Source organism: Phyllobacterium sp. GQ127, from assembly GCF_059758635.1.
The window spans coordinates 1-57,671 of the sequence record NZ_JCAXDZ010000010.1 but is presented as its reverse complement, the minus strand read 5'-3'; the positions used below and the strand labels follow the sequence as shown (position 1 = coordinate 57,671).

The 57,671-nt window shown below is 55.2% G+C and carries 51 protein-coding genes and 1 pseudogene (1 of these 52 running past the window's edge); 33 read left to right on the top strand and 19 right to left on the bottom strand.

Translation table 11 applies throughout. The annotated features are described in order from the left end of the window. The 10 genes from AC6CHM_RS23440 to AC6CHM_RS23395 form a co-directional block, all read left to right on the top strand. Positions 1–1,378: the 3' portion of a gamma-glutamyltransferase family protein gene (locus tag AC6CHM_RS23440; RefSeq protein WP_498175454.1), read on the top strand. 215 nt of this gene lie to the left of the window's left edge; the window shows 1,378 of its 1,593 coding nt (coding positions 216–1,593); the start codon falls outside the window, past its left edge; it ends in the stop codon at positions 1,376–1,378. Between the two features lie 169 nt (positions 1,379–1,547). Beyond that, positions 1,548–2,318 carry an ABC transporter permease gene (locus AC6CHM_RS23435; RefSeq protein WP_498175452.1) on the top strand — a complete coding sequence of 257 codons (771 nt, stop codon included), beginning with the start codon at positions 1,548–1,550 and terminating at the stop codon, positions 2,316–2,318. Next, positions 2,318–2,575, top strand: a complete 258-nt coding sequence (locus AC6CHM_RS23430; protein WP_498175450.1) for a hypothetical protein — start codon at positions 2,318–2,320, stop codon at positions 2,573–2,575. Before AC6CHM_RS23435 ends, AC6CHM_RS23430 begins: the two co-directional genes overlap by 1 nt. A 51-nt stretch (positions 2,576–2,626) precedes the next feature. Then, entirely contained in the window at positions 2,627–3,604 is a 978-nt protein-coding gene (locus tag AC6CHM_RS23425; protein WP_498175448.1) for an ABC transporter substrate-binding protein, read from the top strand. Between the two features lie 58 nt (positions 3,605–3,662). Then, positions 3,663–3,977, top strand: a complete 315-nt coding sequence (locus tag AC6CHM_RS23420; protein ID WP_498175446.1) for an antibiotic biosynthesis monooxygenase family protein — start codon at positions 3,663–3,665, stop codon at positions 3,975–3,977. Positions 3,978–4,002: 25 nt separating this feature from the next. Further along, a complete protein-coding gene (locus AC6CHM_RS23415) occupies positions 4,003–4,314 on the top strand; it encodes an NIPSNAP family protein (RefSeq protein WP_498175444.1) in 312 nt (103 codons plus the stop codon). Positions 4,315–4,712: 398 nt separating this feature from the next. Continuing rightward, positions 4,713–5,819, top strand: a complete 1,107-nt coding sequence (locus AC6CHM_RS23410) for an ABC transporter substrate-binding protein (RefSeq protein ID WP_498175442.1) — start codon at positions 4,713–4,715, stop codon at positions 5,817–5,819. A 219-nt stretch (positions 5,820–6,038) separates the two neighbouring features. Beyond that, positions 6,039–7,418: an NAD(P)/FAD-dependent oxidoreductase gene (locus AC6CHM_RS23405; protein WP_498175441.1), complete on the top strand. Its 1,380-nt coding sequence runs from the start codon at positions 6,039–6,041 to the stop codon at positions 7,416–7,418. Positions 7,419–7,432: 14 nt separating this feature from the next. Next, complete coding sequence (locus AC6CHM_RS23400; RefSeq protein WP_498175439.1) at positions 7,433–7,738, top strand: N,N-dimethylformamidase alpha subunit family protein; 306 nt, start codon at positions 7,433–7,435, stop codon at positions 7,736–7,738. A gap of 43 nt (positions 7,739–7,781) precedes the next feature. Further along, on the top strand, positions 7,782–9,986 hold the full coding sequence (locus AC6CHM_RS23395; protein WP_498175437.1) for a N,N-dimethylformamidase beta subunit family domain-containing protein: 2,205 nt from the start codon (positions 7,782–7,784) through the stop codon (positions 9,984–9,986). A 520-nt stretch (positions 9,987–10,506) separates the two neighbouring features. Here AC6CHM_RS23395 and AC6CHM_RS23390 read toward each other — a convergent pair. Then, positions 10,507–11,424 (bottom strand): amidohydrolase family protein, encoded by a 918-nt coding sequence (locus tag AC6CHM_RS23390; protein ID WP_498175435.1) that lies wholly within the window; start codon positions 11,422–11,424, stop codon positions 10,507–10,509. 550 nt (positions 11,425–11,974) lie between these two features. Here AC6CHM_RS23390 and AC6CHM_RS23385 point away from each other — a divergent pair. Beyond that, the gene (locus AC6CHM_RS23385) at positions 11,975–12,844 is read left to right on the top strand and encodes a cupin domain-containing protein (protein WP_498175433.1); all 870 of its coding nucleotides are present in this window, start codon (positions 11,975–11,977) and stop codon (positions 12,842–12,844) included. A 78-nt stretch (positions 12,845–12,922) separates the two neighbouring features. Here AC6CHM_RS23385 and AC6CHM_RS23380 read toward each other — a convergent pair. The 5 genes and pseudogenes from AC6CHM_RS23380 to AC6CHM_RS23360 form a co-directional block, all read right to left on the bottom strand. Then, positions 12,923–13,593 (bottom strand): annotated as a pseudogene (locus tag AC6CHM_RS23380) (IS30 family transposase). Between the two features lie 124 nt (positions 13,594–13,717). After that, positions 13,718–15,151, bottom strand: a complete 1,434-nt coding sequence (locus tag AC6CHM_RS23375; protein WP_337355050.1) for an ISNCY family transposase — start codon at positions 15,149–15,151, stop codon at positions 13,718–13,720. A gap of 259 nt (positions 15,152–15,410) precedes the next feature. Beyond that, positions 15,411–16,223 carry an ABC transporter permease gene (locus AC6CHM_RS23370; protein ID WP_498175431.1) on the bottom strand — a complete coding sequence of 271 codons (813 nt, stop codon included), beginning with the start codon at positions 16,221–16,223 and terminating at the stop codon, positions 15,411–15,413. 1 nt (position 16,224) lies between these two features. Next, positions 16,225–17,148 (bottom strand): ABC transporter permease, encoded by a 924-nt coding sequence (locus AC6CHM_RS23365; protein ID WP_498175429.1) that lies wholly within the window; start codon positions 17,146–17,148, stop codon positions 16,225–16,227. After that, entirely contained in the window at positions 17,145–18,275 is a 1,131-nt protein-coding gene (locus AC6CHM_RS23360; RefSeq protein ID WP_498175427.1) for an ABC transporter ATP-binding protein, read from the bottom strand. Before AC6CHM_RS23360 ends, AC6CHM_RS23365 begins: the two co-directional genes overlap by 4 nt. A 271-nt stretch (positions 18,276–18,546) precedes the next feature. Between AC6CHM_RS23360 and AC6CHM_RS23355 the strand changes: the two genes are divergently transcribed. The 5 genes from AC6CHM_RS23355 to AC6CHM_RS23335 all read left to right on the top strand — a co-directional run bounded on the left by AC6CHM_RS23355 (position 18,547) and on the right by AC6CHM_RS23335 (position 23,596). After that, complete coding sequence (locus tag AC6CHM_RS23355; protein ID WP_498175425.1) at positions 18,547–19,518, top strand: helix-turn-helix domain-containing protein; 972 nt, start codon at positions 18,547–18,549, stop codon at positions 19,516–19,518. A gap of 162 nt (positions 19,519–19,680) precedes the next feature. Beyond that, on the top strand, positions 19,681–20,517 hold the full coding sequence (locus AC6CHM_RS23350) for an acetoacetate decarboxylase family protein (protein ID WP_498175423.1): 837 nt from the start codon (positions 19,681–19,683) through the stop codon (positions 20,515–20,517). Further along, entirely contained in the window at positions 20,514–21,629 is a 1,116-nt protein-coding gene (locus AC6CHM_RS23345; RefSeq protein ID WP_498175420.1) for an ABC transporter substrate-binding protein, read from the top strand. The genes AC6CHM_RS23350 and AC6CHM_RS23345 overlap by 4 nt, the downstream gene beginning before the upstream one ends. A gap of 483 nt (positions 21,630–22,112) precedes the next feature. Beyond that, positions 22,113–23,144, top strand: a complete 1,032-nt coding sequence (locus AC6CHM_RS23340) for a 3-keto-5-aminohexanoate cleavage protein (protein WP_498175418.1) — start codon at positions 22,113–22,115, stop codon at positions 23,142–23,144. Positions 23,145–23,233: 89 nt separating this feature from the next. Then, positions 23,234–23,596 carry a EutQ-related cupin domain-containing protein gene (locus AC6CHM_RS23335; RefSeq protein ID WP_498175416.1) on the top strand — a complete coding sequence of 121 codons (363 nt, stop codon included), beginning with the start codon at positions 23,234–23,236 and terminating at the stop codon, positions 23,594–23,596. A gap of 65 nt (positions 23,597–23,661) precedes the next feature. On the opposite strand, the gene AC6CHM_RS23330 is transcribed toward AC6CHM_RS23335, so the two are convergent. Next, entirely contained in the window at positions 23,662–24,342 is a 681-nt protein-coding gene (locus AC6CHM_RS23330; RefSeq protein ID WP_498175414.1) for a TetR/AcrR family transcriptional regulator, read from the bottom strand. Between the two features lie 324 nt (positions 24,343–24,666). Between AC6CHM_RS23330 and AC6CHM_RS23325 the strand changes: the two genes are divergently transcribed. From AC6CHM_RS23325 to AC6CHM_RS23250, 16 genes are all read left to right on the top strand, one after another. Continuing rightward, on the top strand, positions 24,667–24,885 hold the full coding sequence (locus AC6CHM_RS23325) for a hypothetical protein (RefSeq protein ID WP_498175412.1): 219 nt from the start codon (positions 24,667–24,669) through the stop codon (positions 24,883–24,885). A gap of 11 nt (positions 24,886–24,896) precedes the next feature. Then, positions 24,897–26,366 carry a cytosine permease gene (locus tag AC6CHM_RS23320; RefSeq protein ID WP_498175410.1) on the top strand — a complete coding sequence of 490 codons (1,470 nt, stop codon included), beginning with the start codon at positions 24,897–24,899 and terminating at the stop codon, positions 26,364–26,366. A gap of 230 nt (positions 26,367–26,596) precedes the next feature. After that, positions 26,597–27,736, top strand: a complete 1,140-nt coding sequence (locus AC6CHM_RS23315) for a saccharopine dehydrogenase family protein (protein WP_498175408.1) — start codon at positions 26,597–26,599, stop codon at positions 27,734–27,736. A 48-nt stretch (positions 27,737–27,784) separates the two neighbouring features. Then, positions 27,785–29,224 (top strand): aldehyde dehydrogenase family protein, encoded by a 1,440-nt coding sequence (locus AC6CHM_RS23310; RefSeq protein WP_498175406.1) that lies wholly within the window; start codon positions 27,785–27,787, stop codon positions 29,222–29,224. After that, positions 29,224–30,252, top strand: coding sequence for a phosphotransferase (locus tag AC6CHM_RS23305; protein WP_498175404.1), 1,029 nt, complete (start codon positions 29,224–29,226; stop codon positions 30,250–30,252). Before AC6CHM_RS23310 ends, AC6CHM_RS23305 begins: the two co-directional genes overlap by 1 nt. An 11-nt stretch (positions 30,253–30,263) precedes the next feature. Continuing rightward, the gene (locus AC6CHM_RS23300) at positions 30,264–31,805 is read left to right on the top strand and encodes a class I adenylate-forming enzyme family protein (RefSeq protein WP_498175402.1); all 1,542 of its coding nucleotides are present in this window, start codon (positions 30,264–30,266) and stop codon (positions 31,803–31,805) included. Beyond that, positions 31,805–32,980, top strand: a complete 1,176-nt coding sequence (locus tag AC6CHM_RS23295) for a saccharopine dehydrogenase family protein (protein ID WP_498175400.1) — start codon at positions 31,805–31,807, stop codon at positions 32,978–32,980. The genes AC6CHM_RS23300 and AC6CHM_RS23295 overlap by 1 nt, the downstream gene beginning before the upstream one ends. Continuing rightward, entirely contained in the window at positions 32,981–33,772 is a 792-nt protein-coding gene (locus AC6CHM_RS23290) for an SDR family NAD(P)-dependent oxidoreductase (RefSeq protein ID WP_498175398.1), read from the top strand. 11 nt (positions 33,773–33,783) lie between these two features. Then, positions 33,784–34,938 (top strand): NAD(P)/FAD-dependent oxidoreductase, encoded by a 1,155-nt coding sequence (locus AC6CHM_RS23285; protein WP_498175396.1) that lies wholly within the window; start codon positions 33,784–33,786, stop codon positions 34,936–34,938. A gap of 30 nt (positions 34,939–34,968) precedes the next feature. After that, the gene (gene surE / locus AC6CHM_RS23280) at positions 34,969–35,826 is read left to right on the top strand and encodes a 5'/3'-nucleotidase SurE (protein ID WP_498175394.1); all 858 of its coding nucleotides are present in this window, start codon (positions 34,969–34,971) and stop codon (positions 35,824–35,826) included. After that, positions 35,823–36,656 (top strand): SDR family NAD(P)-dependent oxidoreductase, encoded by an 834-nt coding sequence (locus AC6CHM_RS23275; protein WP_498175392.1) that lies wholly within the window; start codon positions 35,823–35,825, stop codon positions 36,654–36,656. Before surE ends, AC6CHM_RS23275 begins: the two co-directional genes overlap by 4 nt. A gap of 14 nt (positions 36,657–36,670) precedes the next feature. After that, positions 36,671–37,450 (top strand): SDR family NAD(P)-dependent oxidoreductase, encoded by a 780-nt coding sequence (locus AC6CHM_RS23270; RefSeq protein WP_498175390.1) that lies wholly within the window; start codon positions 36,671–36,673, stop codon positions 37,448–37,450. Positions 37,451–37,557: 107 nt separating this feature from the next. Next, positions 37,558–38,307 carry an electron transfer flavoprotein subunit beta/FixA family protein gene (locus AC6CHM_RS23265; RefSeq protein ID WP_498175388.1) on the top strand — a complete coding sequence of 250 codons (750 nt, stop codon included), beginning with the start codon at positions 37,558–37,560 and terminating at the stop codon, positions 38,305–38,307. Positions 38,308–38,333: 26 nt separating this feature from the next. Further along, a complete protein-coding gene (locus tag AC6CHM_RS23260) occupies positions 38,334–39,263 on the top strand; it encodes an electron transfer flavoprotein subunit alpha/FixB family protein (protein ID WP_498175386.1) in 930 nt (309 codons plus the stop codon). Between the two features lie 67 nt (positions 39,264–39,330). Next, positions 39,331–40,227, top strand: a complete 897-nt coding sequence (locus AC6CHM_RS23255) for an alpha/beta hydrolase (RefSeq protein WP_498175384.1) — start codon at positions 39,331–39,333, stop codon at positions 40,225–40,227. A gap of 588 nt (positions 40,228–40,815) precedes the next feature. Beyond that, entirely contained in the window at positions 40,816–42,024 is a 1,209-nt protein-coding gene (locus AC6CHM_RS23250; protein ID WP_498175529.1) for a DUF3422 domain-containing protein, read from the top strand. A 467-nt stretch (positions 42,025–42,491) separates the two neighbouring features. Here the strand turns inward: AC6CHM_RS23250 and AC6CHM_RS23245 are convergent, their stop codons facing one another. The 5 genes from AC6CHM_RS23245 to bhcA form a co-directional block, all read right to left on the bottom strand. Continuing rightward, on the bottom strand, positions 42,492–43,115 hold the full coding sequence (locus tag AC6CHM_RS23245) for a VOC family protein (RefSeq protein WP_498175382.1): 624 nt from the start codon (positions 43,113–43,115) through the stop codon (positions 42,492–42,494). Positions 43,116–43,331: 216 nt separating this feature from the next. Further along, positions 43,332–44,297 (bottom strand): iminosuccinate reductase BhcD, encoded by a 966-nt coding sequence (bhcD, locus tag AC6CHM_RS23240; protein ID WP_498175380.1) that lies wholly within the window; start codon positions 44,295–44,297, stop codon positions 43,332–43,334. Between the two features lies 1 nt (position 44,298). After that, the gene (gene bhcC, locus AC6CHM_RS23235; protein ID WP_498175378.1) at positions 44,299–45,462 is read right to left on the bottom strand and encodes a 3-hydroxy-D-aspartate aldolase BhcC; all 1,164 of its coding nucleotides are present in this window, start codon (positions 45,460–45,462) and stop codon (positions 44,299–44,301) included. Further along, complete coding sequence (gene bhcB, locus AC6CHM_RS23230; protein WP_498175376.1) at positions 45,463–46,422, bottom strand: beta-hydroxyaspartate dehydratase BhcB; 960 nt, start codon at positions 46,420–46,422, stop codon at positions 45,463–45,465. It abuts the gene before it with no gap. 9 nt (positions 46,423–46,431) lie between these two features. Continuing rightward, a complete protein-coding gene (bhcA, locus tag AC6CHM_RS23225) occupies positions 46,432–47,622 on the bottom strand; it encodes an L-aspartate--glyoxylate aminotransferase BhcA (RefSeq protein ID WP_498175374.1) in 1,191 nt (396 codons plus the stop codon). A 187-nt stretch (positions 47,623–47,809) separates the two neighbouring features. Here bhcA and bhcR point away from each other — a divergent pair, with 187 nt between their 5' ends. Continuing rightward, positions 47,810–48,619, top strand: coding sequence for an HTH-type transcriptional regulator BhcR (gene bhcR / locus AC6CHM_RS23220; protein WP_498175372.1), 810 nt, complete (start codon positions 47,810–47,812; stop codon positions 48,617–48,619). Here the strand turns inward: bhcR and glcF are convergent. From glcF to AC6CHM_RS23185, 7 genes are read right to left on the bottom strand one after another with little or no spacing between them, the layout of a single operon-like run. Next, complete coding sequence (glcF, locus tag AC6CHM_RS23215; protein WP_498175370.1) at positions 48,616–49,941, bottom strand: glycolate oxidase subunit GlcF; 1,326 nt, start codon at positions 49,939–49,941, stop codon at positions 48,616–48,618. The genes bhcR and glcF overlap by 4 nt on opposite strands. Next, positions 49,942–51,099 (bottom strand): FAD-binding protein, encoded by a 1,158-nt coding sequence (locus AC6CHM_RS23210; RefSeq protein WP_498175368.1) that lies wholly within the window; start codon positions 51,097–51,099, stop codon positions 49,942–49,944. Further along, positions 51,096–52,550, bottom strand: a complete 1,455-nt coding sequence (locus AC6CHM_RS23205) for an FAD-linked oxidase C-terminal domain-containing protein (protein ID WP_498175366.1) — start codon at positions 52,548–52,550, stop codon at positions 51,096–51,098. Before AC6CHM_RS23205 ends, AC6CHM_RS23210 begins: the two co-directional genes overlap by 4 nt. Continuing rightward, complete coding sequence (lipA, locus tag AC6CHM_RS23200) at positions 52,547–53,524, bottom strand: lipoyl synthase (protein ID WP_498175364.1); 978 nt, start codon at positions 53,522–53,524, stop codon at positions 52,547–52,549. The genes AC6CHM_RS23205 and lipA overlap by 4 nt, the downstream gene beginning before the upstream one ends. A 15-nt stretch (positions 53,525–53,539) precedes the next feature. Beyond that, positions 53,540–55,252, bottom strand: a complete 1,713-nt coding sequence (locus AC6CHM_RS23195) for an acetyl/propionyl/methylcrotonyl-CoA carboxylase subunit alpha (protein ID WP_498175362.1) — start codon at positions 55,250–55,252, stop codon at positions 53,540–53,542. Next, entirely contained in the window at positions 55,252–56,841 is a 1,590-nt protein-coding gene (locus AC6CHM_RS23190; RefSeq protein ID WP_498175360.1) for a 5-oxoprolinase subunit B/C family protein, read from the bottom strand. The genes AC6CHM_RS23195 and AC6CHM_RS23190 overlap by 1 nt, the downstream gene beginning before the upstream one ends. Then, entirely contained in the window at positions 56,834–57,607 is a 774-nt protein-coding gene (locus AC6CHM_RS23185; protein WP_498175527.1) for a LamB/YcsF family protein, read from the bottom strand. The genes AC6CHM_RS23190 and AC6CHM_RS23185 overlap by 8 nt, the downstream gene beginning before the upstream one ends. Positions 57,608–57,671 lie beyond the last annotated feature (64 nt).

The window sequence follows — 57,671 nt, the reverse complement described above, 5'->3', positions numbered from 1 at the left end:
TGACGGCTCTGTCGTCGGCTTGAATGGGTCAGGTCGCTCGGCAAGGCGCATGAATCTTGGCGTGTTGCAGCGGCTCGGACTGCAATTGATCCCCGACGACAGCGTCCACGCCATCACCGTGCCAGGGGCGATAGATGCTTGGGCGAAACTCCTCGATCGGTTCGGGACCATAAGCCTCGGAGACGCACTGCGGCCTGCTATCACGCTTGCGCGTGAGGGGGTGCCGGTCAGTCCGCGGGTCGCGCTTGACTGGGGTGGCGAGGTGAAGCGTCTTTCCAGGGATGAATGCGCCCGGCTCGCCTATCTCCCGGGAGGCCGGGCTCCGCGCGAGGGCGAGATCATGCGCTACGACGCCTTGGCCAACGGTCTGGAAACCATAGCGTGCCAGGGGCGGGATGCATTCTACCTTGGAGAGATCGCCGAGGAGATCGTTGCCCACCTGCAGGGGATGGGTGGTCTTCTCTCTATGGAGGACTTCGCGGCGACACAAGCTACCTGGACAGATGCGATATCGACGGAATTCGAAGGCAGCGAAATCCTTGAAATGCCTCCAAACGGCCAAGGCGTGACCGCCTTGCTTGCGCTGAACATCCTCAAGCGGTTCGATATGAAGCGCTTCGCGCCGGATAGTGTCGATCGTTTCCACCTTCAAGCCGAGGCAATGAAGGCCGCATTCGTTTACAGAAATGCGTGCATTGCCGATCCCGACGTCGCAGAGATTGACCTTCCGAACCTGCTCTCCGATGACCTCGCGGATATGCTTGCCGGTAAGATTTCAATCCATGCCTGTATGGATGTGGGCAAATTGGAGGTCCCCCATCATGGGAGTGACACCGTCTATCTCTGCGTGGTTGACAAGAATCGGACCGCCGTCTCGTTCATAAACTCGGTGTATGGCTATTGGGGCTCGGGGATCGTCACCCCGAAATCGGGGATCGCATTGCATAATCGCGCTGCCGGGTTCGCCGTTCAGCCCGGCCATCCGAATTGCGTTGGTCCTTCAAAGCGCCCATTCCATACTATCATTCCGGCCATGATGCGGACCAATGGCCGGGTGGCCATGCCGTTCGGCGTTATGGGGGCTGACTATCAGCCAATGGGGCACGTCCAAGTCCTCCTCAACAGGCTCACCTACGGAATGGATCCGCAGCAAAGCATAGATTGGCCGCGGTTGTTTCACGAGCGAAGTACCGGACGTCTGGAGGTGGAGGAAGCAATGCCCCGTAGGGTTGTCGAAGGCCTTATCGGACGGGGACATGCCGTGGCGAAACGAATGTGCCCGCTGGGCGGCGCTCAACTCATTGCTATCGATCATCTTTCCGGAATGCTGAGCGGCGGATCCGATACGCGCAAGGACGGCATGGCCCTGGCGTATTGACCGACCACCCTTCCGCCCGATGGCGCATAGATGAATTTAACGCTGTCGCCGTGTTCCGCGGCTTGACAAAACTTTTACACACATTCTTAAATAGATCTAGGGTTACTCAAATTTCGCTCTCTGATGCATGCCGCCAGAGGAACGTCTGATACATCCGGGGATTTGTGATTTGCGCGAAAAAATTTCCAACGCTCTTTGGCCCTTCGGCTCGCTCCTCGCGATCCTGATTATATGGCAATTGGCGGTCAATTTTTTCGATATTCCGAAATACCTGTTGCCCTCGCCGCTTTCCGTCTTTCAAGCGATCATCACGCACCACAAGATTCTCCTGTTCCACACCTCGGTGACGCTGTGGGAATGCGTCCTTGCTTTCACCATCTGTCTGGCCGTCGGGATTCCCATGGCGATGGCGATCGCTTCAAGCTATTGGCTTGAAAAGGCAGTCTACCCGCTGCTCGTCATCAGCCAGGCGGTTCCGAAGATTGCGATTGCGCCTCTGCTGCTTGTGTGGGTGGGGTTTGGAATAGAGACGAAAGTGCTCGTCGCGGTTCTCATCGCCTTCTTCCCAATCGTCATCAGCACGGTCGTCGGGCTGAAGAGCGTTCCTACTGACATGCGTGATCTGGGACGATCCATGGGTCTGGGCATGTTCGAGATGTTTAGGAAGATCCGGCTGCCTCATAGTCTGCCAAGCATGTTCGCGGGCATCAAAGTTGCAGCAACGCTTGTTGTCGTCGGCGCGGACGTGGGTGAGTTCGTGGGTGCCGACCGCGGTCTTGGATATTTGCTGATGTTCTCCAGCGGCCAAATGCAGACAGATCTTCTTTTCGCCGGTGTCCTCGTTCTCGGGGCGATAGGCATCGCGGTGTTTTCGCTCGTCGAGTGGATAGAGAAAAGCATGCTTCCCTGGCATGTTTCGGTCCGAAGGGAGACTCTCTAGTGACCCTTGAGGCAGATACGAAAGCGTTATCTCCCGTCAGCGGTCTGTCGCTTAGCATTCAAGAAGCTATCTTCCTTTCCGATCGGGTCGTCGTGATGTCGGCGCGTCCCGGGAAGATATCCAAGATCCTGGAGATCGATCTGCCCCGGCCGCGTCGACTGGCCATGAGATCGTCGCATCAGTTCAACGAATATACCGACGAGATACTCAAGCTTTTCGAGGGCATGGGCGTAATCAAGGAAGACAGCGAAACCTGACCGTGGTCAGATATTTTTCTGAATGGAGGAGGAACGAGCATGGGGTCCTATTTGAAATTCGGCATTGTCTTTGCCGTCGGCTGGACAATGATGGTGCCTTTGACGCTCGGCCCGGCAACTGCCGCAGACCAGGTCACATTGCGCACGACTTGGACATGGTGGCCGGGGAATGCGCCATTCTTCGTCGCCAAGGAGAAAGGCTTCTACAAGGAAGCTGGTCTCGAGGTGGACGTTCTACAAGGGCAGGGGTCCAAGACGACATCGATTGTGGACGGACAGGGCAAGGACACGTTCGGAGAGAACAGCTTGTCGACCACAGCGACATCCATTTCAGCCGGCGTTCCTGTCAAGGCTGTTGCCAACTATTGGCAGCGTGGCCCAATCGGCCTCGTCTGCGACGCCGCCCTTAACGTGCAAGCTCCCGCCGATCTCACAGGCAAAAGTGTTGGGGGTTCTCCGAGCGGCTCGGATGCTCCCCTGCTCCCGGCGTTTTTGGCTGCGAGCGGTTTGTCCAGCAGCGACATCAAGATCGTATCGTTGGCGGACACCAAGCTATCAATGTTCGTGGCCGGCCGCGTCGACTGCATCAGTGGCGACGTCTACCTGTGGCAGCCACTCGCCAAGGCGCAGGGAAAGGAGTCCACTTCACTTCTCTATGCTGACTACGGCATCGTGAACCTTTCATACGGCTTGATCGCCAGCGATGAATTGATCAAAGCCAATCCTGATCTGGTTCGTTGGTTTGTGACCGCAACCACCCAAGCGGTCCAGTACACATTCGACAACATCGGTGAGTCGGCTGACATTTATATGAAGTCGACCGGCGTTACCCAAGACAAGGCGTTGGTCGTGGGTGCGTTGGAATATTGGAAGATGCAGACGCATACAGATAATTCCCAAGGTAAGCCGTTGGGATGGATGGAAGCCGCCGATTGGGACCAAATGAACGACACCCTTGAAGAATACGCCAACATGGCGGGGCGCAAGAGCGCAGATCAATATTTCACCAACGAGTTCCTGCCGAAGTAGGAAGAAGAAGTGCTGGCGCCGTTCGCATCAGTGCAGGCGTGACGAACAAAAGCTAAGGATGAAAAAGATGTTTTGCAGCGTGTCTACAATCCGGTGTACGTCCGAACAACGAGATGCCTATTTCATGCTGAGACGGCACGAAATAGAACCTGCTATGACGAGCGCGCCGGGGTTTATTCGTCGGGAGTTGCTCCGTAGCCGATCAGATCCCGACCGATACCTTCTGTTGGTGTATTGGGAATCGACAGAGTTCGCAGAGGCTTACCGCATCAGCCGGGTCCATGACGATGTTAGAGACAAGACTATCGCGCTGATTGGCGCCCGTCCTCAAACCGAAGACTATGACTTCGAATCCATGGTCGGGGAAGCGTGATGGGACAATCCCGTAGGGCAATATAATGATCGTTGATGAACGCACCTATACGCTCCTTCCAGGATCGAACAAGTACTTCGATGCGTATCAGCGGGAAGCGCTGGACGTCCAGAAAGAGGTGCTCGGCAATCTAATCGGCTACTTCCAAACCGAGGTGGGAGAAGTAAATCAGATCGTTCATCTGTGGGGGTACGAAAGCTTTGAGGATCGACTGCGCCGGCGTGAGGAATTGAGGGCCCATCCAGCATGGAAAAGATTCGGGACCGAGGCCTTCCCGCTGGTCACGCGTCAGCACAATCGAATACTCATTCCCACGACATTTTCGCCCATTCACTAGTTCAAGCCACCCGTTACCCGCTTTATCGGGTGGCTTATCCCGCGGCTACGCAACAACGCTGCTCCCCGACAAACGGAATTGGCGCAATCGCGCGATGAAGGGCGCAGGAACGCCAATCGGCCCAGCAGGGCGATGACAGGAATTGTGGAATTGCTTATCAAGTGTCAACTCGAGCGGAAACTTGTTAAGGCGATCCAGTTTCTGGAAGGGCGTGTCGCCACGAGTCAGGGCGTGGGGAAGAGGGGTCCGGCGAACGCTGCGCCGCTGCGTAATGCTTGTAAATAACATTGACAAGATCGCTAAAATTTCAGAAGCTTTGCTGTCACTATTTGCCGATCAGGCCGGTGAGATGGCGAACAGCACTTACGTCTGTTCGCAACTGTCAATAGGGGATCGCAATGAGGCATTCATTAACATCGGACCTTCTCCTAACCAAGTTTGATCGTCGCCGGTTCCTTTTGGGTCTGGGAGTTGCTGGAATCGGGTTGACGGCGTCCCCTTGGGACATCCGGCGAGCACAGGCGGCCTCGGAAGCTGTGTTTCTCGGCTATGGCGGGTACTGCATCCCGGAACTGCAGATGCATTACAAGGAAAAGTACGGCGTTGATCCGGTCATGGTGTCGAGCAACGACGGCGAGGAATCTCTGCAAAAGATCCTCTCGGGGTTCGATTTCGATGTGGGCTACAGATGCATTTCGGATATTCCGCGATGGCGTGATGCCGGCGTTATCCAGCCAATCGATGTTACGCGGCTTAGCAACTGGAACGACCTTATCGAGCCGTTGAAGACGATCGAGTTTGGCGAAAAGGACGGTGAGCACAATATTATCCCGTTCGATTGGGGAACGACGTCGTTCACCTACCGGACGGATATCGTCGACGTTTCTGATGGCGAAAGCTGGGGCATTCTCTGGAATGAGAAATACAAGGGCAAGATCGCTCTCGTCGACAACATTGCCGATATCTGGCGTGTGTGTATGGTCTACGCCGGAATAAAGATGGACGACGAGGCCAATGGCATCACCGAGGTGGCCAAGGTCGCCCGGCGGCTCAGGGCAAATGTCCGGCTTATATCGGGAGATACGACCACGCTCGCCCAGGCTATGGCGTCTGGGGAAGTCGTTGCCGCGATGAGCTGGGCCGATGTTCCCAAGCTACTCCTCGCGCAGGGGGTCCCCGTGAAGTATGCGGATCCGAAGGAAGGGGCGACGGTTTGGTCATGCGGGCTGGTGCTCTCGGCAAACTCCACCAATCTCGATAAGGCCTATGATCTGATCAACGGTATGATCTCGCCCGATGTCGGCGAATACACGATCAAGGCGATCGGTTATGGACATTGCAACAGCAAAGCCTTCGAGGCTGTATCCGATGGCGAACTTGCTTCGATTGGAATGACCAAGGATCCGGCGTCGATCTTGGCTAAAGGGCACCTTTCGCTTCCGTTCAAGCCGGAATTTGCAGTTCGAGTGAATGAGGAGTGGGCCAAAATCAAGGCCGGGTTTTGATCTTCCGACAGGATGTTTTTGCAGCGGTCCCAAAGGTTCGAAGCGACCGTGAAAAGCACACTGCGGTCTGTCGGATCAGATGAGAAAAGTGTCGCGTAAGTCAGGGCTTTTCTCCAATCTCCTAACAGACCTGATGATTCAGCCAGGGTAGGGCCAGTCAATGACGCGAAAATGCAAGCTGGCTGTCATGTCTGGCAATACAACTTGAAAGCCAATAAAATGAACCCGATTGGGGAAACAGATTCTTCATTTGATGAGCTTCCGGACAGTGCAGATGTCGTCATTATTGGTGGCGGGATCATAGGTGCTTTTTCCACCCTTCATCTGGCGCGTCGCGGAGTCAAGGTGGTCTTATGCGAAAAGGGTCGTCTTGGTGGCGAGCAGTCCAGCCGGAATTGGGGCTGGGTTCGCCAGGCTCGGCGCCATCCGAGCGAAATCCCGCTAATGGTTGAGAGCATGCGCCAATGGAGCGATATGCAACGGCTCCGCGAAGCAGACACTGGCTTTCGCATTACTGGTTCGGCTTTTGCAATAGAGGACGATGATGATCACGAACGGATGGAGCGATGGCTTCAGGACGCGCGACAACATGATGTCGAGGCCCGCATGGTTGCTGGCACCGAGTTTGAAAGACTGGTGCCCGGCGCCACGAGTGGTTGGAGGGGGGCCTTGTTCTGTGCCACCGATGGATGCGCAGAACCGCGCCGGGCAACAAGGGCCATTGTCTCCGCAGCTCGACGGTACGGAGCGATTGTTCTCACGAATTGTGCGGTACGCGGCTTAGAACTGATGGGTGGCCGAGTTAGCGCTGCGGTCACCGAGCATGGCAGAATCGTAACAAGCACCGTGGTTGTGGCCGGTGGCGTATGGTCCCGGCGCTTTCTAAAGGACCTTGGCGTCACGCTTCCTCAGCTCAAGGTAAGGGCAAGCGTTATGCGAACGGCACCCTTAGAGGGTGGCCCGGAAACGGCGTTCTGGTTCAACGGCGCAGCGTATCGGAAACGTGACGACGGCGGATACACTATCGCCGACGGCTACCTGAACGTGGTGCCCATCGTGCCCGACAGCTTCCGTTTCATACGCGACTATCTCCCAGTTTTCCGCTCCCAGCGCCAGTCAATTAAGCTGAGAGTGAACGGCCGGTTCTTTCGCGAACTCGTTGAGGAAAGGCGGGTCCCGCTGGACCGCCCGTCACCATATGAAAAAAGCCGCACACTTGATCCTGCTCCCGATTCGGAACTCAACCGAATGGCGCTCTCCGCCCTCTCAAAGCGCTTTCCGGTTTTCGCCGGTGCCAAAATCGTCGAGCAGTGGGCAGGTATGATCGACGTTTTGCCTGATGCTCTTCCTGTCATTTCAGCTGTCGATACCATTCCGGGTTTAATCGTTTCGACCGGGCATTCCGGACATGGCTTCGGCATTGCGCCGGCTGCCGGACGATTGACAGCAGATCTGGCAACGAACAATCCACGGCAGCTCGATATTTCAGCGTTTTCGCTTTCAAGGTTCGACAAGGCGCTGCCGCGGCAGCAGTTTTCGAGGATGAATTGCCGAGAGTCAGTTCACTCGGTCAGATCTTCGATTTTGGAATCCACATAGCTTCGGAGAAAAACATGTTGCGTGTAAACGGTGACCTGGCTCATTTGGCCGAAGAGTATAAGTCGAATCCGCTTAACGTCTTTCCACGTCCCGATCTGCAGGTACTGCTTCGCCGGTTGATGTTGGCGGACGCCCAGGGATACACCGTAGTCGTTACTCTTGATCCGGGGAGGGTCTGGTGCTTGGGCAGACACGGCCCCCGTCGTGACGAAGGTCTCGAGTTAGAAAGCGAGATTTTCGGCACCATCGAGGCAGCATTGTGGGCTTGCTTCCGTGCGCGATGGCGAGCGCTCACCGGGGCTGATTGCCCTGTCGACTGAGGTGATGACTGTGTCTTTATTTCCCTTTACAACAAGGCTTTCCATGAGCAGACTTCCGGTTCGCATACTTGCCTATACCGATAAGCAGAGCGTTGCGCCCAGCGAGGAGATTGGCTTTTTTGTCAGTTCTCCGGAGCGCGGGAGCTATCAGGCGCGGATTTTGCGCCTCATCTGTGGCGATGACTCCCCGGACGGACCGGGCTACAAAGCCGAGCCGGTCAACACGAACGTCGATGGGTCCTACGAAGCGCGTTGGCAGCCGATTTATTCAGGATCTCACGCAGTCATTGACGACCCAATTGCGTTCCAATTGCCCTCCGTAACGCTCGATGCGATGGTGTGGCCGACGCTTCCAAGCAACAGGAATGCGCAAGCAATTCTGGGTAATTTTGACGCCTCGGCACAGGAAGGATACGTCCTTTATCTCGACGAAAACGGGCGATTGTCTTTCCGAGCCGAAGCCAAGCCCGCAATTCATCTCGCCCAGCCGATGCTGGAGCGCCATTGGTATCACGTGAGCGTGAGTTACAGTGCGCCCACAGGAACGATAATACTCCGCCAGCGCCGGCTACTTGAATATCCTCTTCTTGAAACGATCGACACGGTCGTCGAAAGCCTCGGCAAGGTGGGCGCAGTCAATACCATTGTCCGCCCTCTTCTCATAGCCGGCTGGCATGAGCGTGACCGTGTTGGCGGTCATTTCAATGGGAAGATTGACAGCCCGCGTGTTATCGCAGCGGCACTTGATCAAACCGCGCTATCCGACCTGACGCCTCAGGGGGACAGCCCGCATCCCGTAGTCGCATGCTGGGATTTCTCCCAGGAGATGTCCTCCACGCGCGTGACCGACATGTCCGGCAATGGTCGTCATGGCGAACTTGTCAATCTGCCGGCACGGGCGATGAAAGGCTGGAACTGGGATGGTAGTGAGGGAAACTGGCGGCACAAGCCGGAGCATTATGGCGCCATACATTTCCATGACGACGATCTTTATGACTGCGGATGGGAAAAGAGTTTTACGCTGAAAGTCCCGGAGAGCCTTTCGAGCGGGATCTATTTCGCCGAAATCGTGCAGAAGGCACGAGATCGCATTCTCACGGACTCGATTCCGTTTTACGTCCGGCCGCCGCGCGGCAGCGCTACGTCAGGGCTTGCGCTGTTACTCCCTACCGCTAGCTACCTTGCCTACTCGAATAGCCAGACCGCGACGCGTTGGGAACTGCCTACGGGGAATTTCACGGTGCTCAATCTGGTGGACAGATACCTCGCTGAAAATCCTGAGCTCGGGCTTTCGGTTTACGATACGCATAATGATGGAAGCGGCGTGTGCTACTCTTCCCGGCTCCGCCCTGTGCTCAACATGAGGCCGGGCGGAGTGCTTTGGCAGCTTAGCGCGGATACGCACATCACGGACTGGCTTGAGGTGAGACGGATTCCATATGATGTCATTACCGATGAGGACCTCCATCAGGAGGGAATCGAGCTTTTGCAAAAGTATACATGCGTGATGACCGGGACGCACCCCGAATATTATACGCTTGAGATGTTGAATGCAGTACGCGAATTCACCCATCAGGGCGGCAGGCTCATTTATCTCGGCGCGAACGGCTTCTACTGGCGCGTCGCTTACCATGCCTCGCTGCCTGGCGTACTTGAACATCGCCGTGCCGAAGATGGAATGCGTGCGTGGATATCTGAGCCCGGGGAATATCATATGAGCTTCACCGGCGAGCTGTCGGGATTATGGCAGCGCAGCGGTCGCCCGCCGCAAATGCTCGTGGGTACAGGCTTCGCCGCACAGGGTTTCAATATGGCGACGTATTATGAGCGGTCGCCCGACAGCTTCGACCCCCGCGCTGCGTTTATTTTTGAGGGGGTCGGAAAGAATGAGAGGATCGGCGATTTCGGCATTGTGGGCGGGGGCGCGGCGGGATGGGAGATCGATAGTGCGAACCCCCTGCACGGGACCCCTCCACACACTCTGACTCTGGCGGTTGCCTCGGAATATTCACCGAGCTACCACTGGGTTAAGGAGGAAATGGGCCATACGCATTCGTCCATCAACGGAGACTCTTGTCCGCATATCCGGTGTGACATGACCTTTTTTGAGACGTCGAAAGGTGGAGCGGTGTTCTCAACGAGTTCTATATCCTGGGCCGGGAGCTTATCTTACAATAATTACCAAAATAACGTAAGCAGAATAACGGAAAACGTACTCCGACGTTTCCTTGATCCGACCCCGTTGTGAAACCGGTTCGCCAAATGAAATGTGGGTACTCCCGCAGCCTTGAGCGCGCGTGTATAAATGCATATAACTGATCGAGGACTTGCATAAGACATTCGGTGGAGAGCGATCCGTACGGCTTCGAAGTAAATTTCCGGTTCGCCGGCGGGGACGCGAGAATCCGGGGTCGGTTCCATCAAGACATCCACCCGCTCGTGCGTCTGTGATGCACGCGGCTATTGCGCGCCAGGATGACGCCCGACGCTGAGAGTCACTCCTGGACGATTGACGACATATCGGTGATCGGCAACTGCTGTTGACCTTGGAGTTAATCAGAGCTTGCAGCTCAGCCGTCCGGCTAGGTGTTCTCGAGCAGTGGCGCGTCAGCGGCGAGCCTCCGTTGCAGGATCAACCAGCGACGAACCACGACGCACTGTGGGCAAACGTCCTCGCAAGCTCAAATGACGGAGCTCGCCTGCAAGTCAAAAAGCTTGTCAATCGATGCGTCAGGCCCAGCTCGGCCCTGGGGCACCGGTGTCAACTGCTAGTCTGGCCAAACCAGACTGAGAGGGCGATTGTGGATGATGTCTTCGATGATATCACCCGATATACGGGGAAGATTGTAGCTCTTGGTATATTGCTCAAGTTCGCGAAACATGTTCGCCGCTTCAATCGGCTCTTGCAGCGGAAAATCGGAGCCAAAGAGCACCCTTGGGATAACCTTGTAGTCGACCAACTGCATCATCGCGGTGAATAGTTCCCATTTCCGATAAAATCTGGCAGAAAGATCAGTGAAAAGCTGGTCGTGCTTGCGTAACAGTTGGACTGTTTCGCCTACCCACGGCTGTCCGACATGCGCGAGGATCATCTTCATGTCGGGAAATGCACGAGCAACCTTGTCAAGGAGTATAGGATTTGCCCATTCCAGGACACCCTGCTTTGGAAACGCGGCTGCCTGGTGCCACAGGATGGGCACGTTGAAGTGGTCGGCCATCTCGTAAAGCGCCCAGGCCTGCGGGGACCATGGATCGAATCCCTGGTATACGGGCGCCAACTTTAGCCCCCGGAGGCGCATCGACTTGATCGCGTGTTCGAACTCATCCGGCGCACCAGGATCGTTCGGGTCGACGCAGGCGAAGCCAATGGCGCGATCAGGGAACTCAGCCACATAGTCGGCGACCCATTGATTCGGGACTTTAGCACCAAGAGGGGGCCATCGCGTTGTAATGATCACGAACTTCTCAGTGGTGGAAGCAACCCTCGCACGATGGGCTTCTTTACTGCCGTCGACACTTCGCCCGCTCTTCTTGGCTAGCTCGACCCCGGCCGGACCCAGATGCTCATCCAGCCATATATTGGTGTGCCAATCCACTGGTATTTCGAAACGTCCGCTTCTGCTTACACCGTCTGAGCCGGCGCTTTGAGTTTTCAAGTCCAAGTTCATGTAAGCAACCTTATTCAACGATTGAAGCGTCCTGGCGTGCGGTCTAGAGCAAGGAGGATATGCCAATTCTCACGTCGTACACTGGCTCATAGTTTGTAGTACACTTATACACCTTACTAAAATTCTGGTTTCTCGCAAGGCTCCAATTACACGAACCGCGTTTTAATCCTACGCTGTGACGACCATCGTGGAGATACAAGCGAGGGCCACTGTCAAGTCAAGCGCCTCGATTCCAAACCTAGCTGTTCTCGCATCATCCGACCGAGGCCCATCGGCGAAAAAAGAGGTGTGTGGTCCCTAGCGTCTATTACTTTCATCTGGCTCTCGATCTGCTTAAGCCTTTTAGCATTCTGGCGTTTGAGTAGAGCCAGAGACATAGTTTAGCTGGATTTCTTAGCTGCTGTACGCTCCTTTACCAGGCCCCGCGTACTCGCGACGTCACAGTAGGGGCTGAACAGCGTTGCGTCTGATCGCGGTTTCAACGGGTTAAGTGGTCTCGATTGTTGCTCTCGGGCTTATCAATGAGTAGGTTGAAACGCGCAGTTACGAGGGTTTAACAGGAGTTCAGATGGCCGTTGATGAATTAGATCCCACGAAGTTTCTCAGGATCGGTGACGCTGCCTCACTCATCGGAGTGAGTTCCGCCACTTTGCGTCTATGGGAAAAGCGAGGTCTAGTGACATCGTTGCGCAGTTTAAAGGGTTATCGGCTTTATTCAGCGGAGGATCTCAAGCGACTCGTTGATGTTCGGGCACTTCGACGCAACGGAATCAATTTGGCTGGTATTGATTCTATTCTGCCCCAAACCAATCCTAAAAACAGCAATCCGGTATCGGCAGATAAACGGGGTACTGATTTCCTCGGGCGGAAGTTGCGTCAGTTGCGTCAGTCTGGAAAAATAAGCATCACAGAAGCGGCTCAGAGGGCTGGGCTGTCTGCGTCATTTGTCAGTTTGATTGAACGCGGTATGTCCGGCGCATCACTAGCCTCGTTGGGAGCCTTGGCCGATGCCTTGGGCACGTCCTTAAAAGACCTCCTTGGAGAAGACGGAGACGACCGCCGGATGGTGCCTGCCGATTCAGGTCGGCGATTGCCTTCAATGGACGCCGGGATAGAAATCCAGCAACTCGTGGAAGGCGAATCTGTGCTGGACTGCCAATTGTTTACCGTGGCACCCGGCCGCGAGAGTGAGGGCACCTACGCGCATGAAGGCGAGGAATTTATATACGTCCTGTCGGGCGCCATCGAAATTACAGTCGATCAAATCAATTTATATGTGCTGAAGAAGGGCGACAGCCTTCATTTCCAAAGCAGTTTACCACACTCTTGGAGAGCCATCGGTTCAAAGCCCTGCAAAGTACTGTGGATCGACGTGAACGGAAGCCAAAAGAAACTCCGGCCCAAACGGGCAAAGGGCGCTTCGCGCTTGCAAACATGATCGACCTGGATGCGACATCACCCCAAGAGGTTGTGATCCAACCCACCCGATTTTTTTGGGGAATCCATCTCGCGTGCATCATGCCGTGACTGAGGGTATCTGATTATCCTGTTTCCTGCAAAGAGCGGCAAAGACTTCGGCCGGTGTCTTGAAGCCCAGACATTTGCGCGGTGTCGAATTGAGGTGATGGGCGAGGGCGGTCAGTTGCGTTTGGTCAACCCGTGCGAGATCTGTATTGCCCGGCATAAACCGTCGAATGCGCTTGTTGATGTTCTCAATCGCGCCTTTCTGCCAGGGTGAGTTTGGATCGCAGAACCAGCTCCGCGCTCCCATTCCATCCTCCAGAGCCCTGTAGCCCATAAACGCGGAACCGCGATCGAAGGTAAAGCTGCGGCGTGCATGATAGGGAAGTGGAGCAAAGACCTGAATGATCAGCCGGCCACAGATCTGCTCGGGCGACCAATGAGCCTCTAACTTCTCAATGACCAGATCGCGTAAATCTGGATGACGTCTGAGCTTGCGCAACCGCGTCTGCGTTCCTTGCTGATGTTGTCGGCAACCACGCTGTGGTAGCCATTATAGTCCGGGATCTCGGTGTCATGAAAGCTGTTGCGCTTGATCTCCCGATAGATTGTCGAGCGATGCCGTCCCATCAGTCGCGCAATGTCTCCAAGAGGGACTTTAAGCTGTTTAAGCTCAAAAAGCCGGCGACGTTCGGACAAAGTGATCTGCGTATAGCAGTTTGACATCCAATTTCCTCCATGGCTAACCTCATGAATTCATTGGCATGTTGCACTTTAAAATAGAATGTACCCGGCTACACATAATGTGGCGGCCAAGTTGAAATGTCGACTGTTGTGCAAAGTAGAAATGTCATCCTGATATGCGCCGAGGCGCGTCGCCGGGTAGGGCGGAGACCTCAATATCGCAGCCCGAACCGGCGACAACTGAACGAGCACTTTCTATTTGATCACGGGCTCGGCGCTCAATCATCTGATCAACCCAGCCCTTTCGTCCTGGTGGTTTGCGTCCACTTTTTTTATAGCTGATAATCTCACTGTTGGTCTTTACCGTTGACGGCTGCATCTGATCCTGCTGGGCCTTGATAACCGACAACACATCACTCAGCCTCTTGTTCTCGGTGATCGCTGCGTGGGTCACACGCTGATCCATGTCAAACATCTTGTAGGGAAGAGGGAGGCCTTTCCAACGCATCTCCAGACGTCCATCCGCAAAAGCGTAGGTGTCAATGTATTTGCCAACCAGACCACGCGTAATATTATTCTCTTCCAGCATGATGCGCTTGCGTTCATAGGAAAACGTCAGCTGTTCACCAACGTAGCGTTGTTCCCGCTTGCACAGAATCTCCCGCAAACGGTCCGGAACGACATTGAGCGACCGATGCAAATCGTCTGGCTTGATCGGAGAAACAGCAAACCTTGCGTTGAACGCGTCCACAAACCCCGGCAGAAAGGCGTTCCCAGCAGCCAAGTCACTGATACCTGCCAGCCGCAACTCCTTGACCAATCGGTCTTGTAATGTGCGGTTGACTCGCTCGACCCGACCCTTCGCCTGGCTCGAATTGGCACACAATATCTCAATACTGAGTTCTGATAACGCCCGTCCGAACTGCGTCATGCCCTGACCATTTATGGCCTCTTTCTTCGCTACGCGGAACACGGAATGCTTGTCGGAGTAGAATGCGACCGGACGTCCGTGAGACTTTAGATAAAGTTCTAAAGCCTCAAAATAGGTGAAGGTGCTTTCCGAGCGCACAAACAAAAGCTGCATCAGTTTGCTTGTTGCGTCATCGATGAAAACAAGCAACGTGCATGGATCGCCGCGTTCTTCGAACCATCGATGATCGCTGCCGTCGATCTGGATCAACTCACCATAGGCTTCGCGCCGCAGCCGTGGCTGGCGAAACGTCCGGCGCTGTTTGCGTGATAGCCATAAGCCATCATCCGACATCCACTTGCGCAGCGTCTCGCGCGATACCGAAAATCCTTGTTCGATCAACTTCTCAGCCGCAAGCGTCGGACCAAAATCCGCATAGCGTTCCCGCACCAGTTGCAGCGCCAGATCACGTACTCCATCATTGATCCGGTTGTTCGACCGTCGGCCACGACTGCGGTGACGCAACGCTGGGGCACCTTCAAGACAGAATGTTCGCATGAGCCGTTGCACCTGACGCACACTCAGCGACAGCACAATCGCTGCCGATGCGATGGTGCGCCGTCGCTCAACAACTTCCGATAAAACTTCAATTCGATGCAGTTCGCGCTCGCTCATTAAAATCAGTCCCAAAATCCGCATCCCAAATCTCGTTGCAATCAACGAGAAGGTGGCACAACGACGTTTCTACTTTGCAGAAACAGGACACTTTAACTTTGCGGCTACACATAAAAATCAGGTAATGCATATTATGGAACTTCTCTATTCGGTGTATTGAATCAAGCTCTCTCGAGCCTTCCAATTTCACCGGTATCCGCGCCGCAAATCCAATTCTTCCAATGACGCCTCGAGACCAAAATTGCGCAGCAACCCCTGGAATAATTGACAAACATCAGCGCCTGGCCCTCTTAATGAGTAAAGCGGATGCTGTCATCAACAGTGCAGTTACAACAAGAAGTATCGTGGAAACTGAGGCAATTTCCGGTCGCATGCCCGACCGTATTGAACCAAATACGTAAACCGGCCAAGGAGTTGAACCAGGCACGGCGACGAAGACAGACATTACGGTGTTATCGAGACTGAAAATGAATGAAAGTAGGAACGCTGCTGCAATTGCGGGTGTGAGCAGCGGAAGTGTGATATCGGCAAATATCCGCCATTTCGTAGCATAGAGATCCGCTGCGGCACTGTCGAGTTTTATCTCTAAGGAGGTTGCTCCCGCTCTTATCAATAAACTCGTGATGGGGAGTGTCAACAAAGCGTGAGCAAATACCAGGCGCACAATGCCATTCGAGAAAAATCCGATCTTGGTGTATTGGTTCAAAGTTACAAACCACGGCAATAGTGAAATAGCTGTAACGAGCTCGGGGGTAACCATAACCGTACACAAAGCAGCGACGGTCATCCCAGTAAATGCTCCGTTGCACCTCGCAAGGCCCAGGCCGCACAGCAATCCCAAAAATGTAGCGACAAACGCGCTCCCCATCGCCGCCGCCAGAGAAATGATTATGGACCTGTAAATGATAGGTTTTTTATAAACTGCTGCGAAGCCGTCAAAGCCAAAATGGTCCCAGACGGTCATAAGACGACCGACATTAAATGAGAAGACTAGCATAGTTAATATGGGAAGTATCAGAAACGAAACGGTTAGCACCGGTACTGCGAGTGTCATTGCCGTGCCACCAAGAGACTGAGAATTCTTCATATTATGGCCCCGCAGCATAATTTGACGGAGTATCGAGAACAACACGAACATGGTGATTGTAAAAAATGCGAACAACGTGGAAAACGAAACGGAAAAAAAGCAGCGACACCAGGATCGTGACTACAAGCACAACAGCGGAAGCAGATCCCCTCGCCCAGTTTTGCCCACCGAGGAAATCCGCTGCAACAAGGCTTCCCAACATATTACCTTTGGCGCCGCCCAGCACGGATGCGGTAACATAATCACCCATCATAAGAATGAACGTTATCGTCACTCCAGACAATATCCCAGGAAGGATCATTGGCAATGTTATGTTTATAAATGTTCCAATGCGGGTTGCGCCCAGGTCAGCGCTCGCCCATTCAAACGTGGGATCTAGCTTCTCACAAGCGACATAGATGGGGAAAATCATCAAGGGGAGAAAATTGTAAACGACACCGAGCTGCACAGCCAGTCTGGTATCGAGCAAACCTAGTGGCAGGGAGAGTAGCCCCGCATTTTGCAGGAAGTTCGAGAGAATCCCGTCGGGCTGAAGCAGCACACGCCAGCCCAAGGTGCGTACGAGAAAATTCGCGAAAAATGGTACCGCCACCAAGGCAAGGCAACATATACGAAGTCTCGCCGTAAGGATCTGCGTGGTTATGTATGAGAACGGAACTGCGATAATGAGACAGATTGACGTGCCTAAAACTGCGATTTTTAGAGTCGCATAAAGAGTTGTCAAATAAGGCCCGTGAAGTACCTCTCTATATCGGTCGAGTGACAGCACATCATTCGCGTGAGATTGGTAAAGGTCTGGTTTATAGCCAAAACTGTACCAAAATACATGGACGATGGGGATCAGAAAGAAAAGGAAAATATAGAGCACCGCGGGCGCTAAAAGCAGTATCGTCGAGCAGTTCGATCTGTGTGAATATCCGTTCACTCGTCCACTCCATAGACTAGCATGGCTTCGGGTTTCCACCCGAAGGTCACCTTATCTCCCACAACCAATCCTCCGACGAGCTTTCGTTCGACTTTTGCGCGAAGCTCGATTCCTCTCAAACCCCTAACGAGAACAATCAACGCGTCGCCAGTGTGTGATATGTTAGTAACCGTTCCTTGAAAGGTATTCTTCGCGGGTTGGCTGGAATTTCCAATAATTGAAATGTTCTCCGGCCGGATTCCGACGCACACCTGCTCTCCGGCGCGATAGTTTAGGGGTGAGCCTGGCACGAGCAGAACTTCACTAGCGGCTATAGATGCACGTTCAGAACTGACTATCCCCGTCAGGAAATTTTGCATTCCAAGGAAAGACGCGACATACCTGCTTTTCGGTGCATCATAGATACGCTCGGGGGAACCAACCTGCACGATTTTCCCCGTTCGCATGACGACAATGCGATCGCTCATGGCCATCGCTTCCCCTTGGTCGTGTGTCACAAGAATAAACGTCATATCCAGCTTCTGCTGAAGTAACTTCATCTCCAATTGGAGTTCCTCGCGCAGACCGCGATCAAGTGCGCTAAAGGGTTCATCGAGAAGCAGAAGGGCTGGCCGATTTACTACCGCACGGGCAAGCGCCACCCGTTGTTGCTGGCCCCCGGACAACTGCTTTGGCAGGCGTTCGGAAAACTGCTGCATTCTGGTAGCGTCGAGAATTTCTGCCACACGACGCGCGATTTCGTTGCGTTCGACCCCTCTTTGACGCAAACCATATGCGACATTTTCTGCAACCGTCATATGCGGAAATAGGGCGTAAGATTGAAAGACAGTGTTGACGTTTCTTAGGCGTGGGGGGACGTTGTTCACTCGCTCGCCAGAAATCGATAGACTGCCCTCATCCGGGTTTGCAAAACCTGCGAGCAACATCAATGTTGTTGTTTTCCCACAGCCTGAGGGACCCAGAAGTGAAACGAACTCTCCGCTTCCCACTTCTAAATTTACATTGTCGAGGGCTCGGAATTCCCCGTAATATTTGCTGACGTTGGTTAGTTTCACTGATCCCAGAACTGGCGAGATATTTTTCTCGCGAGAATCGGCTTCAGAACTACCAATAAGCTCACCGTTCATTTTCTAATATCTTCCGTCAGGCCGAGTTCGCATCTGCAAGCAAGGATAATACACAGATTGTGATGTCGATATCCGTTTTGCGAAACCGCCTGTGAAGATAACCGGGCTTGGAGCAGGCCTGCGGAAGCACTTCCTTTTGTTCAATTTCGCCCTTCATCGCCGTCCAGCACAAATGGCTAAGCGGCAGTGGTTGACAGACGTCGGCTAAATAATAGTATAAGTTAACAAGCGTTAATTCGGTAGGACGCCAAGCGGAGAGTGGATTGCACCTGTGCCAGAAAAACCGGAGGCCTTCAATGAACCGTGGGAACAGGGATCTTCGATCGTGCATTGCCGTACGTACGATGCCCATCAGCATGATGGACATCTAAGCGGCTGGGATTTCTCCTACGCCCAACTAGAATCTGGAAGTTTCCAAGGCCAAATCGCGCAGTTGATTCTCCCTGCCATCCAGATCGTGAATGAGTCCTACAATCATAGGCTTGAGCAAGTAGGTTCTGCTCCAAGCAACATGATCATGATCTCCGTACTTCTATCACGGGATACTAGCGCCAACTGCGACGGTTTCCCGCTCTTGCCGTTTGAGTTATATATCGTGAATAGGGGTAGAGATTTACGACTTAGCACCGGACGCGACGCTAATACGCTGACCATTGCAGTGGACGCCGGACTTATCAATGAGACTCTTTCTCCAAACCCTCTAGTCTGGAACCGTAGCGCTCGCGGCCAGCTAATTGCTGGCGAGATTGCGTCTGCGGTCACTTCTCAGGCATTGAGGATTCTCGATCTGTCACAAAGCTGCACGCAGAGCGCAGGGGTGGAGCTCCTTATAGATCTTATAGCTGAAGCGTTTCAATCAATTTTCGGTCCGATTGGTGAGTCATTGGAGCGTTGTTCCACAACTCGCCGCTTCATTTTCAATAAGTCACGCGAGCTTATACTGAGTAATTTGGAGGAACCGATCTCTCTCGCGAAAATTTGTACGACGCTCCAGATCAGCCGTCGCACGCTGGAATATAGTTTCCTAGATGCGGTCGGTATAACGCCAGGTCGGTATTCCCTCATGTGGCGCCTCAATATGGTGAGGCGAGAGATCTTGGAACATTCCGGGGGCAGTGCGTCAATCCAAGATATCGCATGTAAATGGGGTTTCTGGCACCTCAGTCGATTTGCCCAACACTATAAGGCGATGTTTTTGGAATTGCCGTCGCAGACCGCCTCGCGGTCATTGCGCGCATTATAGCGGCCGTGGTGCTCACATATCTAAAAGGCTTCACGCTGCCGAGCTCCAAATCTGGGCTAGCAGCAGCGTTCTTGCGCAAAGCGGATAATGGGAGGTACGACATCTGTGTATCCTGCTCCCTAACGCCTAGTCCAACGGCCTTTCAAAAGGGAGCGATTACCTATGGGGTATGTTCGAACAAGCGAGGAAATATCTCGCTTTGAAAGCTATTTTCATACTGTGACGATGCACGAGCAGCATCTTTGCTTTTGGTACAATACAACAGCTGAATTTGCACGTTATGTGCTGCCACCCTGTTTTGAGGTCCCAGAACAGCCTGGAGGCATGATGATTGTGTCGCTTATTCGTGAGTCGTATCAAGGAATATGCACTGAAGACGAAGAGGAGATTGGTCAAATTTGGATCAACGCCATCCACGAAGGAAAAGTTGGGCTGTACACGCTCACCTCCCTCGTAAGCGGTGACATGCAAATTAGTACGGGACGTGAAGCGTGGGGCATGCCGAAGAAGAGGGCTGTCTCAAATTTGTATGATGATGGCCGGACTATCTACGGTTATTCGGAGCGCCGTGGAACACGGCTCTTGCAAATGGAAGCGCAAGTCGGACCTGATCTAGGGCCATCCTCGAGCACAGAACGCTGTTATGAGGTTAAGGGATGGCTCAAGGCGGATGGTCGCGGCCTTCAGCATGATCCTCGTCTTATTGCGATCGACGTTGCCGAGAACTGGAATGTCTGGCGGGAAGGTGACCCAAGAAGTGCCAAACTCGTACTGACCGGCACTCCCCAAGATCCGGTTGATACAATTCCGGTCACAGGTATCGAAAGAGTAGCATACCGAGCCGGAGTATCTCAATGGACCATGGACTTTGATCGTGCTGTTGCGGATCCCCATGCCTACAAGCCCTATATTTATGGGCGCAACTGGGACGATTGGACGGATCGGGTTATTGCGACATCGGACAAGTCAACGATGGTGTTAAAAAGGGCGTCACCATGACAACAATAGAAGGCACTTCCTGTAAGATCTTGATGCCACGAACGCTGCTCACGAGTTTGGGGCGGCGGACGTTTCTTGGGTTTAGCGCCGCAGTCTTTGGCGCTGCCCTTTTTCCGAAGATTGGTCACGCATCGACTTCACTTAACATCTACAGCTATGCCGATTACGATGATCCAGCCGTACTTCAATCGTTTGGGGAGGTATCGGTCGATGCATACTCATCGAACGACGAGATGATTGCCAAACTGATCGCAAGTGGCGGTGTGTCGGGATACGACATCATTGTTGCCACAGGAATGTTCATTCCGCAGATGTCGAAACTTGGCCTACTTGAGCGGCTGGATCTCTCGCGACTTCCAAATCTTGGAAATATCGAGCAAGATTTTAAAGGAAGGTCGTGGGACCCCACAAATGCGTATTCCGTGTGCAAAGCATGGTTTACAACAGGCTTCGTTTATGACAGCGAGAAGATTAAACGCCCCATGGTTTCTTGGGCGGATTTCCTTGAGGCTGTACAGAGCGAAGCTCGTGGCGAGACGATTTTGCTGGACGACGCAGCGTATATGACCGGACTTTTTCAATTTTCTAAAGGTGGCAACTGGAACCAGTTGTCTCAAGCAGAACTAGATGGCTGCGAGCAGTTTATGGTTGACCGAATAGCGCCTCACATCAAGGCCTTCGACAGCGCGCCTTCAGGAGTAATTGCGGAGGGAAGTGCGGCTTTGGTGCAGACTTGGAATGGTCATGCGCGCCTTGGCCTTATGGAGAACAAAAATCCTGAGCGGTTCACCTGGGTTTTGCCTGGGCCGACGACCGAAATCGGTATGGACAACTGGTGCATTGCGAAGAACGCGCCAAATATTGACGTCGCCTACGAGTTCATCAATTTTATCCTTAACGACGAAAATTCCTATAAGGAGTTAGCCTATATTGGCTACCACACTGGGGTAAAAGGTCTTGAGGAGGTTGCCACCCATAACGATTTGGCGTATCGCGACTTGATATTCTTTCCTCCAGAAAAGATTGCGAAAATGCAGGAGTACGTTCTCGGCGACAGCCATCAACGGGCTGTAGAGATCTTTTCAAAATTCAAAGCTGCCGCCGGCAATTAGTGATCTGGCCGATACTTGCGTTGATGCCCCGGATCTCACAGGAAAAGGAAACCTGTAGGGCCCTGTTAAAGTCGGCGGCCGCATTCCGTCATCGACGCTGGCGCGCCAAATGTTCTGGTGCGATCCTGACGCCAAGGCGATAAACGACACGTTCAAGAAGGAAGGTCGATGGGAGGCGTTCAAGCGTTTCCTTGCCGACGGCAAACTATGCATTCCGAAGAATGCCGCCGAGACTCACTCTGCGCAGTATTGTTCTTGACAGGAAAGCGCGGCTATTCGCCCAAGCGGGAACGCAGGTCCCTCAATAAGTTCGATCGCTACAGCTAAAATAACGTGCGGAATGGACGGCATCCCAAGGATATCTCTCGACTGTTTCTGGAAGGCAAGGAGGTTGACACCAGGAATGTGAATTGTTAATTAACGCTTGTTAATACAAGCCCGCACCATTCGCGTCTAATTGGTTCAATTATGGGAGAAGGCACGATGTCGAACGAAAATACTGTCGAGTGGGAGCTCGTCGAAAAATGGACAAGCCGCGAAAACCTTAATACAAAGTGGAAGGTCTACGGCCCTCCATCTATCATCAACCCAGAGCGAAGCGCATTCTCGCAAGCGCCTTCTATGCCTCGCTGGAAGATGGAAGAGAAGGTGATCATTTCCGCTGCAATTAATGGGGCGTTCTTCACTAAAAACGAGAACCCTCATCAGGCCGTCACTGCTGCTGAGATTATCAAATCTGCAGAGGAGTGCATTGCGGAGGGCGCGCAGATTGTTCACGTCCATGCGCGTGATGCTAAAGGCTACAATGTACTTGATACCGGCGCGTTCACAGAGATCCTCACACATCTCCGCACAAACAATCCGGATGTTGCCTTCGACGCATGTCTCGTAGCAGTAAACGATGATGAATCTCGCCAGATGGGCGAAATGATGGAATCGGGCCTGCTGGACGGGGTGCCGGTCAACACCACAGCCTTGGTTCTGGGAGACAACCTGTTTGTCAAGCCTCCTCACGTTATCATTGAAAAGACTCGGCGGGCGCTGGCTGCTGGAATGCGTCCGCAGATTGCTGTCTACAATGACAGTGACATAGACAACGCAAGGCGTTTTCTCATCGACAGCGGTCTGTTGAAGCCGCCTTTCACATGGCTGGTCCTTTCCGGCTTGCCGGGTTGCAGTCCGATGTACAGCCCCGAAACCATGGTCGATGGCCTGATGCGAATGATCCGCTTGATCAGGCACATCGATCCTACTTCCAATATCATCACGTGCGCGGGAGGCCGAGGCAGCCTCTATACGGCGAACCTCTCGATGCTGTTGGGATGCCACGTCAGAGTGGGCATGGAAGATACCGTCTGGAAGTGGCCTCACAAGGACGACCTCATCGAAAGTAATGCTGCAGTTTTTGCAACCGTCCGCGATATGGCCTTCGCGCTCGGTCGCAAACTGATGACTGCTGCCGAGTATCGCGCTTTGGGCGTTACCAAGCCAACATTACCGGCGGCGGCAGAATAACGCGGAGAGTTCGCAATTCAGGAATTGGCCCGCGCAGACGTGACCGGCGCGGGTCGCTCGCCAATGTGAGCCAGCACTTAAGGTAGAATATGCTCAGCGACGTGACAGTGTTTCGCAATTGTGCCCAAACCTTCGGAGCTTATGGCGAAGGCGAAGGAAAAGCTTCTATTTCTCGATTGGTTGGCCCGCTGGACAGTCGGACAATGGGAGCCTACTTAGCCCGCTTTGACGGGCGATCAGTGCCTTGGACCGTGCAGTACGATGAACTGATCGTTTGTATTGAAGGTGAATTTCGGTTGCGAGTTGCAGAGGCGCTTCACACACTTGGCGTTGGTGATGTGATATGGATCCCAACCGGCACCACCCTCGCATACGAAGGTAAGGAAAGTTTTGTATTTATCGCGATTGCCCCGGTAGACTGGCGCAGCAAGTTCCCGCCGGCTTCGATCTAGACGCCCATTGGCTTCAAAAAAGAACGAAGCCTGGCACGAGATTATGATCTAGGTACGATTTAAACTCAAGCAGGCCCGATAAGCATGTTTTGAGCGAGCGTATAGAAATGCTTGCAGATTTTTTCAGGCGTGTAAGGGCCGCTGGGCCGGTACCAGTTTAACACCTTATCGCACATCGTAATGATTGCGAGCGCCGTCAGTCGAGCCTCTTGATGTGAAGCGGTCGCTGGAGATGGTATGGCTTCCACAATACTCGTAAGCCTGTCCAGATGTGCCCGCATCATACCTTTTACGTGGTGCCTGACATCTGGATCCAGCCGGTTCAGTACGCCCGACTCTAGCAGCCGATCATTGGCCTGGGCAATGCGTGAATGGTTGATCTGATAGGTAATATGAACCGTGATCGCGTTCTTGAGCCTTTCGATCGGCGAAGCGTTGGGAATGTCTGCCGTGGCGAAAGCATCGTTGAATGCTCCCAATGCCTGCGTGATGGCCTCAGCGAGAAGTTCCTCTTTGGATCTATAATGATTGTAGACGGCCGGAGCTTTGATCCCAACTTCGCTCGCGATGTCGCGCATTGACGTGGCATCGAAGCCGCGAGACCCGAAAAGTTCAATAGCGGCCTCAAGCAATCGCTCGCGCGTGTTAGAGCGACTGACCGATGTTTTTGATAGGGGACCGTTCGGACGCATCGACTGATCGGTCTCGCGGTTCTCAATCTCGGCGCGTGCGGCCTTGTTCAACATTTCTTCCTCACGAATGGGTGTTCATATAATGCGTCAGCCAATACCATGTGTCAAAGACCTCCACAAAGTTGCCCGCGAAGCGACGCTTTATCCGGTAATGCCGCCAAAATTCAGGCATTTCAAGTAAAAATACAAGAATGGTGGCGTTTAATCCGAGCGCCACCCCGCAACAGCTTGACATAGGGTCGATAGTGGAATCAATATTAATGATCGTTCATTCACATAGGGGCGGTCAGAAAACATATCTAGAGCATGAGGTGCCCGAGCGGGCCATTCAAAACACAAAGTCGGCAGAAGACCGAAATTTCAGAAAGGGAACTAAAAATGTCGATAGAAACTGAAAGTGTCTACCCACCGAATGCGCGTCAAGGGTTTGCGCTTGCACTTGATGCCGAACTCGCAAAGCGAGTCCAATCTCTCAGTGATGCGCCGCATACCTCTTCGGAGTGCTATGGCTCGACGCGCTCGTGCATTGTTGAAGCCGCGGTTTGGGCTGCAATCGGGGTGACCATCTGGATCGCCACACTGATGTATTTCACCTGAGGAGGACGAACATGAGCAGTGATATAAAGCTGACCCAATCGCGTGTTATGGAAGAAGCTCTTTCCGGACGCCTTCCTCTTCGAGGCGACGAGCGCGTTTACAAGGGTTATGGATCCTTTCTTTGGACTTGCACCGCGTTTAGCGCCGCCACTTGGGCGTTTCTCATAGGCGGGTTCCTTCCCTACGTGGGTGATGTTCGCATTGGCGTTTTGGGCTATCTCGCCGGCATGCTGATCGGTATGGCGATCGTTATACTTGCGTCCGGTCTGCCGTCGTACAAATATGGAGTTGAGCCGATCGATGCAGCCAAAGCATCATTCGGCCCCTACGGGATCGCACTTCCCTTGTTCGGTCTTCTTGCAACGTGTATCGGTTGGACATACGTGGTCGTCGCCTTGACGGCGCGAGGAGCTGCGAACGTTCTCCAAACGGTCGAGCAGTCCGAAACGCCAACCTCGGAACCGATCGTCATAGGCCTGGCGCTTTTCACCATGTTCGCAGTTTGGCTTGTGGCTAGCAAAGGCCCTTGGCTATTCGAGAGAATTAGTAACTACATCGCACCCGGCCACATTCTGGTGACTCTCGTGATGCTCGGACTGCTTCTCTACCATTATGGGTCCGACTTGTGGACAATGCAGGTTCCAGCGGATCAACGTCTCGCGACTACGCCAGGGCAAGGTTTCGCTCTCGCTGTCGAATTCGGTATTTCGAACTCCCTCACCTGGTGGCCCATCATGGGTGGGCTTACGCGCCTCGTTTCGCGCCGGAAACATATCGTTGGCCCGGCCGTCATCGGGGTCGGGGTTCTCGGCGCTGCCTTCATCTCCCTTGTAGCAGCTTTCGCCGCGGTTTCGGCGGGTACGCCTGATCCTACCATTTGGATGATCAAGCTTGGGGGCGCGGTTCTAGGATCCTTGATCATGACGTTTGTCCTTGCCGCGAACATAGCGACAATGGTCATCATGCTTTATCTGGCCGGCGTTTCGGTTCAGCAGATCAAGCCCCTCACGCGAGTTCGGTGGGACATTCTCATCGCCGTCATGCTGCTTCCCGGTCTCTATGTGGCATTTCGGACGGAATGGACGCTCTCGATTGTGATGAGCTGGCTTTCCTATAACGGTGTGATGTTCGTCGGCATCACAGGCATCACCTTCGTGGATTACTTCATCCTTCGCCGAGAAAAGCTTTCACCCGCACATCTTTTCTCGCGGGATCCTGCCGGGCGATACTGGTTCTGGGGCGGCGTTAATTGGGTGGCAGTGGTCATTTCTCTGGCCTCGGTCGGGCTCTACCTCTTCCTCTACAATCCGGTTGCTGCCACGATGCATCCGCTTGCGCACTACCTAGGTGCCGGCATTCCTACCATCATTGTTGCCGGCTTTGTCTACTACCTAGTCATGAAAGTGCTTGTCATTCCCTTCGGCAAGGGAGGCTACGAAACCAGCTATTCTCCGGCACAGGAAGTCGTTCCAACGCTCTGAGGGAGAATTTGCGGGAGGCGCCGGGCGTCTCCCGCACATTGGTGAGTTCCCACCAACGGATGCGGTCAAACAAGCAACCGTTCTAGTCTGCTTCTCGTTCCAACGTCCCAGTCAGCCCGGCCCTGTCGGCCCGCGACTTCACAGGTTCCTTTTTCAAAACAATAGCATCCGGGAACCTTGACACTTCGCTCACATTCTGTATTAATGAGCGTTAATTAATAGAGGGAGCTATGTCACAGAAACGTATCATGCTTGTCGGTTGCGGCCATATGGGTAGGAGTGCCTTGGGTATCCTGGCGCGCCAGATGCCCCACGCGACATTTACGGTGGTTGATAGATCTGCTGAGAATCTCCAGGCCGGTATATCGCTTGACCCTTCCCGTATCGTGGGGCGCCAGGCTGACATCCTCTCAGATCGAATTGACGCGCATGGATATGACGTTCTGGTCAATTTTGCCGGCCCCTTCTTTTTGGGAAGCGACCGCGTAGCGCGCGCCGCCCTCGACGCCGGTGCGGCCTACGTTGACGTCTGCGACGACGCCGAGGGCACGCAGACGATTCTGTCTCTGGATGAGGAGGCAAGGCGGAAAGGCGTCCCCTTGATCACCGGCGGCGGTCTATCCCCTGGCGTATCAAATTGGTTGGCGTGCCGTCTTCTGGAGACGAACCCGCAACTGGATGGCATCAAGGTTGTTTGGATCGTGCAGGAAAAAGATCCGGGTGGCTTAGCAGTCCTTCGCCATATGCTTCACATGGCTGTGGCGCCATGCCCCACATGGATTGATGGCCACATGGAATATACCAAGGGGTTTGTCCCGGAAACTGGCGAATTTTTCGTCGTACCTGCGCCGTTCGAAAAGGTCGAAGCCTACGATACCGCCCATCCTGAACCAGTGACACTGGCACGTCATTTCCCGCACCTGAAACTCGTACAGTGCAAGGGATCGCTGACGCCCAACTGGGCAAATCACGCTTTCTCGACGTTGGGCCGTATCGGTTTTGGACGGAGTGAACTGAAGGTAGCCATTCAGGGCATGGAAATTGAACCAATTGAGGTTCTATGGCGGCTGTTGTGGGAGCGACACAATCGGCAGCCAGAACGCCTGAGGCCATCGGTTACTCAGATCAACGTGATAGGCACCGTTGGCGGCCAAGCCCAGGTGATGAATACAATTACCGATGACAGCGACATGAGCCGCGGAACTGGTCTTGGAATGGCTGCGGCTGTCATGACTTTGCTTCGGGTAGGCGCTCGGAGCGGAGCAGCCGGTGTCGAAGCTCTTGATCACGAAGCGGGCCTCAATCATTTCGCAAGTTTGGCGACGGCCGAAGGAGCGTTCATGGAAGGCATCGTGGAAACAAAGGTTTGAAACACACAACCCGGTAACCGGAATACCGGGCCAAAAGGGAACAGAAAAATGGGTATCAGTGAACTTCGTCCGCTAATCGGAGACTCTTTTTGGTCAAAGGGAGATCTATTTGATGTTTTCGAGCCCACCACCGGCAAGGTAATCGCACAAGTTCCGGATGTCGGGGCCGAAGGCGTAAACGCCGCTGTTGCCGCAGCCAAGGCGGCATCCTTCGGCTGGGGCTCGACGCCACCGCGCGATCGTGCCGCAGCGCTGCTGTCGTTCACCGATGCGATCATGGCACGTGTAGAAGAATTTGCGGAACTCGAAGCACGCGACGTTGGAAAGCCCTTGGAGAAGGCTCGCGCTGAAATGGCATCCGCAGCCGACAAGTATCGCTTTTTCGCCGGCGCCTGCAGGACGCTGACCGTCCCAGCCTGTGGCGAATATAAACCGGGCATCACCAGCATGGTGCGGAGGGAGCCTATTGGCGTAGTGGGAGCGATTTCTCCCTGGAACTATCCAATGGGAATGACCGCCTGGCGTATCGGCCCTGCCTTGGCTGCCGGAAACACAGTCGTCCTGAAACCGACGCAAGTCACGCCGCTGACAGCGATGCTCCTTGGCGAGATCGCCCAGCAGATTTTACCGCCTGGAGTGCTTAATATCGTTACAGGCTTCGGGAGTACAACGGGCACACATCTCGTTCGACATCCGGACGTAGGAATGATCTCACTGACCGGCGGCACTGCCACCGGTCGTACGATCATGACGGAGGCTGCTGAATCCATAAAAGTGGTTCATTTGGAACTCGGAGGCAAAGCGCCTGTTCTCGTCTTTGACGATGCCGACATCGACAGATTGGCGGCGACTTTGAAAGGTGCCGCATTCGGCAATTCAGGGCAGGACTGCACCGCCGCCTGCCGGGTCTATGTCTCCAAGAAACGCGAGAAAGACGTCGTGGAAGCACTGGCATCGATGGCGCGCGCGATTAAAGTCGGCGATGGCTTTAGCGAGGCCGGCATCGATATGGGCCCGGTCGTGTCCGAAAAGCATCGCGGATTTGTATCGGGCTTCGTCGACCGCGCAATTCGCGGTTCATCTGGGCGGGTGGTCTTTGGGGGACACATTGAAGGCCCGGGATATTTCTACGCACCAACCGTTGTCGACGGCATCGACCACAGCGCTGAGATCATCCAGAACGAGATCTTTGGACCAGTGGTGGCCGTGACGACGTTTGAGGACGAGACTGATGCAATCGAGAAGGCAAACGATCTCGAAGTCGGGCTCGCAGCCTCGGTCTGGACGTCGGATGTGGAACGAGCGCTCGTCGTGGCTGGTCGTGTCAAAGCGGGGACCGTTTGGATCAACGACCACGGCCCGACTGCTGCGGAAATGCCCTTTGGTGGCTACAAGCAGTCTGGCATCGGACGCGATCTCTCCATCTATGCAATCGAGGCTCATACAGAACTCAAGCATATTGCAATCACTCACCGGGAGCGGATTTGATGGTTGCGATCGTAGGTACGAACGAAATGAAACCTGGTCAGGAGCCCAGTCGCTTCTCGTTTGATGATAATGTGCCGGTTTCGGTACAGAAAGCTGTGCTGAGGCTTTTAGACGATTGGCGATTCCTGCCTGATGAACGGGGCGTTCGATTGTCTGTCCTGCCCGGTGGTGCAAACAACGTCAATCTCGTGGTCACTTCCGGGGATAAAAAATGGGCCTTGAAGGTGCGGGAGATCAACGCTTCGTTCGCCGGCACCTCGGTGACCGCAGCAATCGAGGCGCAGACGCTAGCTGCGAAGCTCGGGCTCGCACCAGAAATCTTCGCCACCTGTCTTCCTGAAGGGCATTTCATGTCTGCGTTCGTCGAGGGACAGACACTCAGACCTATCCTTATCAGAAGTTCATCGATGGCGCCCGCGATCGTCGATACTCTGAAGCGCCTCCATGCCCATCATTTCGACAGCCGAAAGTTCGATATTTTCGAGGATCTTCGCAACTTCATGGCGGGCGCAGCGAAGCTGGGTGGATCCTATCCCAGACCCTTTCAAGGACTTGTGGAAATAGCACAACGATTTGAAAGTGTCCTTTCGCAAGCCAATGCTCCCACGGGGTTCGGGCACAACGACCTTGTGCCGCAAAACTTTATAGCCTGTTCCGATGGGATAAAGATGGTCGATTTCGACTATGCGGGCGAAGCGTTGCTCGCGATCGATCTCGCTAGTGCCACTTCGCAAGCGGAGATGTCAAACGACGAGACTCGGTCTTTCCTGGAGCTTTACGATCCGGGTCTGGATGAAGGTCAAGTGGCGCGGGTGAATGTTCTCCGGTTTGTCAACGCGCTACGCGAGGTAGCCTGGGCCGCGATGGCCGAACCTTTCATGGCGTCCAAGACGACACTACTCGAAGGTTGGAGCTACCGATCGCATGCGGAGGTGAACATCAGCCTCGCAGAAGTCCTTATTCGCGAAAATCCCGCCGACGAACTAGCAGCCAAAGCCGGTTACGTGCGTTCAGGTGCACTCTTTTGATGGGATACTCGATGTCAGATGAAGCGGTGCACTCCGTGATGGAAGCGGTCGCTAGGTTCGCGAGCAAAACGCCTGAAGTGCTCGCCCTTACGCAAGGCGATTTTGGGCTATCGTATCGTGAGCTTGAAGCTGAAGTTTCAAATGCGTCACGTCGCCTTTGCGGCTTGGGAATTGAGCGCGGTGAGCGAGTGATCATTGTCGGTCACAACAGTTGGAGATGGGTCGTAGCCTATTTGGCCACAATGCGGATCGGAGCGATCTGTGTACCTATGAACAACCGCATTGCGCCCAAGCAGGTTGGCGAGCTTGTCGACCTATTGGGAGCCCGCTTCGTCCTTTCCGATCTGGATCACGTGGCATTGTTTACTGAACGCCCTGCTTTAGCGGTCTACGGACTCGGCGAAAATGTTGGTATCGGTGACCTGTGGCATTGCAAAGCAATTGGCACGCTGCCATCGATGCCTGACCTCGAAAGCCCTGCCCTTATCAGCTTTACATCCGGCACGACCGGCACACCGAAGGGTGCTGTTCTGAGCCATCGCGCGCTCGTTAATGGCGCGCTCGCCTTTGTCAGCACCATGGAGTTTACCTCTGAGGACAGTACGCTTGTCGTTGCCCCACTCTTCCACAATACGGGGTTCAACGACCAGGTAGGTGTGATGTTTCTAGCAGGGGGACGACTTGACATCCTATCCAGATATAGAACGAAGGATGCCCTAGCAGCGCTCGAAGCCCGCCCGGTGACCTTTATTACGGCTGTCCCAAGTGTGCTACGTCTCATGATGACCGCAGACAACGCGGACGCTGCCTTCCAAAAAGCCAGCACGGTGTTGTTCGGTGGGTCGCCAATGCCGGCGGCGTGGTCGTCAGAACTGCTAAGACGCTGGCCGCATCTTCAGCTCTGGCATGGGTACGGCCTTACCGAGTTTACATCCTGCTGTACTTTGCTCCCACCTCGCCTGATAGAGCGCTTCGGTGAATCCATCGGATTTCCCCCTGTAGATATCGAACTACGGCTCGTAGGCGAAAATGGCGAAGATGTCCCAAATGGGGAGGTCGGTGAGATATGGGTGGCGGGCGCGACTCGGATGTCCAGCTATTGGAAACTGCCCGAGATCACCGCTCAGAAGCTCGAAGGCAAGTGGCTTAGGACCGGCGATCTTGGTCAATACCGGGACGGGCTTCTCTATCACGTCGGCCGACGGGACGACGTGATTAATCGAGGTGGCGAAAAGGTACTTCCGTCCTATGTCGAGTCCATTCTGGCTGAACGGCCAGATGTCGCCCAATGTGTAGTCTTTGGGGTGCCCGATCCAGTCATGCAGCATCGGGTCCTGGCTGCGGTTGAAGTTCGGGAAGGACGGACCTTCAATCAGGCGGCTGCCGTCGAGCACTTGGCAGACAGGCTTCCGAAATATGCCCTACCCGAGGATTTCATCATCGAAGCGAGCCTTCCCAGAACGGCGTCAGGGAAAATCGATGGCCGCGCAGTGCGTGCAGCATACCTTGAACAGCAAGGATCCCCGCTCGCGACAACAAAGGAGTTGCAGTAATGGCACGTCAGTGGAGAACAATCGTGATCGGCGCAGGCGGTTCACAGGCTCAGGCGATGCTACGCGGTATAGCACGAGCAGGCACGACCGAAGGCTGGCTCGCTATCGACCGCTCCTGGCGGCCTGCAGTTCGATCCGCGTCGGAGAATATGGGCTTCGCGATTCAGGAGTGCGACCCGCTTGCAGACCCCGCTGCGTTGAGGGAACTGCTCAGCTCGGCGGATCTCGTTATCAATATGGCGGGCCCTTATTATCGAACCGGCTTTTCCGTCCTTGACGCCGCGATCGAGACGAAGACGCACTACCTCGATATCTGCGATGATGCCGACATCACGTTGCCGATGCTGGAACGCGACCAACTCGCTAAAGATCGCGGAATTTCCGCACTCATTGGGATGGGCTCATCGCCGGGTACGACCAACATTCTGATCCGGAGCGCAGTCGATTTTCTGGGACCGGTCGATGACGTCGACATTTACTGGACCGTCGATGTTGCTGATTTGACGGAGGCCGCAATCCGCCATTTTTGGCATTGCTTCAACCTTGTCGATCCTGATGGAACGATCCATCCGGTGGCCGGCTGGGAAGGCTTGGAGCGCCGCGAAGTGGTATTTCCAGATCCAGTCGGCGCACAGACGGTTGTCAGGTTGGCCCATCCAGAGCCTTTGACCATACCACGTTTTCTGTCGGTAAAACGGGCGTCCAATTTTGGCGGCCTCAACCCAGAAGAAGCGCTCATCACAGCGTGGGCTCTTGCACACATCGCCGATGAGCAACGATCCGACGGCCAGCTCACCGAGCAGGCTGCCAATCTCTTCCGGCACTACAGGGAACGGCGCACCGGCGCAGCGCGTATCGGCAGCGGGATGATCATTGACGTTCACACGGGTGGAATGGGCCTCAGATTTGCTGCGGGCAGCGACGGCGGCATGGACGATTCCACCGGCATTCCCGCCGCGGCCGGTGCGTTGCTCATGCTCGAAGGTAGAATCGAACGTCGTGGCGCTTTCGCACCTGAGGTCGTGAAGCCTTCGGACTTTTTTGAAGTGCTCCGGCGTGTGAGCACGGGCGGAGGGGGGCTTTCGCTCTTCAAACTGGAAAACGGCGTCCCAACGGACCGGATGAGAATCCGTGATCTCGTTGCGGCCGCAGCAAACCAAAGGGAGGTGGCGTAAATGAAGACACTTGAAGGGAAAGTCGCTCTTGTCACGGGTGGTGGTCGCGGTATCGGCGCAGGTATCGCTGAAGGTCTATCCCGCGCCGGCGCCAGTGTTGCACTTATGGGCAGGACAAGAGCGCAGCTCGAGGAAGTGGCCGCGAGAATCAAGTTGGCAGGTGGGAACGCGACGGTCCACACGGGGAGCGTAAGCGATCCTGATGCCGTTGAGCATATACTCGACGAAGTGTTTAAAGAGCATGGAGGTCTCCAAGTTGTCGTCAACAACGCGGGCATCGTGGACGAGGCCGAGTTTCTTGAGATCACACTCGAGGGGTGGAACAAGACCATCGGGACCGATCTGACCGGTGCGTTTCTGGTAACACAGCGAGCCGCCAGGAGAATGCTGCTGACGGGCGGAGGGTCCGTAGTCAATATCGCATCGATTGACGCGCACGGCTATGACGGCCCACAGGGCTCGTATGTGGCTGCAAAGGCCGGGCTGGTCGGTCTGACCAAGAACGCGGCTGTCGAACTCGCGAAACATAAGATCCGCGTCAACTCTGTCAGCCCCGGGTGGACACGAACTCAGATGATAGAGGAGTTCGTATCGGAGAAAGCGCTCCGTCACATGATGACTGATTTTGGCCGCGTCCCAATGAGGCGGCTGGTCGAGATCGAAGAACTTGCCAATGCTGTGGTCTTTCTGGCGTCGGATAAAGCTTCAGCCATCACCGGCATAGAACTGCCGGTGGACTGCGGAACGCTTGCCACCCTCCACGTCTACGAATCCATCCAAGCACTGTCTTAAGGAAAAAGCTGATGTCACCACGTATAGCCATTATTGGAGCCGGCGTTGCAGGGTGCGGTGCCGCGCGCAGAGCTGCCGCCCTCGGAGCGAAGGATGTCGTGGTGCTGGAAAAGGGCACCCCAGCGTCTGGATCCTCTGGACGGTCCGCTGGCGTTTACAATACGCAGACGCTGGATCCACTGCAGATCGAAATCCGTATCCGTTCGCGGGAGATCCTGTTTGAGCTCGAGCGCAAACGCGCGCTGCCCCTCGCCCGGATCGGAAACATCCGCATCGCGACCAGCCAATCCGACATTCCACGGCTGGAGCAGGCACTAGCGACGATCAAGGCCTTCGGAGCCGATGACACAAAGATTTTGTCAAAGGCAGAGCTGCAGGCGCTCGTCCCTGACCTGCGATGTGATGACGTCGTTTCCGGGCTCTATGGGGTCAATGACGGGCATCTCGACGGGCATCTGCTCTGCTCCGCTCTGGGCGACGAAGCCCGCGATATGGGTGCGCGATTCATGAACAACACCGAGGTAACTGCGTACGAAAAGCGTGGCTCAACCCATGTGCTGACGACAAACCGCGGTCAGATTGAATGCGATGTCGTCATCAACGCTGCGGGGGCCTGGGCCGGGAAAGTCGGGGAGCTTCTTGGCCACGCCGCTCCCATCAAACCGGAAGTCCACGAAGTGATCATCGTGAAACTTCCGCGGAAACTCGATTATGTCGTGCCGATGTGTAACTTTTACATGCCGGGACAGAATGGGGCCGGGATCTATTTCCGACAGGACGGTGAGGACTCCCTCATCGCGGGGCTTCATACCTACTATTCAGTGGAAGGCCACGAAGTAACCGACCCGGATGTCTACAGCCCGCCCGATGGAGACGATTATTTTCTGGAAGTTGCGCAACTGGTCAGCGATCGGCTGCAGATCGATGGTCTCGGGTTCAAGAACGGATGGCACGGGCTTTATCCCCTCAGCGCCGACGGTGATTTCCAGATTGGACCTTACGCCTCCGATCCCTCGGTTATTGTCGTCGCCGGAATGGGTGGAGTCGGCGTCACCAGTGGTGCCCTTACAGGTGCTCTCGCCGCGGAATGGGCAATTCTTGGCAAACCGATGACCGTCCCAGGCGCAGCAAGGCTTGTTCCGGACCGTGTTTCACGAGCTGCCTAGACCAATACGTTTTCGAAGAAAGGCTACGACGTGAAAGTTCTCCTTACCAATGACGATGGTTATCAGTCGCCCGGTGTCGCCGCTGCTCGAGACGCCCTGATCGCCAGTGGACTGCAAGTCCTGACTGTCGCCCCGGACGGCCCCCGAAGCGGAACGTCGCGTTCCGCATCATTTCGAAAGGCCATTACCATGACCCTGGCGGGTGGCGATGAAGTCAATCCAGTTTATGCAACAAATGGGACACCAACGGATTGCGTTAGAGTGGCTGTTTTGTCCGGAATGACGTCACAAATCGATGCGGTGGTCTCCGGTATTAACGAAGGTGCCAATCTAGGCGACGACGCCACTTACTCAAGCACGCTCGGATCCGCGATCGAGGGTGCGTTGATGGGTTTTCCAGCGATCGCTGCCTCTCAACAATCGCGAGACGGTCGTTTTCGCCTCATCGATTTGACGGATTACGACTTTGCTTGGGGTGCAAGGGCGATGGCGGAATTGACGAAGCTGCTGATACGGGATCGTGCCAAGCTCCCTCCTCGTTCCGTCTTGAACTTCAATGCCCCTGCCAAGCCCGGACGACAGGTTAAGGTGGCGGGCCTTGATCGAAGGGTCTGGGACCCCGCGCGGGCCCACAGCGTGGAAACGGATGGCGGTACAGGTTGGATGTTGTTTGGCACCCATCCGGAACTTGATCCAGTTTTCGAGCACCGTCCGAACTCGGACTCGTGGGTTTTGTCAAAAGGTGACGGTGCGGTAACGCCGTTGAACTTCGAGTGGGACACACCAACCGCGCGCGGTCGGTTCGCGCGGTGGACGCGCTCGGCGGTCGTTGAATTAAATGGCCTGATTTCGGACGCTGTACCCCTCCTGAAAGAAGATCGGCAATGAACAAACGTCCATGCGTAGTGATCAGCGGCGCCGGGGGTGACATTGGCCGGGCCCTCGCTGTCAAGTTTGCCAGCGAGGGGCGAGACATAGCCTTGCTCGACCGGGACATTACCAATCTCGCTCCTGTCGAAGAAGCGATACGTCGCCAAGGAGTTGGCAGGATCCTCACATTGGCCGCGGATCAGACTGATCCGGAGGCGGTAGACCGAGCTATTGGTGAAGTAGGCGAGACGTTTGGTCCAATCGGAACGTTTGTCGCCAATGCAGGCTTCGCACGTTTTGGCGGCTTTCTGGAGACCTCACGCAAAGTTTGGGATCTTCATGTCGATATCAATCTGAACGGCACGTTTTACATCGGACAGGCCGTTGCCCGCAACATGGTTGCGGGGGGCAAAGGCGGCAGCATCACATTGATTTCGTCATGCCTCGCTTTGTTCCACGCTGATCAGACAGGAGCCTATAGTGCTACCAAGGCCGCCCTTTTGATGCTCACGAAAACCATGGCCGCCGAATTGGGCATTTACGGAATCAGGACAAACTCCGTGCTTCCTGGTGTGGTGGAAACAGCAATGACGCGCCCGATGTTGGATGTCGCGGGCTGCAGAGAGGTATTGCTTCAGGAAACGCCGGTCGGTCGGCTTGGTAGACCCGAAGACGTAGCCGAGGCCGTCGCATTCCTGGCTGGTCCTGCCGCCGGCTTTATAACGGGCGCATCGCTTTTGGTTGATGGAGGCCAATCCATCTACGGGCAGCCACAGTGGGTCCGCCAAGATCGATCGAAGGCCGGTGATCCGCAGTGGCTATCGAACGCGAGCGGCCTCCCGGTGTGAGCAAGGAAATTAGAATGAAACTGCACACCGATAGAGAGAATGCCATAGTAACCGGGGCAGCCTCGGGGATCGGTGCGGCTGTGACTCGCAAGCTGGCCGCGCGTGGCGCCAATGTATTTTTGATCGACCGGGACCCCGATGGTCTCCAACAAACAGCATCGAGTGCCTCCGAGAGTGATGGGGAAATTGAAATTTTCGTGGGTGACATTACGAGCGGCAAATGGGTTGAACGCATTGCTGGGAAAATAGCGCGGCAAGGTAGCGTCGATACGGTGGTGCACTGCGCTGGTATTGCTCGCCTTGGAACAGTGGTCGAAATGGATGAGGCAACCTTTGATCTCGTCGTCGGCGTCAATCTGAAAGGCACTTACTTACTTGCAAAGCATCTAATTCCGATCCTGGTGGATCGAAGAGGTTCGTTTACTGCGATTGCGTCCGATGCCGGCACGCAAGGAGCTTCGGGCTACGCCGCCTATTGCGCAAGCAAACATGCGGTAGTCGGGTTGATCAAATCAATGGCCCTAGATCACGGCCCTCAGGGGGTCAGGTGCAACGCCATATGTCCTGGTTTCGTCGAGACGCCGATGTTGGAGCAACTATTCGCTGACAACCCCTCGGACCGCAGCTTCTATGAGAAGAGTGTCCCCTTGGGTCGCTTCGCTCGGCCGGAGGATGTGGCGGAACTCGCTGCTTTTGTGTCGTCCACGCAGGGATCCTATCTGAATGGCGGGATTCTTGCGCTTGATGGAGGGGCCACTGCAGGTTACTTCAGTGCAGCGGGAACGGGGCCGTGAAGCAGTAAATAGTCACAGGAAAGAACTGTCTCACATGGTGCAACGCACCGATAACACGGCCTATCGCCACGTTCAGCCCTGAACGCGGTATTTGGAGGATTGCAACGTTGAAAATTCTGGTCACCGTAAAGCGGGTTGTTGATTACAACGTGAAGATCCGCGTGAGGCCGGATGGTTCCGGTGTTGAGCTTGCAAATGTGAAGATGTCGATGAACCCGTTCGACGAGATTTCCGTCGAAGAGGCATTGCGGCTGAGGGAAGCCGGAAAGGCGGACGAAGTCGTCGTCGTCTCGGTCGGCCCGGCCAAGGCCGAGGAAACGCTGCGCACGGCGCTGGCCATGGGTGCCGACCGGGCGATCCTGGTCGAGGCCGACGATGCGGTCGAGCCGCTCGCCGTCGCCAAGATCATCAAGGGTGTCGCCGAGGCAGAACAGCCCGGGCTGATCATCGTCGGCAAGCAGGCGATCGATGACGATTCGAACCAGACCGGCCAGATGCTGTCGGCCCTGCTCGGCTGGGCGCAGGGCACCTTTGCCTCCAAGGTCGAGATCGGCGACGGCAAGGCTCAAGTCACCCGCGAAGTCGACGGCGGTCTGCAGACCATCGAGATCAAGCTGCCGGCCGTTGTCACCACTGACCTCAGATTGAACGAGCCGCGCTATGCCTCGCTGCCCAACATCATGAAGGCCAAGAAGAAGCCGCTCGACAAGAAGACGCCCGCCGATTTCGGCGTCGATACGACGGCACGGCTGAAGGTGCTGAAGACCGAGGAGCCCTCGGGCCGCAAGGCCGGCATCAAGGTCAAGACGGTGGCTGAACTGGTCGACAAGCTGAAAAACGAAGCCGGCGTGCTTTAAAGGTCCAGGAAAAGGAGACTAACACCATGGGCATTCTTCTTCTGGCTGATCACGACAATGCAAGCTTGTCCGACCAGACCGTCAAGACACTGACGGCTGCTTCCAAGATTGGCGGCGACGTGCATGTGCTGGTCGCCGGCAAGGGCGCAAAGGCTGCGGCTGACGCAGCTGCCAAACTTTCCGACGTTTCCAAGGTACTGCTTGCCGACAGCGACGACCTTGCCAACAACCTCGCCGAGCCACTGGCAGCCCTGATCGTATCGCTGGCCGGTTCCTACGACACCATCATCTCGGCCGCCACCTCGACCGGCAAGAACGTGCTTCCGCGCGTCGCAGCACTCTTGGATATTGCCCAGATCTCGGAAATTACCGAGGTGATCTCGGTCGACACGTTCAAGCGGCCAATCTATGCCGGCAATGCCATCCAGACGGTCCAGTCGAGCGAGGCCAAAAAGGTGATCACCGTGCGCACGGCCTCATTTGCTGCTGCCGCTGACGGCGGCTCGGCTTCGGTTGAAAGCATCTCGGCGGCAGCCAATCCCGGCCTTTCGACCTTCGTCAAGGACGCGCTGTCCTCGTCGGACCGTCCGGAATTGACATCGGCCAAGATCATCATCTCCGGCGGCCGGGCGCTCGGTTCGGCGGAGAAGTTCAGCCAGATCATCCTGCCGGTGGCCGACAAGCTCGGTGCCGCCGTCGGCGCATCGCGCGCCGCGGTCGATGCAGATTATGCCCCGAACGATTGGCAGGTCGGCCAGACCGGCAAGGTCGTCGCCCCGCAGCTCTACATCGCGGTTGGCATTTCCGGCGCCATCCAGCATCTGGCCGGCATGAAGGACAGTAAAGTCATCGTCGCCATCAACAAGGACGAGGAAGCTCCGATTTTTCAGGTCGCAGACTACGGCCTCGTCGGAGACCTCTTCGAAATCCTGCCGGAATTGGAAAAATCTCTTTAAGGACAGTGTGCACCCCCTCTCCGCAAGTCGCTTGATTGCGCTTTAGACCAAAGAGGAAATGAAATTGATGCGAACTGATGTGGCCTTTTGGTCGGAAGGCAGCAAACTGCGAGGCTGGTTCTACGGACCGAGCAAGAGCGCATCGCCCTTTCCGACCGTGATCCTTACCCATGGATTCTCGGCAGTAAAAGAACAATATCTCGATCGCTATGCCGAAGTGTTCGCCGCTCACGGACTTGGAGTGCTCGTCTATGACCATGCCTGCTTTGGCGATAGCCAAGGGGAGCCGAGGTTCGAGGTGGATCCCGAGCGCCAGCGGCGCGGCTATCGCGATGCTATCACATTTGTTCAAACGATGGATGGGCCGGACCCGGAGCGGATCGGTATATGGGGAACGAGTTACAGCGGTGGCCACGTCCTGGTAGTTGCCTCGCAAGATCGACGTGTAAAGGCAGTCGTCGCGCAAGTGCCCACTATCAGCGGATCGAAAGTGGCAGTGCGCAGGACACAAACACCGCAAGCGGTCATACTCAGGTCGAAGTTAGCAGACGATCGCAGGAATAGGGTCCTAGGTCATAAAGGCGCACTTGTCGACGTGGTAACAAGCGACCAAGGCGAACCTTGTGCGCTCCCGGGAGTGGATAGTCATGAGTATTTTACAGTTTCGGCGATTATGGCTCCTAATTGGAATGCGAAGGTGACCTTAAGAAGCCTCGAGCTCGCAAGGCAAAATGAGCCAGGATCGTTCGTGCGGTTGATCAGTCCAACTCCGCTGCTGATGATTGTCGCGGAAGATGACCACCTCACACCGACCGATCTCGCCTTGGACGCATTCGACCGCGCCGAGGAGCCAAAAACATTGGAAATCCTTCCCGGTGGTCACTTCGCCCCCTACACAACGCTGTTCGACAGATCGAGCCGGGTTGCTGCGGAATGGTTCGTTGAAAAGTTAAGCGCCAAGTAAATTTGCGCTCAAGCCGTGTTCCGTAAGGGAGAACGAAGTGGAGGTTGTGCGGTGAAGAAAACTTATAACTGTGGGTTCTATTTCAAATGCAACGGCGGGTGGGACGATAGACGGTCTGCTGTTCGACGGGATGACCATCATGGCCGGCGGGTTTGCTGAACACCAGAAGCGCTGATTCTTGCCGTCCGGATTTCAGTTCCCGGAGTACGTAGACTAAGCATCTTAGAGCATATCAGGCCGCGAAGTAATAAACGCATTCTCGAACGCGATTTGTCCCGGTACCGGCTATGCTTACGGATATTCAGGCGTTTCACAAATAGATGACCTCGGACGCGGGCATTGTTTGAGTGCCTTTCCTAGGTCACCGAAGGAGCCAGGAATCCATCTCTGTACCGCCGAGGAGGTTGCGGATTGCGCCATCGTCTAAGTGTGTCTGCCGGATTTCAAGTAAAATGAGAAGGCTGCGAGAGCACAACGGTAGACGTCAGCGCTGAAGAGACACGGTGTCGCAAGACGTTTTCAACGTAGCTATCGATGGTCTGTCTTGCTATGCAGTCAGTAACGGATAAATCGAACATCGGCCATTTAATGTCGCAAGATTTCAATGCTGAGCTCCATGCGCGACCCTCAATCTACTTCATCGGTCCCGCATATGTGGAACACATTGCAATGCTGCCTGCACTTTCTATGCAACATCATGGCAACGGGCTTCTGTTGGATGAAAATCCGCAGCAAACTGTGAACGTTCGAACCCAGGTGGAACGTCATACAGAGTTTGTCACTGTCACCCGCGTGACAATGCTCGACACGGACGCTCAGGAATGGCCGGAATCTCATTTGTCGGTAAAAGACGCCGCAGAGCTTGCCGGAATCTCGTCGCCTAAGCTCATATGCCGGATTGGCGTGCTCGTCTGCGGACCAGCGCCAAGCGAACTTGGACCGGTATTGAATGCACTAGGCTTTCAGGACACCGCTGCATCGTCGATTGGCGGTGGTGCCGCGCAGGTCTGTTCCGACTTTCGAGTGTGGCGTGGCCAGACGAGCCGAGTGATCCTCTTTAACACGAACTTGAACGCCTATCGCTTGGGACGCATGGTGCGGCGGATCTATGAAATCGAGACATACCGGTCGATGGCCCTGCTTGGACTACCTGAGGCCCGGCGACTTGCGCCGATCCTCGGGTTATTCGATGCAAGACTGATCGAGCTCACGGATCGCAATCGAACCACGCCGACTGATAAGCACAGACAATTGCTCGACGATATTTCCGAGCTTTCGGCTCAGATCATCTCCGCGACCGCGGAAACTCGGAACCGGTTCGGCGCAACTGCTGCATACTCGAAAATTGTTGAAGAGCGGATTGCAGAGCTTCGGGAGACTCATGTCCCGGGGTTCCAGCGTTTCGGTATCTTCGTTGCCCGGCGCTTCAGACCCGCCGTCAGAACGTGCGCAGCAACAGCTGTGCGGCTGGAGCAGTTGTCGCATGCCACGATGCACCTGATCGATTTGCTGCAGACTCGAATCCAGGTCGAAATCGAATATCAAAACGCCGTCCAGATTAAGGTCACAGCCGATCGGGCCGCCACACAGGTAAAAATTCAGCGTGCCGTGGAAGGCTTTTCGATCATCGCAATCAGCTATTATTTGTTAAGTCTGCTCAAGATCGTTTTCGAGACCGTCGAACATGCGGGCTACCATGTTGGCCCGATGGTAATGCTGGTTTCGATTCCAGTCGTTGTTGTCGCCGTCTGCGTCACCGTGCTCCGTGTCAAGCACGCGTTGGAATCTGGCGATTGACGATGGCAATTGCCGAGGCTTTTGTGGAGAGGCAGGCTTCGTCTGGCAGACCCGTCCTTTTGAAAAGAGCGCGAGTTCAAGCAATCGGCGAGGTTAGCAAGGACTTACCCTGAACTTCCAGTCAACTGGACTATAAGGAGTGCTGGCTTGATCTGGCACCAAGGTTCGCAGGATTTCAATTGCGACGTGAATTTCAAGACGCATCCCGGGCAAACAAGCCTGGACCAAAATGCATTTAAACTGGGAGGTTTTATACGGTCCAAAAATAGCCTTTATTCCAGCGCCGAACTCTTAGATCATTTGTCTCAGTTACTCGTCCTTTTCGTCGAAACCGGGAAAATCCGGATGCGGGTAAAATTCGCGTTGCCGAGGTGACACTGCAAGTTTTGGCGCTAAAATACTGTGCGCGGCTAGAATCGCGCGGAGGGCGATCGGCCTGTAATGCCTCAAAAGATCTTCTACTTGATCTACGCTTTTCCGCGAGTCGGTTGGCATGAGTGCATCCTCTGCATCACGAATGAGCGGAGTCTTCCGCTCGACGAACATGTCATTCTGCGTATCAAACGTGCGCGCGGATCCCAAAGCCGGGCCTCAGTATCCGCTTCATAAGCTTTCCCATTCGGGTAGGTCAGGAGTTCCAACTGGAGTCCCCAAGGCGCCATGAAGTAGAGCCAGATAACACCCCGGTCGGCTCCTTCTGTTTCTACAACCGGCTTTCCAAGAACGCGAACATTGTGGCGGCGAAGATGCTCGACGGCCTTTTCGATATCTTCGACGTAGAATGCCAGGTGATGACCACCGGCGTCACTGTTTTTTGGCAGTGTATCGACCCGGTCAGGAGAATCGTACTCGAACAACTCGAAGTTCGAGTTATTCCAGCATCGCAGGAACGCAACGCCGCGAATTTGCGCCCGTGGGTGAACATTGAGTTGGTCCTGCATGAACGTGCCTTCGTCGTCCCCGAACGCGCCGGTGCAATAGACGAGTTCGCATCCGATGACATCGCAGAAGAAGGCAACTGCCTCGTCGAGATTTGGCACGGTAATACCGATGTGGTCAACACCATGAAATCCGGGGAGTCCCTTGCTCATCAAAAACCTTCCTTCCTTGGTTTTGCCATGAACATAAAATTGGAAAGCAGTCGGTCCGACACTAAACGATTTGATGCCGCTTTATAAAGCGATCCGTATTGCGGCAACGGGAGCCAGCACAGGGCAAGTTTGGCGGAGTGCCGACACCACCACCCATGGTTGCAATCCGCTTTTATTGTTGACGGCAAGGTTCGCCCTACAACGACCGTGCACCGGTTAGAAATCGACCTCAATGGCTACCCCCTTCGAAACGGCCAAGTCTACAACGGCTGACGCCACGGCGAGATCCTGCAGTCCGACCCCAGTGCCGTCAAACAGGGTAATCTCCTCAGACGATTGGCGGCCTGGTACATCACCCGCAATGACCGCGCCAATCTGAACTATATCTTCCGCTGCAATGAAGCCCTCGGCAATAGCATGCTGGCACTCGCCAATCAATATTGCCTGGGATACTTCGTCGGTAAAGATCGCGGATGCGGCAACGAGCTTTGCTTCCAGTTCCTGCTTGCCCTTGGTGTCAGTCCCCATGCAGGCCAGATGGGTGCCTGGCCTGACCTGCGACGCCTTCAAGATCGGGCCGAACGACGAAGTAATCGATATGATCACGTCAGCCTCCGCGCCCAACCGGTCAAGGTCCACGACTTCGAAAGGCAAACCAATCTCTCTGGTGACTTCCTCAAGGCGGCTCAGCATTTCCGGGTGATAGTTCCAGGCGATAACCTTTTCGAAGGCCCTCTGCCGAACGGCAGCCCGGAGCTGGAACGTCGATTGATGGCCAGCGCCAATCATGCCGAGGACTTTTGCATCTTGACGAGCGAGGTATTTGATCGAAATCGCGGAGGCCGCGGCGGTGCGAAGCGCAGTCAGAAGATTGCCACCGACTACGGCGCGACATTGCCCTGTGTCCGCGTCGAAAAGGAATATTGTTGACTGGTGATTGGTCAGCCCCTTTTGCGCATTGTGCGGCCAAAATCCTCCCGATTTCAAGCCAAGAACAAGACCCTCCCCGTCGAAACCTGATTTGAAACCATAGAGTGCGTCCGCATAACCTATAGCTTCCCGTACAACAGGGAAATTATAGGCCGACTTTCTCGCCATAGCGGCGAATACGTGTTCGACCGCGGTGAAGCATTGCTCAGAACTGATCAGGCCCGCAATTGCACGTTCCGGAACAATAATCATTTCAATACGCCTTGCCTCTGGCCGAGATTGGCCAAAGAGTTTCGACCTTCCCGTTGCGGATGCCGACATACCAATCATGGATATTGCAGGTCGGATCGCAGTGACCGGGAACCAGACGAAGTTTCTCGTTTATCTTCAGGACGCCAAGCGGATCTTCAATCACGCCATGTTCGTCGGAGCATTTGACATATCTGACATCAGTGCGACCATAGACAAAGGGCAGGCCAGAGTCGACGGACTGCGCCTTGAGACCGGCATCGCAAATTGCCTTGTCGGCCTTGACGTGGCTCATTACGGTTGTCAGGAGGAAAAGCGCGTTTTCCCATTCGCCCTGATCGATCCTTTTACCATCCTTGTCCTGGATACGGCCGTAATCGGCATCCATAAAGGCATAGCTTCCGCACTGCAACTCGTTGTAGACGCCGGAACTGCTTTCAAAATAGTAGCTGCCGGTTCCTCCACCGCTAACAAGTTCAGGTTCCAGCCCGGTGTCTTTCAAGGCATCAACGGCATCTTTGACCTGTGCGATAGCCGCATCGAGCATGGATTTCCGGCTCTCGTAACTATCGATGTGCTGCATTGCACCTTGATAGGCCTGGATGCCAGCAAATCTAAGGCCAGGAGCAGTAGCAATGGCTTTGGCGAGGGCAACAACCGCCGAACTTGTGTTGACACCACATCGTCCGGCACCGCAATCAATTTCAACGAAGCAATCCAGACATGTGCCATGCTTCTGGGTCGCTGCCGACAGTTCGGCCACATTTTCAAGATCGTCGATGCACACGATAATCTTTGCGCCCTGCATAGGTAGTTGAGCAAGCCGATCAATCTTCCGCGGATCGCGCACTTGATTTGAAACCAGAACGTCCTTGATGCCACCTCTGACGAACACCTCTGCTTCAGAAACCTTCTGGCAGCAAACACCGACAGCCCCACCCAATTTCTCTTGGAGGCGCATGACGTCAACGGACTTGTGCATCTTGCCATGGGCGCGGTGGCGCATGTTATGGGTCTTGGCATACTCACCCATTTTCCGTATGTTCCGCTCGAGCGCATCAAGGTCGAGGACCAGGCACGGCGTCTGAATATCTTCGACGCTCATGCCAGGCAAAGCCGGCACATCATAGCCAACCTGCAGATCGGTCAGGTTTGTTTGCATGTTCATTTAATCTCTCCCTTGTTGCCAGGGCAATGTGTCAAGGTCGACATTGCCGCCCGTGATGATGACGCCTACGCTCTTGCCTGCGAAAAGATGGTTGTTCTTCAGGATCGTAGCGAGCGGCACGGCGCTCGATGGTTCAATAACAATCTTCATGCGCTTCCAGATGAGCTTCATGGCGTCGATGATCTCGGCCTCCGACGCGGTGAGGATGTCGCTCACGTTGTTCTTTACGAAATGCCAGGTCAGATCTTTGAGCGGAACCTTTAGGCCATCGGCAACGGTGTTTGGCGCATCGTCGACGATGATGTGACCGGCTTTGAAGCTGCGATAGGCATCGTCTGCTTGCTCCGGTTCGGCGGCATATATCTCTACATCTGGTGCAAGTTTCGACAGCGTCAGACACGTGCCGGATACCATCCCGCCACCACCGATGGGCGCTATAACTGAATCCAGGTGAGCGACCTGCTCTATCAGTTCCTTGGAGCAAGTCGCTTGGCCGGCGATAACGCGGGGGTCGTTATAGGGATGAACGAATTCGGCACCGGTTTCGGCGAGGACTTTGGCGAACGTCGCCTCGCGAGAGGTTGTCGAAGGCTCGCACTCAATAATCTTGCCGCCATAACCACGCACTGCGTCTTTTTTGGCTTGGGGCGCCGTCCGCGGCATCACGACGGTACATGGAATTCCCCGGCGGCCCGCTGCGTAGGAAAGGCAGGAACCATGATTGCCGGACGAATGGGTGGCAACGCCCCTCGCCGCTTGCTCATCGCTGAGGCCAAAGACCGAGTTTGAAGCGCCGCGCGCTTTGAACGCACCGGCTTTCTGCAAGTTCTCGCATTTAAAAAACAAGTTGGCGCCGACAAGCCCGTCGATGAATGTCGACGTGAGAACGGGCGTGCGATGAATGTGTGGCCTGATGCGTTCCTGGGCTTCAAACATGTCAGAAATCGTGGGGATAAGCATAATGAACCCTCAAACGACAAAGCGGAATGATGACGTCTGGGTATTGCGATAGACATCTTGTGCCGCGCCAACGCCACAGCCGAGCTTGATGTTCAGGCCAAGATCGGCCATGACCATTTCAGCTGTGGCAATGCCGGATAGCGCCATCACATCGGTCATGCTGCCGACATGGCCGATACGAAACACTTTGCCGACGACGTCACCCAGGCCCGCACCAAATGCGACGTCGTACTTTGTCGCAGCATGCGTGACAAAAAGGGAAGCATCAAAACCGGCAGGTGTTTGAACCGCGCTGACGGTGTCGGAGTAAAGGTCTTCTTGCGCTGCGCAAAGTTCCAGACCCCAGGCCCGAACCGCAGCGCGCACGCCCGATGCGATGCGTTTATGGCGGGCAAACACATTTTCAAGGCCTTCTCGAAGCAGGAGTTCCGTAGAAACCTTGAGAGCATTCAAAAGACCGACTGATGGCGTGTAGGGATAGCCGTTAACCGAATAGCCCTTGGCCATATCGCGAACATCAAAAAAGGTTCGCGGAAGCGTTGCAGTTTCCAGTGCTGCCATTGCCTTGGGTGAAAAAGCGGTGATCGCTAGACCAACGGGTAACATGAAACCCTTCTGGGATCCTGTTACGGCGACATCGACGCCCCACTCATCCATTCGGAAATCCATGGACGCAATCGAACTAACACCATCGACCAGCAGCAGTGCTGGATGTTTGGCGCGATCAAGGAGACGCCGCACTGCTGCAATATCCGATTTAACGCCCGTCGCCGTCTCATTGTGGGTCACGAGAACCGCTCTGATCTCGTGGGCCTTGTCGGCATTAAGGATTTCCTCATATCGCGCCAACGGGACCCCTTCGTGCCATGATACCTCGACAGCATCGACTTTCAGCTGATGGCGCCGGCACATATCGATCCAACGATGGCTGAACATGCCATATCGACCTGCCACTACACGATCGCCTGGGCTCAGCGTGTTGGTGATTGCCGTCTCCCACCCACCGGTGCCGGTCGCAGGAAATACAAAAATGGAAGCAGCGTCAGTCTTCAGAATTTGTTTGACACCCGCCAGTGCAGGTTGAAGAATCTCCGCGAACATCGATGAGCGATGATCTATGGTCGGCATATCCGCCGCCTTACGCAATATCTCCGGCATATTGGTTGGACCGGGAATGAAGACCGGATTTTGTCCGTACATGGGATGTCTCCTTTTATGCTTTCAGACTAAATAACACGAGCTGAAACCAAGGTATATTTTTTTGAAAATATTTTTCAATATTGGTCTAAAGTTACTATAATGCTTATTTATCAGGAGCTTAGATTTTTTTGTTGTGCGAAAGTATTTTTCAGGTCACCATGTTTTTGACTGGGAGCGAGAACCTTAGATGGATAGTACAAACAGACGTCGAGGGCGCCCCAAGTCCTTCAATGAACCGCAGTCGCAAAGCTTCATACAGTCGCTCGATCGAGCTCTGGACGTGCTGGAGGCCCTGGCTTCACCAGAGGGCATGACACTATCAGAACTTTCAGCCCATCTCGATCAATCGCCGGCGACGATGCATCGAGTTTTGGCCACACTCGAACGGCGCGCGTTCGTCGAGATCAGTCCCGATCGGCAAGTCTGGTTCATTGGACCGGAAGCCTACCGGACGGGAGCAGCATTTCTGCGTCGCTCCAACGTCGTTGAACGAAGCCGTCCTATCATGCGCGAGCTGATGATTGAAACGGGCGAAACCTCGAACCTCGGGATTGAGAAGGACGGGCATGTTCTTTTCATCAGCCAAGTCGAAACGCACGAATCGATACGGGCTTTTTTTCCGCCAGGAACTTTGTCCCCTCTTCATGCATCCGGGATAGGAAAGGCATTGCTCAGTACCTATGACCATGACCGGTTGGCGTCTTTGTTTAAAAACTCTGCCTTAGCAAGCTTCACCGAAAACACATTGCGCTCAGTCACCCAACTCAAACAGGAGTTGCTCGCCAGCCGGGAGCGCGGATACGCTTTCGACGATGAGGAGCGGACGAAGGGAATGCGTTGCGTCGCCGCGCCGATCTTGAACGTTCATAGCGAAGCCGTGGCCGGCATATCTGTGTCGGGGCCCACCCATCGAATGCCCGACAGGTTAATCCGCAAGCTTGGGGAGCGCGTCGCCGAAGCGGCAAAGACCGTCTCCCGCAGGTTGGGGGGTGCCTAGCTCGCGACTTTTGCAGCCACTTGAACAGGTGATTTCAAAAGGAGGCTGCGTGGCTTCGGGCCTCCCGTGGCCCAATCGAGCAGTTCGACGGTATGGACGATGGGGACATCCGTGGCAGAACCGATCTGCATCATACAGCCAATATTGCCGGTGCTGATAACTTGCGGCCCAACAGCTTCAATGCTGTTGACTTTGCGTGCTTGCAATTGCTTCGATATCACCGGCTGCATCAGATTATATGTGCCTGCAGAGCCGCAACAGATATGGGAATCACGCGGTTCGACCACCGCGAAACCAGCAGATTTGAGGAGATCTTTCGGCTGCGTGCGAATTCCCTGACCATGTTGCAAAGAACAGGCAGCATGGTAGGCCACGCGAAGCGGCTCAGCATAGACAGGGTCATGAAGCCCTATGCGGGCAATGAATTCTGTCACATCGCTGGCAAGTGCGGCGACGTTTTGTGCATCGGCTGCCATCGGATCATTGCGGAACATGTGGCTGTAGTCCTTGACAGTGGTTCCGCAACCCGACGTGTTGATAACAATGGCGTCGAGCCCTGCTCCATTGATCTCGCGGGTCAAGGCGCGGATGTTTGACCGAGCCATGGCATGACTTTCATGTGCTTTGCCCATGTGGTGGGTAAGCGCGCCGCAGCAGCCCATACCTTTAGGGATGACCACCTCGCATCCGTGTCGTGTAAGGATCCGGATTGTTGCATCGTTGATATCGGTATTCAGCGCACGTTGCGCGCAGCCAGTCAGAAGGGCCACGCGTTTGCGCTTGGTGCCGTTCGCAGGAAAGGTTTGCGGCCTGTCATTCTTGCTGGTTTTTGGAACCTTCACTGGCGCCATCTCGAGCATTGCCCGCAAGCGGATATCAGGAATGAGCATCCTTATCGGACGTGCCAATCTGGCGGCGGACAAAGCCAGGCGGAACCGTTTGGGATAGGGCAAGACGCGGGTCAGCAACCAGCGCAGCAAGCGATCGTCCCACCGGCGCGTATATTTCTTCTCGATGTAATCGCGCGCGTGATCGACGAGATGCATGTAGTTGACGCCTGAAGGGCATGTGGTCATACAACTGAGGCAGCTGAGGCAGCGGTCTATATGCCGAACAGTTGCCTCGTCGGGAACCTTGTCGTTCTCCAACATGTCCTTGATGAGATAGATCCGTCCACGTGGACTATCAAGCTCATCACCCAGAATCTGGTATGTTGGGCAAGTCGCGGTGCAAAAGCCGCAATGGACGCAGGAACGCAGAATCTCGTTTGAAGTTTGCGTGTCGGGGTCTGAAAGCTGAACCTCATTGAAATTCGTTTGCATCTAGCTGTCCATCAAACCAGGGTTTAAAATTCCAGCAGGATCGAAGCGTTTGCGTAGCGCGTCTGAAAGCCGGGCAACCGCAGAGGCCTCTGGGGGGAATATAGAACCGGTTCGCGACGAGTGATTCCGCACCAGCAAGGCCCGACCCGTGCCTGAGGCTTTGCGAACCTTTAGGGAATCCGCATCGCCTGCATACCAGATCAACCCGCCACCCCAATCGAGCGATACAGTTCCTCCAATCGCCTCCAGCGCCGAAGCGACTTCGGGCGCATCTGTGGGCTTTACCAGGATTCGCCACAGCGCCAGTTGCGATTGAGCAAGGTGGTGCACGTCCCGCAGCTCGCGCCAAAGAGCTTTGCTTTGAGAACCATAGAGAACATCAATGTCTTGGTGGGAACGGAGCAGGGCTAATATCTTCTCACGCCTGTATTCGACTTGCTTCAAGCGGCCTTCAATCCGGAGCCAAGCGGTACCAGACCGGAAGACGGCGCCGGATATCTCGAACGGAGTGGCAAGCGCAATCTGAAAAATCCTGCTCGCTTCTGCAAGGGATACGTTGCCGAGACCAATTGATAGCTCGCTTTCGGATGCAGGCAGGGTTTTAATGGCCACTTCTGTTAAAATGCCCAATGTACCAAAGGAACCACAAAGCAGTTTTCCAAGATCCAGGCCGGTGACATTCTTCATCACCCGGCCGCCATTCTTGATAATGCGGCCCTGGCCATCAACGAAGCGAACGCCGAGCAAATGATCTCTGCACGCGCCTGCCAAGATGCGCCGAGGACCCGAAGCGTTGGTCGCGACCATGCCGCCAATGGATGGAGAGCCGCAAGTGTGAAGGACAGTGCGAAGATCCATTGGCTCGAATGCCAATTGCTGTCCTTCGGTCGCAAGCGCTGCCTCTATTTCCTCCATTGGAGTACCGGCACGGGCAATCAGCGTCATTGCGCCTGGTTCATAGGTAACGATCCCGCTGAGCCCGCTTGTCGTCAACGTGGCGGTCTGCGACGGAAACAACGGTTTCAGACGTGTGCCGCCGCCTGTGACGTAAAGCGGTGTTGCGGTTGCGGAGGCTTCCAGAAGGTAAGCGGCGAGTTCGACTTCGGATGCCGGAGCGACAGTGGTCGAGAGAGAGGCAAGCATGTTGCTGGTTATCATCTTTCTCGAGCCCTTTTCCGGTAAGGCTCACTCACTTCGAGAGGGAAAACTTTGGCCGGGTTCAACAGCCACGCTGGATCGAAGACCTCCTTGATCTCCATCTGGATATCCAGATCCATCGCGTTGTATTGTTCGGTCATCAGGTCGCGCTTTTCGATGCCCACCCCGTGCTCACCGGTCAGGCAACCACCAACGTCAACACAAAGGCGAAGAATATCAGCCCCGAAGTTTTCAGCGCGTTCCAGTTCACCGTTGACGTTGGCGTTAAAAAGAATGAGCGGGTGCATATTGCCGTCTCCGGCATGAAATACGTTGGCGACCTCCAGACCATATTGCCTGGAAAGTTCTCCAATGCGTTTCAATGTATAGGGGAGTTTCGTGACAGGCACGGTTCCATCGAGACAAAGGTAGTCTCCGAGACGTCCCATCGCGCCGAATGCAGACTTACGACCCTTCCAGATGGCCAAGGATTCTTCGGCAGTTTGGCTGCTGCGAAATTCCACAGCTTCCAACTCTTCGGATATTGCGCGAATACGGTCCGTTTGATCGCTGATTTCAGCTTCGGAGCCTTCCACCTCAACGATCAAAACTGCAGCGCACGCGGGATATCCAGCTTTGGCGAATGCCTCAACAGCGCGCAGGCAGACATCATCCATATATTCGATCGCCACCGGCAACAGACCGGAGCGGATGATACGTGCCACACATTCGCCAGCAACTTCTGCGCTGTCGAAGCCGATCAGCATCGGTCGAGCGCCCTCAGGTTTGGGAACGATTTTCAAGGTCGCTTCCGTGATAATGGCGAGTTGACCTTCCGATCCGCACAGGAGCCCAAGGATATCCAGTCCCAGGGTGCCCAATAATGGTCCACCAACATCAACGACCTCACCGTCCGTCAGCACCATGCGAATACCCATCAGGTTATTTGTCGTCACCCCGTATTTCAGGCAATGGGCGCCCCCCGAATTCATCGCAATATTGCCTGCAATCGTACAGGCGAGTTGAGACGAAGGATCTGGCGCATAAAAGAATCCCTCTGCGTCCAGTTCGCCGGTCACGGCGAGATTGGTTACGCCGGTCTGAACCCGGATAAACCGGTTTGCCGTGTCGACTTCTATGATCTCCCGTAAACGGATAGTGCTGATAACGACACTGTCTGCCGTCGGCAAAGCACCGCCGGCCAACGATGTGCCCGCCCCGCGAGGTACGACAGGCACACGGTGCTCATAGCAGACACGCATCGCCGTCGCGACTTCCTCGGTACAGCGCGGTAACACAACTGCAAGCGGTGGGCACCGATAGGCGGTCAGCGCGTCACATTCGTATGCCCGCGTCTCCTGTGGATCTGAAATTACGCTGTCGTCGGGCAAGGCGGCGTTGAGCGCAGCAACGATCTGCGCCGATCTCGCCAAAATATCGGCACAGGGCTCAGGCATGGAGATCGTTGTCATCTTGTTCCTTCATGTGTCCGCCTGATTTTGTCGCGCGCCGCACGGAGCCGTGCGAAATCATCACCGGCGTGGTGCGACGAGCGGGTGAGCGGGCTGGATGCGACCATCAGGAAACCCTTAGTGTAGGCTATGGTCTCATAGGACTTGAATTCCTCCGGCGTCACGAATTTTTCGACCTTGTGGTGTTTGCGAGTGGGCTGCAGGTACTGGCCGATCGTCAGGAAATCGACGTCGGCGGTTCGCAGGTCGTCCATCAGTTGCAGCACTTCGTTGCGCTCTTCCCCAAGGCCGACCATAATGCCGGACTTGGTGAACATGCTCGGATCCAATTCCTTGACTCGCTGCAAAAGCCGGATCGAGTGGAAATAGCGCGCGCCCGGGCGTACCGTCAGATAGTTGCCTGGCACGGTTTCTATATTGTGATTGAAAACGTCGGGCTTGGCGGCAACGACCCTCTCCAGTGCACCCGGCTTCTTCAGGAAGTCAGGTGTCAGGATTTCGATTGTGGTTGCCGAAGACGCGGCGCGGATAGCCCAGATGACTTTTTCGAAATGCCCGGCACCGCCATCGACCAGATCGTCACGGTCAACCGAGGTGATCACGACATGGGACAGGCCCATCTGCTTGACGGCTTTTGCGACATTCGCCGGCTCGGCCATGTCCAGTGCATTCGGTTTGCCGGTCGAGACGTTGCAAAAGGTGCAGGCGCGCGTACAGATCTCTCCCATGATCATAAAGGTCGCGTGCTTCTTGTCCCAGCACTCGCCAATATTTGGGCAGCCGGCCTCTTCGCAGACCGTAACAAGTTTGTGCTCCCTCACGATGTTTTTGGTTTCGGCATAGCCCTTCGAAATCGGTGCGCGAACACGGATCCATTCTGGCTTGCGCAGCATCTCGGTATCCGGCCTATGCGCCTTTTCCGGATGGCGGGGCCGCGCAACGCCAGAGTGAACTGTGTCTAAGATCGTAACCATCCGTTTTGTTTGTCCTCACTCTATCGTTGCCAGTTCGGCGCCAAGCGCGACCATCGCGCCTGAAGGGGTCTTGATGCTGATGCGGCCGGTTTTCGGTGCCAGCACCCGAGTTTCCATCTTCATGGCTTCAATTATCGCTACCGCTTCACCTTCGGTTACGTCCGCCCCGTTCTCAACATTCCATTTTTGCAAAATGCCGGGGATCGGTGCGGTCAGTCCACCGTCGCTTGCCGCCAGTGTCGCCGAACCGGACGACGGCGTTGGCACTGCGATTGCGGAGAAAAGCGCCGCCGGCAGCCCGAGTTCATGACGCTTGCCGTCGATCTCAATGAAGCTACGCACCAACCCGCCCTCGATTGGATCAATGCGCGCAGCAGGCGCGACGCCGCGAAATTCCGTTTCGATCCAATTAGTGAAGACTTTGAATCCGTCTTCACCGGTAAATGCCGGTTCCTCGAGTACGGCGCGATGGAAAGGAAGCACGGAGGCGACGCCCTCGATCCTGAATTCAGCCAGCGCCCGCCGGGCGCGAGCCAGTGCTTGTTCACGTGTCGCGCCGGTGACAATCAACTTGGCCATCATGGAATCGTAAAGGCCCGGAATTTCATATCCAGCCTCCACGCCACTATCGAGCCGGATGCCAGGACCGGAGGGCGCGCGGAAGCGCGTGACCAGTCCTGGCGTCGGCAAAAATCCGCGCCCCGGATCTTCGGCATTGATACGGAATTCCAGGGTATGGCCGCGGGGCGCAGGTGTCTCGGTGACTGAAAGCGGAAGGCCATCGGCAATACGAAGCTGCTCGATGACAATATCGACACCAGTTGTTTCTTCTGTCACCGGGTGTTCGACCTGTAGGCGAGTGTTAACCTCCAAAAATGAGATAACGCCATTTTGTGAAAGCAGAAACTCAACGGTGCCGGCACCGGTGTAGCCCGCAGCAGTACAGATCGCGATGGCGGCTTCATGAATGCGGGTACGTTGCTCGTCGGAAATGAAGGGCGCGGGCGCCTCCTCGACAAGTTTCTGATTGCGCCTCTGCAGCGAGCAGTCGCGCGTGCCGAGAACGACCGTATTTCCATGGCTGTCGGCGATGACCTGTGCCTCGATATGGCGTGGCTTTTCCAGGAATTGTTCCGCATAGCATTCACCGCGACCAAATGCATCCTTGGCCTCGCGTACAGCGGATTCGAAAAATTCGCCCACGTCTTCGATGCGATGGACGACCTTCATTCCGCGACCTCCGCCACCAAATGCTGCCTTGATCGCAAGCGGTAGGCCGGCCTGCCGCGCAAATGTGATCGCCTCCTCGGCGGTCGCCAGAGGTCCATCCGATCCTCTGACCAGAGGCGCCCCGACCTTCTCGGCAATGCGGCGGGCCTCGACTTTGTCACCGAGCGCGTCGATGACTTCAGGTTTCGGACCGATCCAGGTCAGGCCTGCTGCAATAACGGCGCGTGCGAACTCGGCGCGCTCCGACAGAAAGCCATAACCGGGATGGACCGCATCTACACCGGCGCGACCCGCGATCTCCAGGATCTTTTCGATATTCAGATAAGTGTCGACCGGGCGACCTGAACCAAGCCCGTAGGCTTCGTCGGCAAGCTCGACATGCAGCGCATCGGCATCGGCATCTGAATAGAGCGCTACCGAGGTTACGCCGTAGTCGCGGGCAGCACGGATGATGCGGATGGCTATTTCGCCACGGTTGGCGATGAGCAATTTTTTCATCAATTAGTTTCCCTGACGAGCGGTTCGAATGGGGCGACAGCTCTAAAGCTGATGTTTGCACCGATTGGAATTTGTCCGGCGAGATCGAGGTGATAATCGGCGACGACGCCGATCACCGGATAGCCGCCGGTCAAAGGATGGTCGGCAAGAAAGAGTACGGGTTGGCCGCTGTGCGGAACCTGGATTGCGCCAAGGACAGTGCCCTCCGAGGGTAGTTCAACAGCGTCGCGCCGCTCGAGCGGTTGGGTTCCGGAAAGCCGCATGCCAACACGGCTTGATTCAGCAGTTACCTGCCAAATCTGTGCTGTGAGGGTCTCAACGCCTTTTTGCGTGAACCAGTCTGTGCGCGGGCCAAGGACAATATCAAGCGTTACCGTATCCCCGGCCCTGGGCAGCGGGTCAAGGTCATTCAGGAAGGGATTGACGGAAATGGCGGGCGCATTTGCAGGAATGAGCGCGTCGCCGAGCGCGACAGGCGCGGGGCCAATCTTTGCCAGCGTATCGCACGAGGCAGATCCAAGAACGGTTTCGACTGTGAAGCCTCCACGCAGCGCAATATAGCTGCGCATTCCTTCCGCAGGAAAGCCGAGTGTCAGTTCGTCGCCCGTGTCAAGCGCAAAGGGCCGGCCGAACGGAGCTTCAACAACGCAGCCACTGGCGGTTCGAATACCTAACGGGGCAGGCGCTCCTGTGACAGCAAGAGTAACGGGCCGATCAGCCTTAAGGGCAAATCCGCCCAAGGTGACTTCGAGTGCTGCGGCATTGCGTGGATTGCCGACGCAAAGATTTGCCTTCATGAGGTTAGATCGATCGAGCGCACCGGATTGAGATACACCCTGGTCGACACGCCCGGGGCGCCCAAGATCCTGAAAAAGCGCTGGACGATCCGCGCGGCTGATGACGATGTCTCCCTTCGGTCGCGCAGTTTCAGATTTGGAAAGGGTGGCAGCCGGCATTGCCGCTCCCTTGGCGATATTGCGAAAACGGACCCGGTCGCCCGGTGCCAGAAGCGCGGCGCGCGGGCGATCGCTATCCCACATTTTCAACGGCGTTGTGCCGATGATTTGCCAGCCACCGGGGCTGTCTGAAGGATAGATGCCGCCGAATTTTCCCCCGAGGGCCACCGCGCCTGCGGGAATGCGCACGCGCGGGCTTTCACGGCGCGGTACGTCGAAATCTTTATCGTCCGACGTCATATAGGCAAACCCGGGTGCAAAGCCAGTGAAGGCGACCGTATATGTGGCATCCCCATGACGTTGGATAAGTTCATCGACCGACCAGCCAAGAATTTTGGCAACGTCGAGGAGATCTTCGCCATCATAGATGACCGGTATTTCGATCATCTCGCCGGTGCGAGTACTGCGCTGGTCAAGATTGAGTTCGCAGACAAGAGAGTAAAGGAGCGACCGGTTCGTCACACGGGGATCGAATCGGACCATCAGCGTTCGGGCGGCTGGCACCAGCTCGAGAACACCCTTCGGACGGTCAGCCAGAAGACGATCGAGTAACGTCAGAGTCGTCTCCAGGTCTTTGAGTTCGACGAGGAACGCGTCGCTGCCTGCGGGCAGAAAACGCAACTGTTCACTCATGGTTGACCTCTGCGAAAGACTTGAGGTCTATACCGCTGGCGGCCAACGCCTTGCGTAAGGTGGTGGCAATTGCTACTGCCGTCTCCGTATCTCCGTGAACACAGATCGTCTGCGCTTCAAGCTTGATTTGGGTGCCGTCGATTGCAGTTATATATCCCTCGACGACCAGCCTGAGCATTCTCTCGGCGATCGTCTGCGGGTCGTGGATGATCGAGCCGGCGAAGCGACGACTGACGAGACTGCCGTCGGCATTGTAGGCGCGGTCGGAGAAGACCTCGCAAATGACTTCAAGCCCCGCCGCGCGCGCCTGTTCGACAATTGGAGCGCCAGAAAGAGCCATCAACGCGAGCGAGGGATCGATAGCTCTGATGCCTTCGATCACGTCCGCCGCCTGGCGCGGGTCGCAAGCGATGGTGTTGTAAAGCGCACCATGCGGTTTGACGTAGCGCACTTGCGTACCTGCTGCTTTCGCCAGCCCTTGCAGTGCACCAATCTGATAAATTGTATCACCGACAAGTTCAGCGCTGGACGGATCCATATTGCGCCGCCCGAACCCGACGAGATCGCGATAGCCTATATGGGCGCCGATGGAGACGCCCTGTCTTGCCGCCTCATTCAGCACGGACAGGATCCCCGCCGGATCACCGGCATGAAAGCCGCAGGCAATATTGGCGCTGGTGACGATCGAAAGCATAGATACATCGTCGCCCATTGCCCAGGCACCGAAGCTCTCCCCAAGATCACTATTGAGATCGATGTTTGCCATATTCCCTTCCCTGCAATTGCCGCTTGTGGCGAGCGTCATGAATTCTTGAGGTAGCCTGAATGGA

Coding starts and splice junctions, on each gene's coding strand:
- AC6CHM_RS23350 (WP_498175423.1), top strand. CDS start 19,681: ATGGGGTATGTTCGAACAAGCGAGGAAATATCTCGCTTTGAAAGCTAT.
- AC6CHM_RS23250 (WP_498175529.1), top strand. CDS start 40,816: ATGTCGCAAGATTTCAATGCTGAGCTCCATGCGCGACCCTCAATCTAC.
- AC6CHM_RS23295 (WP_498175400.1), top strand. CDS start 31,805: ATGGCACGTCAGTGGAGAACAATCGTGATCGGCGCAGGCGGTTCACAG.
- AC6CHM_RS23210 (WP_498175368.1), bottom strand. CDS start 51,099: ATGATAACCAGCAACATGCTTGCCTCTCTCTCGACCACTGTCGCTCCG.
- AC6CHM_RS23190 (WP_498175360.1), bottom strand. CDS start 56,841: ATGAGTGAACAGTTGCGTTTTCTGCCCGCAGGCAGCGACGCGTTCCTC.
- bhcD (WP_498175380.1), bottom strand. CDS start 44,297: ATGATTATTGTTCCGGAACGTGCAATTGCGGGCCTGATCAGTTCTGAG.
- AC6CHM_RS23385 (WP_498175433.1), top strand. CDS start 11,975: ATGGCCGTTGATGAATTAGATCCCACGAAGTTTCTCAGGATCGGTGAC.
- bhcR (WP_498175372.1), top strand. CDS start 47,810: ATGGATAGTACAAACAGACGTCGAGGGCGCCCCAAGTCCTTCAATGAA.
- AC6CHM_RS23400 (WP_498175439.1), top strand. CDS start 7,433: ATGTTGCGTGTAAACGGTGACCTGGCTCATTTGGCCGAAGAGTATAAG.
- AC6CHM_RS23290 (WP_498175398.1), top strand. CDS start 32,981: ATGAAGACACTTGAAGGGAAAGTCGCTCTTGTCACGGGTGGTGGTCGC.
- AC6CHM_RS23410 (WP_498175442.1), top strand. CDS start 4,713: ATGAGGCATTCATTAACATCGGACCTTCTCCTAACCAAGTTTGATCGT.
- AC6CHM_RS23275 (WP_498175392.1), top strand. CDS start 35,823: ATGAACAAACGTCCATGCGTAGTGATCAGCGGCGCCGGGGGTGACATT.
- AC6CHM_RS23300 (WP_498175402.1), top strand. CDS start 30,264: ATGTCAGATGAAGCGGTGCACTCCGTGATGGAAGCGGTCGCTAGGTTC.
- AC6CHM_RS23360 (WP_498175427.1), bottom strand. CDS start 18,275: ATGAACGGTGAGCTTATTGGTAGTTCTGAAGCCGATTCTCGCGAGAAA.
- AC6CHM_RS23345 (WP_498175420.1), top strand. CDS start 20,514: ATGACAACAATAGAAGGCACTTCCTGTAAGATCTTGATGCCACGAACG.
- AC6CHM_RS23315 (WP_498175408.1), top strand. CDS start 26,597: ATGTCACAGAAACGTATCATGCTTGTCGGTTGCGGCCATATGGGTAGG.
- AC6CHM_RS23395 (WP_498175437.1), top strand. CDS start 7,782: ATGAGCAGACTTCCGGTTCGCATACTTGCCTATACCGATAAGCAGAGC.
- AC6CHM_RS23305 (WP_498175404.1), top strand. CDS start 29,224: ATGGTTGCGATCGTAGGTACGAACGAAATGAAACCTGGTCAGGAGCCC.
- AC6CHM_RS23420 (WP_498175446.1), top strand. CDS start 3,663: ATGAAAAAGATGTTTTGCAGCGTGTCTACAATCCGGTGTACGTCCGAA.
- AC6CHM_RS23285 (WP_498175396.1), top strand. CDS start 33,784: ATGTCACCACGTATAGCCATTATTGGAGCCGGCGTTGCAGGGTGCGGT.
- bhcA (WP_498175374.1), bottom strand. CDS start 47,622: ATGTACGGACAAAATCCGGTCTTCATTCCCGGTCCAACCAATATGCCG.
- AC6CHM_RS23185 (WP_498175527.1), bottom strand. CDS start 57,607: ATGGCAAACATCGATCTCAATAGTGATCTTGGGGAGAGCTTCGGTGCC.
- AC6CHM_RS23310 (WP_498175406.1), top strand. CDS start 27,785: ATGGGTATCAGTGAACTTCGTCCGCTAATCGGAGACTCTTTTTGGTCA.
- AC6CHM_RS23205 (WP_498175366.1), bottom strand. CDS start 52,550: ATGACAACGATCTCCATGCCTGAGCCCTGTGCCGATATTTTGGCGAGA.
- lipA (WP_498175364.1), bottom strand. CDS start 53,524: ATGGTTACGATCTTAGACACAGTTCACTCTGGCGTTGCGCGGCCCCGC.
- bhcC (WP_498175378.1), bottom strand. CDS start 45,462: ATGAACATGCAAACAAACCTGACCGATCTGCAGGTTGGCTATGATGTG.
- AC6CHM_RS23245 (WP_498175382.1), bottom strand. CDS start 43,115: ATGAGCAAGGGACTCCCCGGATTTCATGGTGTTGACCACATCGGTATT.
- glcF (WP_498175370.1), bottom strand. CDS start 49,941: ATGCAAACGAATTTCAATGAGGTTCAGCTTTCAGACCCCGACACGCAA.
- AC6CHM_RS23320 (WP_498175410.1), top strand. CDS start 24,897: ATGAGCAGTGATATAAAGCTGACCCAATCGCGTGTTATGGAAGAAGCT.
- AC6CHM_RS23335 (WP_498175416.1), top strand. CDS start 23,234: ATGCTCAGCGACGTGACAGTGTTTCGCAATTGTGCCCAAACCTTCGGA.
- AC6CHM_RS23260 (WP_498175386.1), top strand. CDS start 38,334: ATGGGCATTCTTCTTCTGGCTGATCACGACAATGCAAGCTTGTCCGAC.
- AC6CHM_RS23405 (WP_498175441.1), top strand. CDS start 6,039: ATGAACCCGATTGGGGAAACAGATTCTTCATTTGATGAGCTTCCGGAC.
- AC6CHM_RS23340 (WP_498175418.1), top strand. CDS start 22,113: ATGTCGAACGAAAATACTGTCGAGTGGGAGCTCGTCGAAAAATGGACA.
- AC6CHM_RS23370 (WP_498175431.1), bottom strand. CDS start 16,223: ATGAAGAATTCTCAGTCTCTTGGTGGCACGGCAATGACACTCGCAGTA.
- AC6CHM_RS23255 (WP_498175384.1), top strand. CDS start 39,331: ATGCGAACTGATGTGGCCTTTTGGTCGGAAGGCAGCAAACTGCGAGGC.
- bhcB (WP_498175376.1), bottom strand. CDS start 46,422: ATGCTTATCCCCACGATTTCTGACATGTTTGAAGCCCAGGAACGCATC.
- AC6CHM_RS23325 (WP_498175412.1), top strand. CDS start 24,667: ATGTCGATAGAAACTGAAAGTGTCTACCCACCGAATGCGCGTCAAGGG.
- AC6CHM_RS23415 (WP_498175444.1), top strand. CDS start 4,003: ATGATCGTTGATGAACGCACCTATACGCTCCTTCCAGGATCGAACAAG.
- AC6CHM_RS23195 (WP_498175362.1), bottom strand. CDS start 55,252: ATGAAAAAATTGCTCATCGCCAACCGTGGCGAAATAGCCATCCGCATC.
- AC6CHM_RS23330 (WP_498175414.1), bottom strand. CDS start 24,342: ATGTTGAACAAGGCCGCACGCGCCGAGATTGAGAACCGCGAGACCGAT.
- AC6CHM_RS23270 (WP_498175390.1), top strand. CDS start 36,671: ATGAAACTGCACACCGATAGAGAGAATGCCATAGTAACCGGGGCAGCC.